The sequence below is a fragment of the Paenarthrobacter sp. PAE-2 genome (assembly GCF_026013155.1).
Taxonomy (GTDB): domain Bacteria; phylum Actinomycetota; class Actinomycetes; order Actinomycetales; family Micrococcaceae; genus Arthrobacter; species Arthrobacter ureafaciens.
On the sequence record NZ_JAPDNV010000001.1, the window covers coordinates 1 to 57671 of the forward strand.

The window sequence follows — 57671 nt, forward strand, 5'->3', positions numbered from 1 at the left end:
ACCCCAAATGAGATGATCAGAACCTTCCTGTTGCGATAACCGCTAGAAACCGCCCACGCTAAACGCGCTTAACTGCGACCCAGTTGGGTGCGCTACGCGGACTTCTGTGCCACCAGCTCGATCTCCACCAGCATCTGCGGATCAAGGAACGGCAGAACGTGCACCAGGGAAAGGGTGGGCCGGATTTCGCCGAAGACTTCACCGTGTGCGCGGCCGGCGTCTTCCCACTTGCTGATGTCCGTCAGGTAGAGCTTGGACTGGACAACGTCCGCGTAGGAGAAGCCGGCTTCTTCCAGGACGGCGCCGAGCTTCTCGAGGATGTATTTGGTCTGCGAGTAGAAGTCATCGCCCACAATCGCTTGTTTGCCATCAACGAGACCGCTGGCCGCCGTCGCGGAAATGTAAAGGGTGTTGTCCACCTGGACCGCGCGGGAGTACCCAAGGGTCTGTTCCCACACCGAGCCTGAACCGTATGTCTTGCGCATGCCGCGCCTTCCTGTTCATCTCCCGGCCTGTTGCCGGGATTTCCGAGGAAAACTCTAGGACTGGGAGAGCTCAAGCCTGTAAACGAACAGCTTTATGTCGGTGCCGGGGACGAACCAGTCCCGTTCGGGGACCCGGTCAAAACCGGTCCGGTTGTAGAGGGCATTGGCACTCTCCCACGTAGCGCCGGTGGTGAGGCACACGGCATTGATGCCGTCCCTCGCCTTGGCCTGCTCGACGACGGCACTCACCAAAGCAGTGCCCGCGCCGGAGCGCTGCACCGCCGGATCCACCACGAGGGTCCGCAGCTCCAGCTCGCCGTCCAAGCCAATGTCCGAGAAGCCGCCTCCGGCCGGAGCCGCGGTCACAGAGCCGATGATGGTTCCGTCGCGTTCGGCCACCAGCACGTCCGCATGCTGCGCCCTGCCGGCGACATTCTTAAGCTGCTGCAGGTACGGGTGATCCGCGCTGCCGTAGTACCCCGCGGTGACGTACGAATCCTGGGTTATGCGGGCAACGGCGTCGTAGTCTTCGGGAACGGCTGGACGGACATTAATCGGCGAAAGCACCTGTCAATGATAGTGGTAACCGGGCGTTGCACTCAGCGAAACAGCACTTTCCGTGACCGAACTATCACTCCTGTTTGTGTCACCCGGTATCGCGGGATTGAGTCGGATTGCGCGCCATGAAGCCCGGTTTCGCACCGTTGCGGCCTTGTTTCGGAAGGCTGGCGCCCTGAGCCGCGGCCATGTTGAAGTGGGCAAACCTAACCACGCCACCCCAAAACCAAAGGATTCGACCATGCCCACACCACCGCGTCAGCTGCACCTCAATGCGTTCCTCATGAGCACTGGCCACCACGAGGCCTCCTGGCGGCTCCCGGAAAGCGACCCCCTGGCCTCCACCAGGATCGGGCATTACCAAAACCTGGCCCGCACCGCCGAACGCGGCAAGCTGGACTCGATTTTCTTCGCCGACTCCCCCGTGCTCTTCGGCGAGGTGGGGCGCCGCCCTGCAGGCAAGCTGGAACCCACCGTCCTGCTCACCGCCATCGCAGGAGCCACGCAGAAGATCGGCCTGATCGCCACCGCCTCCACCACCTACAACGAGCCCTTCAACCTGGCACGCCGTTTCGCTTCGGTGGACTGGGTCAGCGGCGGGCGGACCGGGTGGAACGTCGTCACGACGGCGGGCCCGGACGCGGCGCGCAACTTCGGCGTGGACGACCAGCCGGCCCACGCTGTCCGCTATGAGCGCGCCGCAGAGTTCATCGACGTGGCCCAAAAACTCTGGGACAGCTGGGAAGACAACGCCGTGCTCGCGGACAAGGCCGCCGGCGTCTGGGGCGACTCCACCAGGATCCGGGCCATAGAACACGAGGGCAAGCACTTCCGGGTCCGCGGCCCGCTCAATGTCCCTCGTTCTCCGCAGGGCCACCCGCTGATCGTCCAGGCCGGCTCCTCCGAAAACGGCAAGAAGCTCGCAGCCCACTACGCCGAAGCCGTGTTCACCGCCCACCAAACACTGGCAGACGCGCAAGCCTTCTATGCAGACCTCAAGGCACGGACCGTGGCGGCGGGCCGTGATCGTGACAGCATCAAGATCCTTCCGGGCATCGTTCCCGTGATCGGGTCCACCGAGGCCGAGGCCCTTCGGTTCGAGCGCGAACTCGATGAACTGATCAAACCCGAATATGCCCGCGAACAGCTGGCCAAGACCCTCCGGCTCGCACCCGAAGACCTCCCGCTGGACCGTCGGCTCCCGGCCGATCTTCCATCGGAGGACGACATCGAGGGCGCCAAGAGCCGCTACACCCTGATCGTGGAATTGGCCCGGCGCGAGCAGCTCACCGTCCGGCAGCTCATCGGTCGTTTGGGCGGCGGTCGCGGGCACCGGACCTTCTCCGGCACCCCCGAACAAGTGGCCGACGCCATTCAGGACTGGTTCGACGCCGGAGCAGCGGACGGCTTCAACATCATGCCCCGGTGCTTCCATCAGGTTTGGATGTGTTCGTGGACCAGGTGGTGCCGATCCTTCAGCGGCGTGGTCTCTTCCGTACGGAATACACGGCATCCACCTTGCGGGGACACTATGGCCTGGAACGGCCGGTGAACCGCTTCGCAGGAACACCCGCACGGGAGTTGACCTCGATCGGATGCGGCTTCTAGCCGTAGTTGGCGATGGCCAGTGTGCGGATCATGGGAGCCCTACAGAGGGAACTTTCCGGAGAGCTCCAGCGTGGCCGCGCACGTCCAGGCCGCCAACCGGTCTTCGGTGCTTGGGCCGCCGTCGAGCGGGCTGGTTAGCTTTGGCCTGCGGACCCAGCAACCTGCTTCCTCGGCGATCAAGGCCCCGGCGGCGTAGTCGTGTTCGTTCAGGCCGCGCTCGCCAAATGCGTCCACGGTACCGTCGGCCACAAAGCACAGGTCCAGTGCTGCCGAACCCAACCGCCGCACATCGGCGAAGCCTTCCATGAGCTCCCCCAGTCCTTCCACCTGGTCAGCCCGAGTGGAGGGGTCATAGCTGAAGCCCGTTGCCAGAATGAGGCCTTTTCTCCCCTGGACCGGGCCCGTGAGCTGCGTTGATGTCCCGGCAACCTCAACCCATGCGCCATGCCCGCGGGCCGCCGAGTAGACGCGACCCAGCGCGGGTGCGTGGACAACGCCGGCAAGCCATGCGCCGTCGGCATCTGCCACGGCAACGGACGTGGCGTAGTAAACAATGTTGCGGATGAAGTTGGTGGTGCCGTCCAGCGGATCGATGGACCAGCGGTAACCGGACGCCTGCTCCGGCCGGGTGGTTCCTTGTTCCTCGCCCGTGATCGTGTCATGTGGCCGTGCTTGGGCGATGGCACGGCTGACGGCGTTCTCCGCCGCGAGATCGAACTCCGTTACCCAGTCCCCGGCCTCGCCCTTGTTACTTATTCCGAGGCCGTCACCACCGCTTCCGGTGACCGAACGTTGTGCAAGCACCGAGGCGCCTGCCGCGGCTGCCGCTTTGGCGACCTCCAGCAATTCCAAGACGTCGTCCCGTTCCCTGACGCTCATTCCGATTCCCCTTCCGGCCCGGCAACGTCTTCTGCGCCCACCTGGCCTTCGGACTCATGGCCTTCGGACGCGGCCGGTCCGTTGGCCAGCAGCTCACGGAAGCCATCCTCATCCAACACCGGAATCCCGAGCTGTTCCGCCTTGTCCAGCTTGGTTCCGGCGCTCTCCCCGGCTACCAGGTAGCTGGTGTTCTTTGATACCGAACCCGCAGCCTTGCCACCACGGATAATGATGGCTTCCTTCGCCTCATCCCGGCTGAAGTTGGGCAGCGTTCCCGTGACCACGACCGTCAGCCCTTCGAGCGTGCGCGGAGTGGCCGTATCCCGATCGTCCTCCATGCGGACGCCGGCGGCAGCCCACCTCTCCACGATCTCGTTGTGCCAGTCAACCGCGAACCATTCCTTAAGGGCAGCCGCGATGGTTGGCCCAACGCCGTCCACGTGGGCCAGTTGTTCCTCGCTGGCATTACGGATGGCTTCCATACTTCCGAAGTTGGTTGCCAGCGCCCGGGAGGCGGTGGGTCCGACGTGGCGGATGGACAACGCCACAAGTACCCGCCACAGTGGCTGCTTCTTGGCTTTTTCCAGCTCGGCGAAAAGCTTCTCGGTGGTGGCCGTGGGCTTGGACGGCGTCTTGGCCGTGGCCTTCGTATAGAAGTAGGGAACGAGTTCGTACTGGCCCGTGCCGACGCCCTTCGATTTCTTCTCGCGGCGGATCATCACGTTTGCCAGATCTTCGCGGGTCAAATCGAACAGCGCGGCCTCGCTGGTCAGAGGGGGGATCTCCGGCTCTGCGGGTTGGGTCAAGGCGATTGCCGCTTCCCAGCCCAGGGCCTCGATATCGAGGGCACCGCGGCTGGCCACGTGGAAGACCCGTTCACGCAGCTGGGAAGGGCAGGATTTTCCATTGGGGCAGCGGATGTCTACGTCGCCCTCCTTGGAAGGCGCAAGCGGAGTGCCGCAGGAAGGGCATTCCGTGGGCATGACGAATTCGCGGACGGGCGGATCCTGCTTGTCGCGAAGCGCCAGTACCGGACCGACAATTTCGGGGATGACGTCACCGGCTTTGCGAAGAATCACGATGTCGCCGATCATCACGCCTTTGGCCTTGACGACGTCCTGGTTGTGCAGCGTAGCCATGCCCACGGTGGAGCCGGACACCTTGACGGGTTCCATCAACCCGAACGGAGTGACACGTCCGGTCCGGCCTACGTTGACCATGATGTCCAGCAGTTTGGTGTGCACCTCTTCCGGCGGGTACTTGTACGCGGCGGCCCACCTCGGCACGCGGGAGGTGTAGCCGAGTGCGCGTTGGGTAGCGAAGTCATCGATCTTCACCACGATGCCGTCGATCTCGTGCAGGAGGCCGTGGCGGTGTTCGCCGTAATGGGCAATGAATTCCAGGACGCCGTCGTAAGAGTCAAGGACCTTCGAGTAGGGACTGACCGGGAGTCCCCATTCGCCCAGGAGCTTGTAGGTCTCCGACTGGCTGGCCGTTTCCAGCCCTTCACGCGCCCCGATGCCGTGGACGAACATGCTGAGGGGACGTTTGGCTGTCTCCGCCGGATCTTTTTGCCGGAGCGAACCCGCGGCGGCGTTGCGGGGGTTGGCCAGCGGCGCCTTGCCCGCTGCCACCAACGACTCGTTGAATTCCGCGAAAGCCTTGGACGGAATGAAGACCTCGCCTCGGATCTCAACTTCGGACGGATAGCCCGAGCCGCTGAGCTGCCGCGGGATTTCCTTGATGGTCAGGACGTTATGGGTGATGTCCTCACCAGTGGTGCCGTCGCCGCGGGTAGCAGCACGCACCAGCTTGCCGTCGCGGTACAGCAGGTTCACGGCCAGGCCATCGATCTTCAACTCGGTCAACCACGAGATCGACGGGACCCTGTCCCCCAGCTTGGCCACCGACGCCTCGACCTTCCGCACCCAGGCCTCCAGCTCGTCGAGCGAGAACACGTCATCGAGGCTGTACATCCGTTGGAGGTGCTCGACGGCGGCAAAAGCCGCGGAGACCTCACCGCCCACTTCCTGGGTGGGTGAATCATTCGCGACGAGCTCCGGATGGAGGGCTTCCAATTCCTCCAGGCGACGGTACAGGAGGTCATACTCAGCGTCGGAAACAGTCGGAGCGTCTTCCTGGTAGTACGCGTACCGGTACTTCCGGACCAGGTCAACCAGTTCCTGGTACTCTTCCCGGAGATTTTCCGACGGCGGCGCACCCTCCTCTACGGCGACGGCGGCTGCGGCCGTGGATGTGGTGCTGACCCGATCTGGATTCTCTGGTGTACTCACAGGTCTATCTTGCTATACACCCCGGACATTATGTGGCGGGCCGCTCAGTGCGACGACAGGCGGTTCTTGCTCCACAGCGCGAACGCAAGGCCGCCCAAACCAACAAGCAGTACCCCGCCCAGGATGCCGAAAAGCCCCAGCATGTTGGGCCCGGAGAAGTTGCCCGTGGCCAGGACTGCGGCCTGGGTTTCCTTGCCCTGATCGATCGGCGTGTCCCAATTGGAGGACTTCGAGGGACTCGGCGAGGCAGACGGCGTCGCACTCGCCGTGGCGGTGGCTGTAGCGGTGGGTGCCGCCGTCGGAGTTTCCGACGGCGTTTCGGCCACCTCAGGCTCTACCGTCGCCGGGGCTTGGACGACGGCGGGCTGCGGCGCTTGGACGGCCGGCGCGGGAGCTGCCGGAGCCGGAGCAGGCGCGGCCGGTTGCTTCCGGTCGTGGACGCGGGTTGGTTCAGGCGCGGGCTTCACGTCACGGTCCGGCGCCGGCTTGGTATTCGTTACTTCAGGTGCGAGGACCTGTTCGGTGGGAGTTGGATCTCCCGGGGCTTCCAAGGAGGGACAACTTCCCGCCGCCTCCGGGATGCAGGGCGCTGCGTGGGCAGCGCCCTGCGGTGCCAGCCATACGGCGGCGGCGAGCAGGACGCCCGCCACAACGGCAGGGACGCGGCGCCGGCTGGAGGCGGGCACAGCGGCAGGGGGAACGGTGGGTTGCATGGGGCATGACCTCGCTGGGGGCGTTGGGGCGCTTTGAGCGGTCCGGAAGTGCGGTACGTTTCCGGCATCCTCCTACACACACCAGCGAAGACGCAAATCCTAGCTCCGGTTTTCGGGCGGCATGGCAACCTGCAGTTTCCGTACTTTGCCGCGTCCCACGATGTACCCGCGGCCCGGGATGAAGTCCTTGCTGAGCCGTCCCAGTGACGTGTTGAGGAGGCTGTCCCCTTCCACGTCGCCGGGGTTGAGCAGCAGTCCCCTGCGCCCGGATTTGAAGGGCTGCGCCAAGGACCACGCCTGCGACCATGTGGAGGTTTCGGACTCGCCAACTACCCACTGGTCGGCCTTGATGGCGGCCGTCACCAGGCGCCCGACGCCGGACTCGGCGAGGGTGTCGGTGAACTCCGTGAGGCCCTCAATGAAGATCGCCATGGTGCCCGGGTTGTCGCTTGCCTTGTCCACCAGGTCATCCACGACGTCGGACACCTCGTCCGGACCCACCAGGGCATGGCTCCAGATGTTCAAGGAGGCAACCGTGGAACGGCGCGAGCCGATGTAGATAAGGTCGGTCCGTGGGTTGGACCGGCGCAGTGCGTAGGCCAACGTAACCAGTGCCACCGTTCGCCCGGAACCCGGAGGCCCTGCCAGCAGCAAGGGGCCTTTCGCGGCAATGGCGGCGGAACCGAGGGTCTCGTCGTCGACGCCGATGATGGGATTGTCCACGGCTCCCACGGGCAGGATGTCCAGGTCCACCAGTTCGGGGAGCCGTTGGATCTGTGGAGCCTGGCTGAGTCCCTGCCGGAGCATGGCTTGGCTGAGCTTGGACACTTCGCGCGCCTGCAGGGCCAGGTTGGAATTGCCGCCCAGCACCGCTAACTGCACTTCCAATCCGTCCAGGAGCCCGCGCCCAGGAGGTGACGCTGCGTTCAGCACGTCCTTGGGGACGTCCAACGTCATGTAGTCGTCTTCCGAGCTCAAGCGAAGCACCAGCCGCTTCTGTATGGAGGCCAGGAGCGACGCCGGTACGGAGTTGGGACGGTCGCCGCTCACCACGAGGTGGATACCGAGGGGACGGCCGTCCGTGGCGAGCTGCAGGAAGATATCCCACAGCGAAGAAAGGTTGCTGTATTCGTAGGATTCGCGGAAGGAGGACATGCCGTCCACCATGATGAAAATGCGCTTCTCATCCGGCCGATCAGCCAATTGGCGGTATTCGACGATGGTGGAAGCCCGGACTTCGGCAAACCTCGTGGCCCTCTCATCCGCGATGTCCTTGAGCCAGCGCAGCAGGCGGCCGACGCGTTCGACGTCGTCGCCGTTGATGATTTCTCCCACGTGCGGAAGGCCCTCAAGCATCTTCAGGCCCGAAGATCCGCAGTCGATGCCGTAGACGTGCACGGGACCGCCGCGGGGCGTCACGGCAGCGGCGATGGCGATGCCGCGCAGTGCCGCCGACTTACCTGAACCACCCGTGCCGTAGACGGCCATGTTGCCGTCCTTGTCCGGCTCGTAGAACACCGTGGGCTGGTCCTGGTGGGCGGGATCGTCCGCAACGCCAAGAAGGAGGCGTTCATCGGTACGGGGGTTGGGCAGCTTGGAGAAGTCGTACGTGGTGGCCAGCTCGTTAAGCCAGGGCTTGCGCGGCGGCTCGATTGCCAGGACGTCAGCCGCCCTGATGATGTTGGCCGTCATCCGCGCGATGTCGTTCGGTCCGGCCGGTTCCTCGGTGATATCCGTCGCGGGCGGCGGCTCCCAGGAAGGTCCGGAGCCGAAGGCCATCTCCACGATGTCGATGCGGGGCCGTTGCGGCTTCTCCGTGGTCCACCCGCCGGCATAACCGGTCTGGAAACCCTGGATCCTCCCGGGCCCGGTCTTCGCCGCACCGCGGCCCGGGATGGAGGGATCGAAGTAGGCGGCTGTCGGAACACCAAGAATGTCCACGGCATCCACTTCATCGGCCATGCGCAGGGCGACCCGGAGGTTGGTGTTGGCGCGCAGGTTGTCCTTGATGACGCCGGCCGGCCGCTGCGTGGCAAGGATCAGGTGCAGGCCAAGGGAACGGCCACGCGCGGCCACGTCAACAACGCCGTCCACGAATTCGGGGACCTCGGTGGCCAGCGCGGCGAATTCGTCCACGATAATGATGAGGTAGGGCGGAGCCTCGGGGTCCGCTTCGCGCTGCAGGGCGAGCAGGTCCTTGGCCTTCTTCCGGTTCAGGAGCCGTTCGCGGTAGTGCAGCTCGGCACGGAGCGAGGTCAGGGCGCGCCGGACAAGGTGCGGCGAGAGGTCGGTGACCAGGCCAACGGTGTGCGGCAGGTGCAGGCAGTCCGCGAACGCGGCTCCACCTTTGTAATCGACAAAGAGGAAGCTCACGCGGTCCGGGCTGTACGCAGCAGCCATGCCCATGACCCAGGACTGGAGGAACTCCGACTTGCCTGCACCGGTGGTTCCACCCACCAAGGCGTGGGGGCCTTCGTTCTTCAGGTCCAGGTAGAACGGCTCAACACCCTTGGAACCAACCAAGGCCCGGAGGCTGCCGTTATCCTTGCGGTTGGGCACGGCGGTGGCATGGACAGAGTTGTTTTCCTGCCAGCGCTCGGCCACGGCCTGGGGGTTGTCCATCAGTTCCTTGCCGATCAACGTGGCGTAGGAAACGGCGCGCGGCAGGTCCGAGTCGTCCTCGAGCGGGTTGCCGACGTCCACCAACGGAGACATCATGCGGGCCAGTTGCGTGGCCAGCTCAACGTCGAGGCTTTCGCAGCTCACCGGATAGGTGTGCCGGCCCAGCCGGACCTGGCCCGTAGTGGTGCCGTGATCGCCGTCGACCGAGAGGAAGTCCCGGCACGCGGCAGGCAACGACTGCACGTTGGCGGCCACCCACATGACGTGGACGCCAAAATCGGGACCGCGTTCCACCAAACGGGTAAGGCGTCCACGGTCCACGGGTGCATCGTCTTCCACCACCACCAGCACCGTGGGCACAACAGGTCCGGGGGTCTCTTCGTGCTCATTCTTCAGCCCGGGCCGGGGCTGTTGGCCCGGTTCCTTGGCCTGGGCTTCACGCTGCTCAACCAGGTCTTCCAGCCGGGACAACAGCGCGGAGCCTGCACCCGGGCCGGCGGCAAGATGGTCGCCCGTGAGGGGGCTGTGGCCTGAGCCGACGTGGGGCAGCCATTGCAGCCAGTCCCAGCGTTCGCGGGACCGCGGGGACGTCAGTGCCGTGAGGACGAGTTCCGCGGGCGAGTGGAGGCCCACCAACTGAAGAACCATGCCGCGCGCGACGTCGTCCACCACGCTGCGGTCCCCGGCCACGCCGAAGGAGCCGGACGCGCGCAGCTGCGACACGATGGGCACCCCTTCGATCACCCGTACCTGCTGCAGGCATTCCTGGATTTCCCGCATGTACTTCGGCTCGGTTTCGTTGGCCCCCGGCTCGTCGAACTGGATGCGGGACGGCGCGGAGCCCAGGCCGAAGCGGACGCTCAGGAAGTGCTGGTGCTCGGGCCTGTTGGTCCACAGCAACGGACCCAGCTTGTAGATGGCGTCCACCGTGTCGCTGACCGATGGCGCCTCTTGCAGGCGGACCGCTCGTTCGATGTTCTGCTGCCGGTCGATGTCTTCCCTGAACGCCAGCATGGCTGCGTTGAACTGCTTGTGCCCTTCCTTGGCCTGGCGCTTGCCCTGCATTTTGTGGTCCACGTAGTGCCCCACGATGAACAGCGGCATCATGGCCATGAAGATGACGGAGAGGATGTTTTGCGTCAGGGCGAAAAGAACGCCGCCCATCAGCAGCGGCGTGACCAACATGATGTACGGGAACGGCTGGTGTTCAGGGCGTTTGGGGCCCGCCGGCGGCACGCGCTTGGGCGATTCGAACCGGGGAACCACCCGCGGGGACCTGTTGAAGTCGACCAACGGCGAGGTGGGTCCTCCGGAGTGGTTGCGCGAGAGCGAAACGACGCCCACGGTGGTGTCGCCCAATGTCACGGTGTCCGAGGATTCCAGCGTGGCCCGCGTGACGGGCAGCCCATCCATGAGGAGGCCGTTGGCGGAGTTCGTGTCGACGATTTCCACCGTCTCCCCCACCGTGATGCGGGCATGCCGCTTGGACGTCAGGGGGTCGGACAGCCTGACGTCGGCGTCCCGGTCCCGGCCGATGTAGCTGGTACCGAACGGCAGCGAAAACTCGCGGCCGGCGTCGGGCCCTGCCATGACGCGCAGGGTAGCTGCCGCCGGTCCGCGGTTGGTTCCGGGCGCGTTCGAGGCGAATTGTTCGCTCACCTGGGTCAGGGACACCTTCGAACCGGGCCGCAGCCCGGATTCCAGCAGGTTGTCGGTCGGGCGCAGGACCTGCCCGGACAGCCCGCCGCCAACAAATGCTTCATCCACGCTGATGGAGAGGTTCGACGGCGGTTCGGTCCCCTTCCGTGCGGGGTCCGCGGCCCACAGTTCCGTGGCGATGTCGGCCACTGTGGCACGGCCATCCACTGTTACGGCCAGGTCCTTGGCTTCCGCGGGATCCCGGCGCAGGGTCAGGCGAAACTTCATCCTTCGTCGACTCCACTCTCAGTCTCAAGCAAGTACAGGTCGGCCGGGGTGACCAGGTGTGAGGTCACGGCGTGCTCCACAAGCCGGGCACGCCGGTTGGTGGCGAGCTTCCCGGCGCCGCCGCGGAGCCCCACGACACCCACGCGGTCGAGTTTGTCGCACACGTTGTCCAGCTTCCGGTTGAACCGGGTCAGCGCCCATCCCAAGCGTTTGGCGGCCTCCGCGGACGACGGAATGGCACTGAATCCCGTGCCATCGCGACGCAGCATGGGCTCGGCCAGGGCCACGATGAGCGCCTTTTGCGAATCGGTGAAAACAACGGGCCCGATGGTGGTATCCCCCGCTTGGTCCTCGTCCCGGGCTTCATGCCGGAAGGACGGCGTCTTCAGGTGGACGGCGAATTCGTAGGTGGTAGGGCCTGCCGTGAAAATGACGTTGGTGTGGCTGAAGACCAGCGGGATCCGCGCGCCCGGAGCAAGCCAGGCCTGCATGCCGCCCGAGCCGTCGGCGATGGTTGCCGACAACATGCTCCCCACGTTGCTCAGCCACCAAATTCCGTCGTAGCGGGCAATTTGCAGGAAGCGGCGGTGCAGGTAGGGATTGTCATCTACTTCCAGGTCGCCTTCGCGGCCGATGTCGAATACATCCTCATCTGACGGTTCGTACCATTCGCCACAGAAATCTATTGCTAGATCCCCCATGATCTGTGCCTCCTTGCAGGACTGTTTGTTACTTTCGGGAACGGGCTACTTTTCAAGGCAGCCGACGGATTCAGGACCTCCCGGCGACGCCGAGCCATCGGCCCGCACAACGATCACCTGGATGCACACCGGCAACTGCGTGGTACCGGGGAGTACAACGTTGGAGGCCAACGTCGATTCGTACGGTCCGTCCGCCTTGGCCGACTTGGTCCGCCACTTGTAGGTGTCTCCGGAATTGAGCGCGACCGGATCCCACCTGAAGACCACCAGCCCGGGGCCGCCGCCCTGCTGGACCTCGGCGCGGATGCCCGTCACGTCGGGCACATTGCCGTCGCTGATGGCGTCTGCGGGCGGTTTGCTCGCAGTCTCGCTGGGAGCCACTTTGGGCTGCGCGGAACCGCCCAGCACCACACCGACGACGACGGCGACAGCCAACACAGCTGCACCGCTCACGCCGAGCCACAGGTTGCGTTTGCTGTGGTCGGCTTCCGGGGCCCCGGCTTCTTCGGCTGCGGGACTGGAACGGTTGACCGTGGCGGCGAGTTCATCGTGCGCGGGCGGCTGCCAGCCGCGCAAGACCGTCGACTCGGCCGTTTCCGGTTCCGGGGCGGCGTTGGGCGCGTGGACACCCGGTGATTGGAACTGCGGAAGATTGGTTTGCGGTGCCGGGAACTGCTGCTTTGGCCGCGTAGGGCTGGTGGACGTGCCGGCACTGGTGGACGTACCCGGCATGGTGGACGTACCCGGCATGGTGGACGGGAACGTCCGCGCAGGAAACGTGGGGGCCGAACCGGTGGTTGCGGTTCCGGACGCATCGGGATCGATCGAAGCGATGCTCCGGACGCGGGTCTCTTCCACGTTGTCGTCCGGGTGCTGTTCATCCCCGTGCCCCGGGTCCGCCAGGACTTCGAACGGTGTCACCGACAGGTTCAGTTCCGCCTGGATGCGCTGCAATGCCAAGGCGAAGGCATGCGCCGACGAATACCGCGACTCGGGGGACTTGGCCATGGCAGTGGCAAGGACCAGCTCGAGCGATTCGGGAACATCCGCGCGGCCCAGGCGGGGCAACGGGGAGTTGGTGATGCGGGAAATCAGTTCCCGCTGCGAGTTGTCCTGCCCGGGCAACACGAACGGGGAACGTCCGGCCAGCAGCGTGTACAGGGTTGCGCCCAAGGCCCAGATGTCCACCGGCACGCCGTCCACGGACCCGCCGCGGAACTGCTCGGGGGGTGACCAGGGGATGGACATTCCGGCGTCGTCGTCGTTGTCCCCGCCGATGGTCCCGGAGATGCCGAAGTCAGTCAGGGCAGGCCGGTTGTAGTCGGTGACCAGGATGTTTGCCGGCTTGATGTCCCGGTGGACAATGCCGGCGCGGTGCGCGGTCTCGACGGCGGAAGCCACCTGGATCCCGACGGCAAGGACTTCGTCAACGCTGAACCGCTGGCGCCGGTACCGCACATCGAGGCTGGGCCGTGAGCAGTATTCCATCGCCAGGTAGGAGTGGCCGTCTTCTGTGGTCTCCGCTTCGAAGATGGTCACGATGTACGGGTGGGAGGAAAGCTGCGCCATCAGGTTTGCTTCGGACTCGAAGCGGCGGCGCGCACCCTCGGTCTTCAGGTCGGACAACAGCACCTTGACCGCTACCTTGCGGCGCGGCCTGTCCTGCTCGTAAAGGAAGACGTCAGAGAAGCCGCCCGATCCCAACAGGCTGACGTACTTGAAACCCGGGATGTGGGGAGGCGGTGCAGGGGGCCTCTTGGAACTCAAAGAATCTCCTCGAAACGCAATGAAATGTCGTCACCCAACTCGGCAATATCGCCGTCGAGCAGGATGGCCATCTCGTTTTGGGCGAGCCGGCGCGGTGCCTGGCCCTCCCGGATAAGAACGGTGCCGTTGGTCGCCTTCAAGTCGCACAGCATGACGTGCCATCCTTCCAGGCGGACCTCGACGTGCGATCGGGAGATGTCTCCCCCGGGGCTTTCCACCTGGACAAGGCGCGGCATGGTGCCGCCCTGGACCCTGGAGACCGACGGCTGCCTGCCGATGATCAACGACTTATCAAGGTCGATCAACTCGCCCGTGGAGATACGCATCCGGCCAAGCCTGGGGCGTGGCACCTGGACCGCGTCTCCGGACAGCGCGAGGCCACAGGAAGCGCACTGCGGATAGGTGGGCGGGTTTGCATGTCCCTGCCCGCACACACGTGCTAAAACGCTGGGTCCCGTGGCGTGGTTGCCCGCGCCGTCCTGGCCGGTTGCGGTGCCGGTTGAGGAGCCGCCTGCGGCCGTACCCTCAGGAACGTCCGCTGCAACACTGCTCTTCATGATGGTCTGGCCATCATGGTCCGGATCATTTCCCTCGGGAGCCGGCGCCGCGGGTGGACTGGAAGTGAACTGGCGGGCGGGCGCCGCCGGTTCAGGAGCCTCGGAGGAGGCACTGCTGCGGAGCCACGGCACGGAATCAATCAGTGCCGGTACACCAAGAGGGGCCTGGCCTGCGGACCCGTCACCGGTACCCGGTACGGCTCCGGCCGGACCAGGTACGACGCCGGTCCCTCCTTCGGCGGCTCCGTCGCTTTCCGCGTCGGCCCGTTTCGGCGCCGGCAACGGCACTCCTTCCGGGATCGGCGGCGAGGGCACCTGGGCTGCAGGAACGTCGTGGCCGTCCTCGTCTCCCACGATCCTGACCGCTGCGTCCTCGATGTTCCGCATCACGGTCTTATCCCACAGATGGTCATAGTTGGTGGTGGTTTCCAGCGTGGGAACCATGGGATCCGTGGTGCTGGTGTGGACCGGAACGCCACCGGAGTCCTCGGAAGCTTCGGCTGCCGCAGGAGGATCCACGGACTCATCCCGCTGGAATTCGTCTGAAGGGTCCTCCCCTGGAACGACGTCTTCCGCGGGCCTGTCTTCGCCGAGCCCGTCCTCGCCGGACCTGTCCTCGCCGGACCTCTCTTCGTTGGACCCGTCATCGGTGGATTCGGGTCCAGGAGCGGCTCCCGCGGCGTCCGTACCGGATGCGGTTTCCGGCGCAGACGCGGCGGTAGCCTCCGGACCGGTAACAACAGGCAGACCGTCCGTGTGCGGAGCGATCGTCAAGCCAAGGTCCACGTCGGTGTAGCCAAGCACAGTCTCATCCGAGACCCGTCCGCTGCCCGGTGCCACCACGGGCCCAGCGTCGGCTGCGGGTGTTTCAGTTCCGTGGGCCGGGGCACCCGCCGTAACGCCGGCCAGGACTACCTCCAGCGCGGCAAGACGCACTACTCCCTCAACCACCGGCAGGCCCAGCGGGCCGGTACCAGCCGCCGTCGTGGTTCCGCCGGTAGGTCCTGCAGCGCCGTTGGAGGCTGCCGCACTACCGCTGGAACCGATCCGCAGGCTGAAGGAGTCCGGCGACTGCAGCCGCCGCTCCGTCCAGGTGGACACGTCCCTGCCGGACAACTGCTCGCCGCCGGAGACTGAGTGGACTTCAAGGTCGAGGTCGCCGCGAAGGAAGACCCTGAGCTGGTCTTTGGAATCGATGATGCCGAAGGGCGGAATCCTGGTCAGGGATACGCCGAACGCCTCCGTGACCTCATGGAGTACCTCATGGGCCTCGGGCGCGGAGGCCAGGAGCTCCCACACGGACTCCACCAGCGATTCCGGAGTTTCCGGACCGAGGAGGACGACAGTTCCCCGGCGCAGCACTCCAAACCAGTCGCCGTGACGGTAGCGGGCGACGGCAGGCACGCCATTACTTGCCATCAGCACCGTCCTCCGTATCCGCGCCGTTGACCCAAGCCCGTGGCAGCGTGTCCTCTTCGACGTCGTTGCCCACTTCCGGGCGCGGCGCAGTGGTGGCAATGCCGGCGTCGTTCAGGACGTTTTTGGCGTCCACCACAATGACGCTCACGTTGTCCCGCCCGCCGCTGCGGAGGGCCGCCTGGATCAGGGCGTCCACCGCGTCCTGCGGGTGGGCAACGGTGCTGAGGATGCGGAACAGGTGGTCGTCCCCGAGTTCCCCGTTAAGTCCATCGGAGCAGACCATGATGCGGTCGCCCTCCTGGATGGGGAGGAGCCAGAAGTCGGCCTCGGTCTCATCGCCGGTGCCCAGGGCCCGGGTGACCACGTGGCGGCGCGGATGGATGGCGGCCTGTTCGGCCGTGATGTCCCCCGAATCCACCAGTTCCTGCACTTCCGAATGGTCCACGCTGACCTGCGAGAACTGGCCCTGGCTCAGCAGGTACGTCCGGGAATCGCCGATGTTCATGACCAGCCAGTACGGCACGCCCATCTGCTCGACCACCACGACGCCGGACAACGTGGTCCCTGCGCGTCCACCGGTGGCATTGCGGATGGCCGCGTCCGCCTTCAACAGGCAGCCCTGCAGCTCACCGGCCGACGCCGTCCGTGTGCCCGTTGCCAGTTCCGGGGCGCTGCCCAGGGTGCGAACGCACATGCCGCTGGCTATCTCTCCCGCCTCGTGGCCCCCCATGCCGTCGGCCACGGCAAAGACAGGATCCGAGGCAATGAACGAATCCTCATTCAACTCGCGGCGCAAACCGCGGTCCGTACCGTAGCCGTAGCTCAATTGGAAGCTGGAAGCGGCTGCGTTGGCGTCGGCATCGGGGGTTGCCGGCTGTGAATTCATGCTTGTCCTAGGTGGAAGGAACGGTCACCGAAGTGGACGGTGGAACCGGGGCGGACGAAAACTGCAACACCTGGCTGCAAACGGGTCTGGAGGCCGTCGGGGGTGGTGACCGCGCTGCCGTTGGTGGAGTTGCGGTCGGTGACCCAGACGCCGTCACCATCCACCCGCAGGTGCAGGTGCGTCTTGGAGATGGAGCGCCCCGGGTCGGATACCGGCAACAGCTGCTGGGTAGCTTCGCCGGGCTGTGGTGCGGGATTGCGGCCAAGGAGAACCGTGCCGCCGAGCTGGACATCCTGGCCGTCGTCAATGCGGATCCGCAGGACTGCCTCGGCCCGTGCCGCACCCGGCCGCATCCGGGTGCGGTCGAGGTCGTCATCGGGATGGGCAACGGCGGGCACGGATGCCTGCGGGACCGGACGCGGTGCAGTGGGCGGACGCCACTGGTTGGGATCGTGCGATGGCAACGTGCCCTGTGCGGGCACAGCAGGCGAGGAGCCCGACGCCGGTATTGTCGCCGCCGGTGCGGGGACGGGAGCCGGTGCCGAAGCAGGCGATGGGCTGGACGGTGCCGGCGCTGACATGGGGCTGACCGGCGACGGGCTCGGAACCGGCGAGATAACGGGCTGCACCGGAGGCAAGTCCACCGGCGCGAAGCTGTACGGTCCTTGGATGCCACCGGTGGCTACGGGGTTGCGACCCGCATGGACATCGAAGACCAGGGTCTTGGCTGCCTTGTCCTGCCATCCCTTCAGCTTGCCGTTCTTGTCCAAGGCGCTGGAGACCACCACGAGGATGGCCCAGATAGCGCCCAGCCCCATCAGCGGGAGCGCGATGAAAAGAACCAGGCCAAGCTGCCCGATGGCGAGGAGCACAGCACCGACGATTGCCCCCAGCAACAGGCCGCCGCCGGTGACGATGCCCCGGACGAAGACGGCTCCAGCGCCAGGAGCGTAACCGTCGGCGTCAGAGCTCCGGATGCCCATGAGCTGGTTGCCGATGGTGTTGCCGGACTTGGCCTCGATGCCGAGCAACACGAACATGTAGGCCACGGTGACGGCCAGTCCGATGCTGCCGAGCAGCACGAGCAGGCCGGTGTCATACACAATGAAACCGTTTCGGCGGGTTTGCGTGATCCCGGCAATGCCGATGGCAAAGGTAGTGACCAGGACGGCAAGGGGAAGAAGCCAGTCGAGCACGGCGGCGCCCAAGCGCTTGCCCGCTGAAGCCGGCACAAGTTCAAGCTTCGTCGACACCGTGGTCCCTCCCCCTGGATTCACCCCTGTGCCTGCCATGGTTGCAGGCATCGCCGCGGCTGTCCGCCCCGCAGCTTCCTGAGCGGACACTACCGAGATACTACCGGGACCGGGCCCGCCTTGATGGTTCGCCTGGTCCTGGGCAGCCAGGTGCGCATGGTTCACGTTGCGTTCCCGACGTGCTCCCCGGTTGCTCAACGGAGAACCGCAGAAGGTGCAGAAAGCAGCGCCGGGCCGCACTCCATGGCGGCAGGCCGGGCACAGTTCAACATCACTGTTCACCCGAGCCGCCCTTCCTGAAGAGGGATTTCAGCTTGGCAAGTACGCTCACGCTTGTCCGCGGCCCGCTGCCGGGAACGGTCTCCCGCTGTTCCCGTCGCCTCAGGGCGGCGCGTCCATCCGCCAGCAGGGACCGCGGCGAGAACCGGGCCTGCTGCCGTTTCCAGAAGCCAACGCTTCCCGTGATGTCCTCCAGCGACGAGTCCACGATCTTCCAATACTCCTTGACTTCATCCTCGCTCGGCTGACCGGCTCCGAAGACGGCAGCGTCGGCGCGGTGGGCCAGCACGGTGGTGGTGCTGCCAGCCACGGGGAAGGCATCCGCAATCACCGAGGCCGATTCGCGCCGCGTCGACTTGTTGTCGATTGACGCACCCATGTCAGTGGCGAGGCTCAGCACCTCGTTCCATCCTCCGCCGACCCGTTGGGCGGGGTGGCCGTCACGGAAACGGGCCTTCCGGCGTCGTGCCTTCAACAGAAGGATCAGCAACAGCGGAATGGCCATTATCCCCAGCGGAATCAGGGCAACACCGATGGCGGCCAGCAGCGGACCCCAGAAGAGCCAGGGGTTGTTCTTCTTTTCGTCGGCATCCAGGGCGTCCGGGGTGGAGTCCGGCGGCAGGTCCGCGGGCTCCTGCGGCGGGGGCGGCGGCTGCAGGACCTGCGGCTTGGGCTTGGATTTGCTCTCCGGGTCCGGCGGGATGGGCACGTTGTCCTTGGGCGGCGTGGGATCGAACGCCACCCAACCCACCCGGTCAAAGGCAACCTCCACCCAGGCGTGCACATCCTTGCCCGTGATTTTGATGTCGCCGGCACCGTTTTCCGGGCTCTTGGGATCCGGGTAGAACCCCATGACCACGCGGGAGGGGATGCCCAGGTGGCGCAGCATGAGGGACATGGCAACCGAATATTGCTCGTCGTCGCCCAGCATTTGCTTGGCGGAGAGCAGGTTGCGGACACGTGCGGCACTGTGGCCGGGCAGGCTGGGCAGCTGGCCCTCGGCTACCAGGCCGTTACTGAACGCACCACTCTTCTGGAAGTGCGCCTCGATCTGGCGGACCCGGTCGATCGCCGTGGGAGCATCAGCCGACAGTTCGTTCGCTTGCGAAGCCACGATCGGCGGAACTTCCTGGGCGTCCGGCAAGGTGATCTTGGCGAAGTCGTACTGGGTGAGCTGACCGTGCTCCAGTTTCCCGGGGTCCGAGACCTGCACCGTATACGAGTCACCCTTGCCCAAGCCCTGCGTGGTCACCGCGGTGTCCGTCCCGGCATTGAAGTACAGGCCCGATGCCGCGCCCGCAGCCTCCGCGAAGCTCAGGCCGGTGGTGTGGCGCCCGCCGGGAACGAAGTACCCCTGGTAGTCCTCAATAGTGATGTCCAGCGAGTAATTGGTGCTGGCGACGGGGCTGCCCGTATCTGCCAGCGTGTTCAAGGACCGGGCGTCCCCTACCTTGCTGAAGTTGCCGGAGCTGTTCGGATCCATGGTGTAGTTCAGCCCGTTGAACGAATCCAGGGCCGCCAACCTGACCCTGCCGTCCTTGGGCAGGCCCTTCACCGAGAAGAGCGTGCTGTCCTTCTGGTCCTTCACGAAGTTCCGGAAACTGGCCAGCGGCGTGACGTAGTCGCGTGGATCGAACGGCGGCACGATCGTGTTGCGCAGCACCTTCCGGTCATCGCTGGCGGTCACCAGCGGCGATGCGACGGCGGTAATGGCGACGGCGGCGGCAATGACCGCTGCCCCGGTCCCCAGGCGGCGGAGCTTGCCGCGGCGGGCCGCACCGGCGTCGTGGTCCGTCCGGTTGGCCGACACTGTCTTGGTGCTGGACTGGCGCAGGGCGTCGCGCCGGAAGGTTGCCCACACAATCGCGATGATGGTGAGGGAAACGCCGCGTTCGACGTTGAGGAAACCGGCGCTGGTGCTGAAGGCAATGCCCGTCACAAAGAGCGCCAGGACCGGCAAGAGCGGCCAGTACGGGCTCTTGAGGCGCCAAGCCAACAGGCCTGCGGCCAGCGCGGTGATCAACGAACTGAGGAACGGCACAATCAGCATGCCGTTCGCGGTACCCACCGGGACACCGACGGTGAGCATGTCCTTCCAGGCGAAGACAATTCCCAGAAGCAGGGTCCTGAGTGAATCGAGGCTTGGCAGGAACCCCAGCACTGCGGTGTCAGGGACCGCCAGGGCCGATCCAAAAAGCATGTAGGCGCCGAACGCCAGCGCCGTGGTAATCAGCAGCCCCAGGCGAAGGTGCGCATTCAGCACGGCGATGCCCAGGCCCAGCAGGATGCCGCCCAGCCCGGCAATGAGGTAGCGCGGGTCTCCCCCGAAGCTCAAGCTGAAACCAAGGACGCCCAGGAACAACAGGACAACCAAAGCGCCGCAGTCGATGGCGAAATGCCATGCCGGCCGGCCGTCGGCGAAGAAGGACGGTACAGTTTTGGCGCTCCGGCTGCGGTCGCGGGTGCGAAGATTCTGCGCGGTGCTCATGCTGCCGCCTTTCGAAGGACAATCGCAAGGTCATCCAGGTCACCGACGGTCAGGACCGTGAGGTCCGCGATGTTCGCCCTCGACGGCGCCGCGCCCGGCTGGACGCGCACGGCAAGGCTCCGGACACCCGGCATGATGGAGGCTGCAGCGGAACGCAGCTCCGTCGCGGTCACTTGGCTGCCCACGACGAAGAACACCACGGAGGCGTTCGGGACGGTGTCCGACAACGTACGGGCAAGGTCGACGGCGGTTTTCCGCATGGGTGCCCCGACGATCCTCGTCATGTCATCGAGCAGGTTGCGGCCGGTCTCGCATCGAAGCGGCCCCTTCTGCGTCAGAACGTCCAGTTCGCGCTGCTCGCGGATGGCCTGGCGGCCAATGGACCCAGCCACGGAGATGGCCATCTCGAACTCATGCTCGGAATCGTATTCGTCGGTGTTGATGGACAGTGAGATGGCGAGGTGGGCGCGTCGGGTTTCCTCGAACTGGCGGACCATGAGCTTGTTGGTGCGTGCCGTGGTCTTCCAGTGGATGTGCCTGCGGTCATCGCCCGGCACGTAATCCCGGAGGGCGTGGAAGGAGACGTCCGCGCTGGAAAGTTCGGTGGTGGGCATACCTTCGAGGTCACGGATGAAACCTGCGGCAGAGCCACCCAACGGCACCGTCCGGGGATGGACGTACAGGTCCACAGGTTCAGTCCACAGCACCCTTCGGCGCAGGAGGTGGAGGGGGTCGGCGCGCACGGAGCGCACGGGACCCACCACGATCACGGCACGCCGGGCAGTGGGGATGGTGAAGAGATCCTCGTGGACCTGCGCGGGCTTCATCCGGGGAAGGTGGAAGACGGCGGTGTTCGCTCCCACCGGAAGCTCCAGTGATGCCGGGAGCAAAGGCCGTGCGGAGACGTTGGAGACAGCAATGCTGCCCACTGCGTCATCGCCCACTGCAACACGGGTACGGGCCAGGTCCAGCACCACACCGTAGGCCGAGCGGCCCACGATGAAAGCGATGGCGAACACGAACAGCAGGAAGGCCACCATCGCGGCGGACTTCGCTTCCTGCCAGCCCCAGGACTGCCCCGCAATCCACAAAGCAACGGCCGCTGCCAGCACGACCCAGCCCAGGACGCTCACCACGGAAAGAACCGGCCAGGCAAAACGCAACCAGTAGGCCCGGACCTTGGACCACACCGGGGCAAGCAACTCCCCTGCTGTCCCCGCGGCTTCAGCCCACACGGCCGCCGGGTGGAGCTTGCTCTGCTTGCCCCTGCCGTTTCCCGGGCGAGGCCGGTTACCGGATTGGCCACCGGGCTGGCCGCCCGGGTGCTTGCCGGAACCGCCGACTGAGCGGATCTTGCTGCCAAGCGCCGATGTTGCACGCTTGAGCGAATCAGCAGCCCTTTTCAGGGGTGTGCTGGAGGACATGTGGAGACCTTTGTTCGTGCCGGGGATGCGGGTGTGAAGCTGCAGGAACTATGCGCTGGCGCGTTGCTGCGGCGCGGCTACGTCAGCCAGGACACGCGTCAGGACTACCTCGGGCGTGGCGCCGGAGAACTCAGCCTCCGGGTCCATGACCAGGCGGTGCGTCCACACGACGGGCGCCAGTTCCTTGACGTCATCCGGCAGGACGAAGTTGCGTCCCTGGCTTGCTGCCCACACCTTGGCGGCGCGAACCATCGCCAAGGCACCACGGACGGAGACGCCAAGGCGCGTCTCCGAAGCGTTGCGGGTCTCCTCACAAAGGCGCGAGATGTACTCAAGCACTGCAGTGTCCACGTGGGTGGTAGCGGCGAGGTCGGCCATGTCGGCCACAGCCTGTGTGGTGATGATCGCCGAGAGATCCTTGGAGCGGTCCTTCAGGTTGCTCCCGCCCAACAAGCGCACGGTGGAGGCGTGGTCCGGGTAGCCGATGGAGGTCTTGATGAGGAAGCGGTCCAGCTGCGCTTCCGGCAAACGGTAGGTGCCCGCCTGCTCGATCGGGTTCTGGGTCGCCAGGACCATGAACGGCCGGCCGGCGTCGTACGTGGTGCCATCCACGGTCACCCGGGACTCCTCCATGACTTCCAACAGGGCGGACTGGGTCTTCGGCGACGCACGGTTGATTTCGTCGGCCAGCACGATGTTGCTGAACACCGGCCCCTTGTGGAACTCGAACTTCTGCGTCTTCTGGTCGTAGATCGTCACACCCGTGACGTCCGAGGGCAGGAGGTCAGGGGTGAACTGGATGCGGTTGTGGGAACCTTGCACCGTCGCCGCCAAGGCACGTGCCAGCGAGGTCTTACCGGTACCCGGCGCGTCCTCGAACAGCACGTGCCCCTCGGCCAGCATTGCGGTGAACGTCAACCGGATGACGTGTTCCTTGCCCAGGACTGCCTGGCCCACGTTGGCAACGAGCTTCTCGAACGTTTCTGCAAACCACGCGGCCTGCTCGTTTGTCATGGTCATTGCTTGGGAGTCCTTTTCTTCAGTCCGAAGTGTTCTTGTGGAGTTGAGTGCGGTGGTGCCACGCGGGTCATCAGCAACCCCCCGGCCGGGGTCCGTAGAGGTCCACGGTGGTGGACTTCACGTACCAGCCATCCTTGGGACTGCCCTTGAGGCGGTACCAGGCAGTACTGCCGCCATAGATGTTCTTGGTGCAGTCGATGGTGATCTTGCCCCACGAGCGCTCTACCCAACCGACACCGCATTTGGCCGGGCTACCGGGAGTGTAGGAGTCGGGCAGGCCCGGTTTACCCGGGCAGGTCCGGACGCTGGCTGCTTCCACCTGGATCTCCGACGGCGTCGGCGGTGGTGGCGGTGGTGTGGGGTCTGCTCCGCTGGTGGCGGTCACGTTCCCGCTGGGCGGTCCTGCCACGACCGTGACGGCACGGACGTTCAGCCTGCGGGTCTTCTCCCAACCTCCGGCGGAGACGTCGTAGCGGTTTGCCTTGCCGACGCTGGTCCAGCCGCCGCCGTCGAGCGAGACTTCGAAGTGATCCAACGGGCGACCGTTGGTGGCCGGGTTGTTCCACGTCCAGTGCACCTGGCCGTCGCCCTTGGCCGATTTGCCACCGCTGACGTTGGGCGCGTTCGGCGGACCGTAGGGGTTGCCGGTTCCAACTGCTTTGGCGTCGCCGGCCATGTTGTTCTTCACGGAGGTGGCAATGATATTGACCACCACGTTGGTACCGTTCGGCTGTCCACCGATCACACCGCCACCGCGCGCGATGGGCCCGGAACCGGACGCCGTCTGCCAGCGGTAGGTGATCTCGTTGTCCTGGGAACCATTGCGTTCGGCCGCGGTCAGCGGAGTGAAGGTCACCTGCAGCTGGCCGCTGGTACCCGTTTCCTTGACCGACCCGCTGCCAACTGTTCCTGGCTTGCCGGCTGCACGGATCGCCGCCGATTGCTGGCTGACACCGCTGACGCCGGCCTTGTTGGTGGCGGAGACCGTGAACGTGTAGTCGGCCTCGGAGTTGGCGACGGTCACGTTCTGTGAGGTGGCCGCAACAGTCTGCGTCGTCACGACGGCGCCACCGCGGTAGGTGGTCAGTTTGTAGGCAGACACTGGGTCACCGTTGTTGTTCGGAGCCGCCCAACTGACCTTCAGCTGGCTCTGGTTGCCCACGGATCCGGCGCCGGACACCGACGGTGCCGACGGCGTCGCCGGAACACCGGCAGGCGTCTCCGCCGCCGAATAGGGGCTCCACTCGGATGGTTCCTTGGCATCGTTCCTGGCAAGCACGCGCACCTTGTAGGCCACGCCGTTCGTCAGGCCCTTCCATACGTAGCTGGCCCCGGTCAGATTCTGGATCTGCGGGTTCTGCCCTGCAGGTGCAGGCGAGATCTCCAGATCGTAGGACTTCACCGGAGAGCCCTTGCTGGCCGGCGGAACCCACGCGACAGACAACTGCTTGTCGCCGAACTTCAGGGTCGGAGCCAAGGGGGTGTCAGGCTTGACGTCGGGCCGGACCTCCGCGGACACCGGTGAACGCTCGGATTCATTGATGGCGTTCGTGGCCGTCACGGCAAAGTGGTACTTCACGTTGTTGGTCAGGCCCGTCAAGGTACACGTGTTGGCCGGGCAGTCCTGCTTGAATCCGCCCTCGCCGTACACGGTGTACTTGGTGATGGGTGAGCCCCGGTCCGCCGGCGCGGTCCACGTCAGCAATGCCGTTTGATCGCCCACGCTCTGCGCCAACGGCGTGGTGGGGGCAGCCGGCTTGTCCTTCACCGTCAGGCGGATGCGGGCCGTCGAGTAGCGGGACAGCTCCCCGGTCTTATCAGAAACGGTGTAGGCAACCACCATGGTGCCCGTAAAGCCGCCGCCAGGGGTGACCGTCACACTGTCGCCGCCGGGTTCAGCCGCGCCCTCACCGGTTTCCACCACGGCAGAGATGATCTTCAAGGCCGTATCGGGGAACGGGTTGGAGTCATTGGCAAGGACATTGACGGTGACAGGCTTGCCGGCCTGTGCATCCGGCTCAACGTCGTCGTTTGCCACCGGCTTGGGGCGGTTGGACGCCGTCAACGTGAGCTTGTAGCTCGCCAGGGCTTCGAGCCCGCGAGGGTCCTTGGCCTTGACCTGCACCGTGCCGCCCTGGCCGATCTGGACTGAATCGTTGGCTGATGCCTTCAGCGTCTTGCCGTCCAGCTGTACCCGGAAGCCGCCGGGCGCGGAACCCACCAGCTCATACTTCATGTTCCGGACATCGTCCGCGTCCGGGTCCGACGTCAGCTTTTCCAGGTCCAGGCTCGCGGAGTCACCCTTGGGCACTTCGAGGTCGCTGCCCAGCAACTCCGGCGGGTTGTTCTTGTTCGGGTCCGGCAGCACCTTGGTCCGGATGCTGAGCGTGGACTTCAAGCCATTGGGATCATCCGGGCCTGAACCGTCGGTGACCTCGAAGCTGATGGAACCCGGGCCAACATACTCCGCACCGGCGGTGTACTTGATGGCGGTTCCATTGCCGGCGATCGGATCGCTGCCGTCGGAACCGATGAGCTTGATGCGGTCGGTCTGGGTAAGCCGCGGTGACTTGCCCTCACGGACCTTAACCCACTCGGAGAGGTTGACAGTGACGGACTGGCCGGAGACCAGCTCCACGACCTCGTCCTTGGCGAGTGTGGGCACCTGCTGGCCGACGCCTGGGACCCAGATGATGGCCGTGGACTTCTGTCCGTCTACGTCCTCCACGGTGTAGGGCACCAGCTGCGGCTGCTCGGTGAGTTCCACAAAGACGTTCCCCTCGGCACCTGGCCGGGCGGTAGGCGAGTCGGTGGCGATCTTGAGGTTCTCGCCCACTCCGTCCGGGTCCTCGTCATTCTTGAGCACCGGAACATCCACGGCGGTCTTGCCGAGGGTCTGGGCGGATGTGACGCGGTCATCGCGGGCGATCGGCGCCTGCAGCGGGACGTCGTTCTTGACCACCACGCGAATGGTGGCCTGTCCTACGGCATCGCGATCGTCAGCCACTGCGTAGCGGACGTTGACGGTGCCTTCGGCCGCCGGAGCGGTCAGGAGGATGCGGCCGCTGGTCTTGCTCACGTGGGCGTCCAGGGCGGCGTCGGCCTCAATGCTGTCGGTCAGGATGCGGATCTGGTCGCCATCAGGGTCGGTGTCGTTGGCCGTCGCGTCGACGGCGATCTGGCGGCCCGGGCGGACCTGGACCTCGTCATCCACCGGGGTGGGCTTCTGGTTGTTTTCGCCCCGGGGTGCGACGCCGACCGTTACGGTTCCGGTGTTGACGGCACCCTGCCGGTCGATCACCTTGTAACGGAAGGTGTCCGTCCCTGCGCCGTCACCTGCGGCGACGAAATCGATGAAGTTGCTTCCCGCCGTCGCGGTTCCCATGGTTGGCGTGCTGTCGATGCCGGTGAGCTGGACCGAGTCGCCGTCGGGATCGATGCCGTCCAGCGGGACGGGAATCCGGACGGTTCCACCGGCAACCACGCGGGCCGTCAGGTTCTGCGGCTGCGGCCGGGAGTTTTGCGCGCCTTCGAGCGGAAGGATGTGGATAGTCACCGCTGCGGCGCTCTTCTGGCCCTGGGGATCGACGGCGTTATAAATGGCGCGCACGGTCTTGGGATTGGGGCCCGCGATGAAGCGGAGCGTGTTCTCGGAGATGAAAGCCTTGCCGTCTTCCTCGGCAACGGTCTGGGCCAGCACCGGATCAACGGTCAGCTCCTGGCCTTGGGGGTGCGTGTCGTTGTCCAGGACCGGAACGGTCACGACGTCGTTCACGCGTACGTTGACCTCGTCCGGCTTGGGCTGGGGAGCCTCCACGACGGCGGGTGCAGGCACCGGGACGACGCCCACCGTGCCGGTGGCCGAGGCCCGGCCGTTGGACATCGTGTAACTGAAGACGAACGGTTCCTTGGCGCCGAGGACGTCGGTGATGCGCAGGACGCTGTGGTCGATCACGCTCACCGAAGCTGATGAGCCCTCCGGAACGGTGACCGACTGCAAAACGAGCACTCCCCCGGACGGGTCGGAGTCGTTGGCCAAGGGATCCACCAAGACACTTCCGCCCACAGGCAGCAATGCCACGTCGTGAACGGCGACGGGTGCGCCAGTGTCCTTGCCGGATTCAACGTCCACCCGGATCAGCCCCTGGCTGCTCTGGGGTCCGTTGCTGGCGATATACGTCAGGTACACCGGTCCGGGGGTGTTGCTGCGGAAGGTGAACGTCCCGCCGTCGGTGATGGGACCCAACTCCGCTTGGCCGGCCGCTTCCACGTGGGCAACACGCAAAGCGCCGCCGTTGGGATCGACGTCGTTCTTCAGCGGAGAGATCACCAGGTCCTGGCCCACAACAGCCGTGACGTGGTCGGCGTTTACCACCGGCGCCAAAGCTCCCGGCGGCTGGACGTTGACCACCACGCGGCCCGTCGTCGTGTCCCGTCCATCCCAGACGGTGATGGTGACGTTCTTCTTGCCCGGGGCAGCGCCGGAATCCTGGTAAGTCAGCAGGCCGTCCCGCCGGACCTTCACCTGGTCCTGTTCGTTGTCGGCTTTGGCGTCGAGCAGAACGAGGTCGTCGCCGTCGGGATCCATCCAGTCCGTGAGGATGTTCTGGCTGACGGACTTGCCCTGTTCCACCAGCATGGTGGTGGGCTCAGCGCGCTTGAAGAACGGCGGTTTGTTCTCTTCCGGGCCGACGACCCGCAGCGTGACCCTGCCGGCAGCGGAGAGTCCACGCCCGTCGGAGGCGTTGTAGTCGAAGGTCTCCGTTCCGGGCTTCGCTTCGGCCGGGACCTTGATCTGGAACGCCGAACCTCCATAAATGTTCTCCAGCGCACCTGCCTTGGGTGCATTGGCGCCCACTGCGGCTGTGAGAACGTCTCCGTCGGGGTCCGAGTCGTTGTCAAGGACACTCAGGATGGTGGTGCGTCCGGGCCGCACTCCGAACTCGTCGGGCTTGGTCTCGGGTGCCCGGTTGGGTTTGGTCCGGTCCGGAAGGACGTTGATGGTGTTGTTGTCCGCGGACTCCTGGTCCTGGTCGTCGGACTGGTTCTTGGGCGGGACAACGTCGTCCCAGTTGTTGACCAATTGCATGTTCTGGTTGACCAGCCACACGCTGCCCGAATTGATATCGTTCAGGACCACCAGGTCCCTGTTGACGCGGAACACGTAGTTGGGCGAAGCGCTTGCCTTGGGGACATCGTTCTTCTTGTCGTCTGCGTCATTCTCGCAGTCACGCACGTATTTGTTGGCTCCGGCCCACGCGGCGTGGACGCACTTGCCCACCTGAACGGGCGCGGCGGGAACACCTTCGCCGTCGGCGCTGACCGTATCGGCAGAGGAGCCGTCCAGCGGCTGCTTCAGCAGGTTCTTGCGGGTGGAGATGGCCACGAAGCCGCTTTCCGCGCTGGTCTGCTGGAGCTTGGCCTCGCGGGCATCGGCCAGTTGCAGCTTGCGCCCGCCCGGCAGGAACAGGTTGCCGGACGCGGCATCCAGCGCCACCGGCTTGTCTCCTACGACAGCCAGTTGCAAGTCCCCGGCGCCCTTGAGCTCATCGACTTTGGTGACTTCCGAGGCGGTCCGTTCCCCGTTGACGTCCACGGTGGTGACGGTGATCTCGCCCTTGCCCGGATCCGCGGTGTAAATACGGTTGTCATTGCCAACCGCGGACACGAGGCCTTGGGAACCGGTCAGGACGGGTTCGGTCCCTTCTTCATCGAACCCGTTGACGGTGGAGGGAGAAAGCGCCCAGACCTTGCCCTTGGCAGGATCAGTGACAGAGAGCACCGTGGAGCCGTAGCTGACCTGCGCCGACGACGGAAGCTGCTTATCGCCGCCAAGTTTCAGGTTCGCGGCGGAGACCTGGTTGATGGTGGAGCCGGATTCGTCGTCGACAAACACGTTGCTGTCGTGCTGAAGCACATCGAAGGTGGTGCTGGCCGGAGTGACCGCCCCGTCCAGTACCCGTGAAGGGTAATTGAGCCGGCCCACGGCGTTCTTGGTCTTGCTCACTACCCAAACGCCGCCGTCGTTCAAGTCCACCTCGGTGGTCTTGAATCCCGGGTACAGCACAGCTGCCGCCACCAGCACGGCACCTGCTGCCGTTGCCGCGGTTGCGGACACCAATTTTCTGTTTCGACGCTTTTTCAGCCCCAGCTTGCCGAAGAAAGAAGTCACGACCCCAAAATTCCCTTTTTATAGCAGCCGCCCCGAGCAGCTTCCGAGCCCACCGGCAATCGCCGGCAGCCGTTCATTCCGCAGTACCCCCATACGGCGGCGGAATTTTCAGTCCCTAAGACTATCCCACTCACCACACGGCCCATCATGGAAAGCCGATACCGGACTCTCCAATGGCTTTGACAGCATACTGTCTTAGTCCCGGTCGCGGCGATGGGGACCTCTCCCCTGTTGCCGGCCTTGCGACGGGTCAGCATCGGGGCGCTCCGATGCCTGCTGGATCACCCAGATAGGTGTGACCTGCAATGATGTACCGGCCTACGTTCCGGTAGGAGCCTGATTCAATGCGCCACCAACGCTGCATGCCCACCCAGCCATCCGACTGGTCGATGTAGCAACGGACAACAATCTTCCCTTGATCCGAGGTGTACATCCATGGCGGCTGGTTGCCGCCCTTGCCGTCACACGTGAACCTGTTTGGATCGTAATTGGCTCCACCAAGGGTGTAACTGCAGGATCGTTCCACGGCACCGGGGTTCATGGTGGTGGTCCATTCCCCCTTCTTGCCGGATGTGGCGCTGGCGCTGGCTACCGGCCCACCGGTACCCAGGGAGTTGAAGGTCTGCACGTCAATGGTCCGTGTTTGTTCGTAGCCGCCGGTATTGATAGTCCGGCTGCCGGATGCCGCAACCGTCTCCCACGCGCCGCCGTTGATCCTGATCTTGGTGGTCTTGACGTCATTGGTGGATGTTGAGGGCGAGGACCAATTGAGGGTGACCGAGGGATCATTCATCGCCCCGTTCGTTCCCGATGCCGACGGCGTTCCGGGCGAACCATACGGCGTGGCCGTGGCGGGAGCACTCGCATCCGAGCTCGGCGCAACGGAAGATTGGGCCGTCACCGTGATGCTGCTGGCCTGGCCATTGGCGAAACCTCCAACGGTCTGCCCCGGTTGGATGGGGCCGGACTGGCCGGTGCTGGCGCGGTAGGTGTAACTGACTTCATTGGCGCTTGAACCGTTACGTTGGGCTTGGTTCAACACTGTGAAGTTGATGGTGAGCTGGCCGCCTGCTCCCCCAGTGTTGGCCGGTGTGGCACTGACGTTGCCCACGGTTCCCAGCTTGCCGGTTGCACGCCGTGGAGCAGAGGCCGCACTGACCGCACCCTTGCCGGCCTTGTTCTCGGCCTGAACAGTGAACGTGTAGCCGGATTCCGAGTTATTCGCCGTGAAGGTAGCTGTACGGGTATTGCCCGGAACGGTCTGCGTCTGCGTAGCGCCACTGCCGCCGCTCATGGTGACGTAGTAGTTCTTGATGGGATCGCCGTTGATGTCCGGCTCTGTCCAGTCAGCCCGGAGCTGGTTCTGCGAACCAACGGAAGACACGACGGCGGTGGTGGGCGCCGCCGGGGCGCCGGGCAGACCGGCCGGGTGGTCTTCGGCGGAGTACAGGCTCCAGTCGGAAGGTCCGAGCTCGTTGACCGCCTGGGCCCGCACCTTGTAGTTGACCCCGTTGGTGAGTCCGGTCCAGGTGTAGGAGAGCCCGGTGACCTCGTTCTTGACCGCCACTCCGTTGCCTGGGGGCGGGGAAATCTCCAGGTTGTAGTGCTTGACGGGTGAGCCCTCGGTCTTCGCGGGGGTCCACGTGATGGCCAGGTCCTTGTCCCCGGCTTTCACGGCGGGAGCGTCCGGCGGTGACGGCTTTTCGTCAGGCTTGATCTCGTTGGAAGCCGGCGACGCACCGGACTCCCCTACCTCGTTGGTGGCCGTCACGGTGAATACGTAGCTCACGTTGTTGGTCAGCCCCGTCAGGGTGCAGGTGGTGGTGGGGCATTCCTGTTGGAACCCCGCAGCCTTCACGGTGTATTTGGTGATGGCTGCGCCGTTGTCCGACGGCGGCACCCATTTGAGCACGGCGGTGCGGCTCCTGACATCGGTAGCCGAGGGCGCGGAAGGAGCATCCGGCTTATCCCGGACGGTGATGCGGACGCGGCCCACTGCCTGGCGGCTCGGATCGTCGGTCTTGTCCTTGATGGTGTAGCGGACTACCAGCACGCCCTTTGAGCCCGCGGACGGCGTCACCGTGATGGAGTCGCCCGAGATTTCGGGCTGCCCGGCTGAACCCGTCTCCACGACCGCGGACACGATTCCCAACGGCTCGCTGAACGGATTGAAGTCGTTGCCGAGCACATTGACGGTTTGCGGCTTGCCGGCATCGGCTTTCTCCACGGCGTCGTCGTTGGCCACCGGTTTGGGCCGGTTGGAGGAAACCACCGTGACGGTCACGGCCGCACGGACCGGATCGGACCGGCCGTCGGTGACCTTCAGCGGCACTACGCCGCGTGCACCCGGGTTGAGGGATCCGCCGGGTGTGATCTTCAGGACCGTGCCGTCGATGCGGGCCTCGAACCCGCCGGGCTGCTGGCCGTCGAATTCGAACTTCAGTTTGCCCTGGTCCTGCTCATCCACGTCGCCGGCGAGGTTCGACAGGTCCAGTTCGGTGACGTCACCCTGGGGAGCGTCGATGACGGCACCGCTGAAGGTCGGCGGATGGTTGGCATTGGGATCCGGCAGGACCTTGGTCATGATGGTGAGCGTGGACTTCAGCCCCTCGGGATCGTCTGGACCGGAACCGTCCGTGACCTCGAACGTCACAGAGCCGGGGCCCACGTAGTCCGCCTGCGCAGCGTAGCGGAGGGCACCGCCGTCGCCGGCAATGACATTCAGCGGGTCACCGCCCTGGACCTTGATCTTGTCCGCCACCGTGATCCGCGGGCTGCGGCCGTCACGGACCTTGACCCACTCCTTCAGTGACAGCGTCACTTCCTTGCCCGCGGTGACTTCCACGACGTCGGTCTTGGAAAGGGTCGGGTATTGGAGGCCCTGTCCGGGAATCCACATGACAGCCGTGGCCGTTTGGCCGTCAATGTCCGTCACCGTGTACGGAATGAGCTGGTCCTGGGGCGCCAGCGTGACCACCACGTTTCCCGAGGTGCCCACCCGGGCGTTGGGGTTGCCGTCAGGCAAGGAGATCTTGAGGTCTTCGGCTACTCCGTCAGGATCGGAATCATTCTTCAGGACGGGCACGTCCACCGCCGTCTTGCCCAACGTCTCCGCGAGGGTCACATGGTCATCAACGGCGATCGGTGCATGCAGCGGGGCCGACGGACTGGTCTGGACGCGGATCACGGCACTTGCTTCGGCCTTCTTGTCATCCTGGATCCGGTAGCTGATACTCTCCACGCCGGCGGTACCCGGGGCGGTCAACACCGCTTTACCGGCAACGGCTTCGACCTCCAGCCCGGGTTTGGCATCGAACGTCGGCACCAAGCCGATGGGGTCGCCGTCGGGGTCGGAATCGTTCTTGAGGACATCGACGGCGACGCGCCGCCCTGGACGCACATCGATGGCGTCATCCACGGCTATTGGCTTTTGGTTGTCTGCTTCCGCCGGCGCGATACCGACAATGACGTTGCCGGTATTTTCCGCGCCGATGCGGTCCTTCACGCGGTAGCTGAAGGTGTCGGTTCCCGCCGACTTACCGCCGGCCGTGTACTCCAGGTAGCCGTCGCGGAGTACGGCGGTCCCCAGGGACGGGGCTTTGTCGATGCCGATCACCTGGACCGAGTCGCCGTCGGCGTCGATGCCATCCAGCGGAACAGGGATCTTGACTGTCATTCCCGCCACCGCACGGGCCGTCAGGTTCTTCGGCTCCGGCCGGGTGTTGGTGGCGTCGTCCCGGGCCCTGATCCGGATGGTGACCTGTTGGGAATCCGATTGGCCGGAAGCGTTGGTGACCTTGTAGATCGCGTAGACGGTCTTGGCCTCTTCTCCGGCAATGAAGCGGAGGGTCTTGCCGGCCACGAACATCCGGCCGTCCGCCTCGTCCGGCTGCTGCGCGAGCACCGGGTCCAGGCTGAGTTCGCCCCCGTTGGGATCCGCATCATTGTCCAGCACCGGGATGGTCACCACGTCGCCTGCCCGGACCGTGACGTCGTCGGGCTTTGCCTGCGGCGCCTGAAGCTTGGTGGGCGCCGGCACCACCTGGACCGAGATGTCACCGGTTGCCGATGCCTTGCCGTTGGAGATGGTGTATTTCAAGGACAACTGGCCTTCGGCGCGGATGTCAGTGATCTTCACGACCGAGTGGTCCAGCACCGCCACGCTGACGGGCAGGCCGTCCACTGCCGTCACCGACTGCACCACCAGAACGCCTCCGGCGGGGTCCGAGTCGTTGCCGAGGACGTCAACCACGGTGCTGCCTCCGCTGGGCAGCAGGGCAATATCCCGCACGGCAACCGGTGCGTCGTCGCTGTTTCCGGAGACGACGTCCACCCGGACCAACTGCTGGGCACTCGCCGGCCCGTTCGTCACCATGTAGGTCACGTAGTGGGCGCCTACGGCACCGGAGTTGAACATGAACGTCTGCTGGTCAGGCCCGATGACCGCCGTGGACTGTCCATCGGGTTGGGCCTGCGCCAGGCGGAGCGTTCCGCCCTGGGGGTCGGTGTCGTTCTTGAGCGGCGCAATCACGGTGTCCTGGCCTGCCACCGCCACGACGTGGTCAGCGTTGGCGATGGGCGGCAGGGCTCCGGGGGCGCGGACGTCCACGGCGATCTGCCCGTCGGTACTGTCGGTGCCGTCCGACACCGTCACCGTGATGGTCTTGCGGCCGGGACCGGCTCCCGAATCCTGGAACGTCAGCAGGCCGTCGGGCCTGATCCGGACCTGGTCGGCAGGATCGCTGCTCGAGGCCGCCACGGCAAAGATGTCATCGCCGTCGGGATCGATCCAATCCGTCAGGATGTACTGGTTGGCTATCTTGCCGGCCTGCACCACCAGCGTGTTGTTGCGGTTTGGCTTGGGCTGCGGGGCGTTGTTTTCCTCCGGCGGCACCACCCGCAGGTCCACCTCGGTGGCAGCGGTTCCTCCGCGGCCGTCGTCCACGGAGTATTTGAAGGTTTCGGTGCCTGTGGTGCCGGCCGGCACCGCAATCTGGAAGCCCGTCCCGCCGTAAACCTGGGACAACGCTCCCGATTTCAGTGGCTCGGCGGCACTGACGGTCAGGACGTCGCCGTCGGAATCGGCGTCATTGTCCAGTACCGGCAGGATGGTGGTCTTCCCGGCACGCACGCCGAAAGAATCGGGTTTGGCCACCGGCGGGGTGTTCGGCTTGCTGCGATCCGGAAGGACTGTTTGCTGGACTTCGTCGGCGGAGTCCTTGTCTGCATCGTCCGAGGTCTGCTGCGGCGGAATGACGTCATCCCAGTTGTTCACCAGCTGCATGTTCTGGTTGACCATCCAGACGTTGCCTGAGTTGACGTCGTTGAGGACCACGAGGTCCCGGTTGACCCTGAAAACGTACGACGGCGACGCACTCGCCTGGGGCACGTCGGCGCGGCGGTTGTCGGCCTCACTGCTGCACTCCCGGACATACTTGTTGGCCCCGGACCACGCCCCGTAAGTGCACGTACCCACGTGGACAGGCGCCGCCGGGGTCCCTTGCCCGTCGGCACGAACGGTTGTGGCCGTGCCGCCGTCCAAGGGCTGCAGCAACAGGGCATCCTTCGTGGCGATGGCCACGGTGCCGGCCTCCGGACCGGCCTGCTGCAGCTTGGCGTCCCTGGCATCGGCGAGATGGACCACTGAACCGCCCGGCAGGATGATGTTGCCGTTGGCCTGGTTCAGCACAACCGCCTTGCCGCCAACGGCCGTCAGCTGCACGTCGCCGTCGGCTTTGAGGGAATCGTCGGAGCGGACCTGCGAGTCCACAACGTTGCCGTCCGCATCCACCGTGGTGGCGGTAAGCTTCCCTGCTTTGGGGTCCAGGGTATGGATGGTGTCGTCCGTCCCCACAACGGACGTGATGCCTTGGGACTGTTCGAACAATGGCGTGGATTCTTCACTGAAACCGCCCAGCGAGGTGGGCGAAACGGCCCACACTTTGCCCTTGGCTGGATCAGTGACGGCCAGGACCTTGCTGCCGAAGCTGACGCGGGCCGCACCCGGAAGCTGCTGGTCCCCGCCCAGGCGCATGTTGGCGGCGCTGACCGGGTTGATCGTCGCCCCGCCGGCATCGTCAATGAAGATGTCGCTTGCCTGTTGGAGGATGTCGAAGTCGTCGCTGGCCGGAGTGACGGCACCGTCGAGGGATTTTGAAGGGTAATTCAGCCGGCCGGCGGCGTTCTTCGATTTGCTGACAACCCAGACGCCGCCGTCGTTGAGGTCCACCTCCGTGGTTTTGAAACCCGGGTAGAGGATGGCTCCGGTAACAAGCACCGCCGCAGCTGCCGTGAAGGCTGTAACCCCCAGGATCCTGGCGCGCCGCTTCCGTGATGGTTGCCGTTTGGGCGCTCGTTGGGCGGGCCTCCTGCTCGGAGCCATGGACTTCCCCCGGTTAAATAGGCAGCCGTCACCCTCCGCGCGGCTGGCTTGACGCGAACAGTCCCCAAGCCTACCGGGTTAATCCATCGATTTGCGAAGATGTGACCTGGACTACTGCCGCCCCTCTACTCAGTCCAGAACGAGCCCTTTGCCCCGGCCGCGGGCCAGCATGACGGGGTGGATCTCCCCGAAGCCGCGGACGTTTTCCGAGGCCTGCGGGATCAATACAAAGCGTTCATCCTGGCCAAGGGCGGCCGCGGTCATGGCATCAACCAGCACAGTGCCTGGCTGGGCGAGGCTGGTGAGCCGCGCTGCAAGGTTGACCGTTGGCCCGTAGATGTCGCCAAGGCGGGAAAGGATGCGTCCCCAGACCATGGAAACCCTCGCCTGCGGGAGGATCTCATCCTCGGTAAAGGCCTGGGCCAGGGCGAGGGAGATCTCCGCGCCGGCAGCCGGCGTCTCGGCAATGTAGAGGACTTCGTCACCGACTGTCTTGACCAGCCGGCCGCCGCCAATGGAAATGATCTCGGCACACTTGTTCTCGAAACGCTGCACCATCTGGGCCAGCGTCTTCTCGTTCATCCGCCTGGACAGGCTGGTGTAGGAGACCAGGTCCGCAAAACCGACAGCACGGGCCAACGGCAACGGCGAATCGTCCTCATCGCCTTCGCGGCCTTCTTCGCTGGCCTGCAGCCCGGCTTCCGCCCTGACAGCCAGCCGCTGCACACCGGCATTGAGCTGGCGGCGGTAGGAGTAGACGAGGATCTCCTCCAGCGAATCCACCAGGGCAGGCAGCTGGCCCACCAGCTGCTTGCGCGCCACGGCATCGCTGATCCCTTGTTCCTGGACCATGTCCTCCACCAGGGCCTCGATCTGCCAGACCACCATGCGGTCCGTCATCTGGCCAATGGAACGGGTGATGGAGATCGCGGCTTCTTCCGTCAGGAGGCCGGCACGGACGAGGTCAAGGATGGTTGTCAGGGCAGCCTGGTCGCGCTCAGTGAAGGCAACGTCGTCGTCACCGAAGTTTGGAAATCCGAGAGCGCGCCACAGTTTTCGGGCAGAAAGCACCGACACGCCGGCACCGGCAGCAATCTCACGACGGCGGAGCTTGCGTTCACCGCCCAGCAGCCTGGCTTCCAGCGCTTTGATCGCGAGCCGCTCTGCGGACATGACACCGGTAGGGGGCCCGGTGGGTATGGCTTTGGCCGGGTCCGGTACCGCGTCTTCATCCCCTGAAGGTTCGGGTACGGCGTCGAACTCCTGGTCCAGGTCCTCGTCGGACTGATCCTCAACGCTCATCTCTTCCACCTTCTCTCACTTCCCACGGCAAACCACTAACGTCGATATCCGGCACCACTTCACCCTCAAGAACCTCGCCCCGGGGCAATTGGTCCATGGCGTCAAGGATGAAGCCCCGGAATTTCCCGACTTCCGGGACATCCTTCAACAGGTAAATCCCCGAGTGCCCGGTATCCAAGGATATATTCCCCGAACGCAAGGACCGCTGGATCATGCCCTGTTCGATTCCCACATTCCGGACAGCCATCAAGGACACCTGCCACTCACCGCGGCGGAACATCCCGGACTTGGCCAGGACCCTGCGGCTGGTCAGGATGTAGCGAACGGAATGCCAGCGCAGCACCCGCTTGAGGCAGTAGGCCAGCAGAACCCATGCCGCCAGGCCAAGGCAGGCTCCTACGAGCCAAGGAGTCCAGGCCGCCGTGATGAACGGGGCCAGGCGCTGCGGGTTCCCCTTGATAATCCAAGCAGATGCGAAACCTGCCAGTGCCGGAACCAGGACGAAGACCAGCGCCGGAAAAACGAGTGAACGGGCCTGCTGGCGCGTGATGGTCAGGACCTGCTCCCCCGGAAGCAGTTCTTTACGCATAACCGCTTTCTGTGGCACGCAGGTGCACCACATCCCCCGCAGTCACCACGTGCTCCCGCCCGCCGTGGTCCACCACCAGCAACGATCCGTGGTCATCCAGGCGCGAGGCGTGTCCAACCAGCTCATGGTCGCCCGGCAGGTGGGCCCGCACTTCGCGGCCCAGGGTGATCATGGCCGTTTCCACCCTCTTATGCAGCGACGGACCACCTGCGAGCCCGGCGTGCGGATCGCCCTCGGCATTGCAGAAGCTGCGGTACAGCCTGGTGAAGTGCGTTAGGTAACCCTTCAGCAGCGCCGTTCGATCCGTCGTCGTGCTTCCTTCGAGGGCAAGCGACGTGGCCGTCGGGACGGGCAGTTGGTCCTCAGTCAGGGTGACATTCAGGCCGACACCCAGGATGACGGCGGGTACGGAGCCGTCGCCAAGCGCCGTCAGTTGCGCCAGGATGCCGGCAATCTTGCGCCCGTTGACAAGGACGTCGTTGGGCCACTTGATCTGCGCCTTCACGCCGGCCGTCTCCTGCAGCGCTTCCCGCAACGCGACGGCAGCCAGGAGCGACAACCATGAATAGCTTTGGGTGGGGACCGGCATGCCGTCCGCCGTAACGGGCCGCAGCACCATGGAAACAGAGACTGCGGAGCGTTCCGGGGATTCCCAGTGCCGGTCCAACCGGCCTCGCGCAGCGGTCTGGTGCTCAGCGGTTAGGACGGCCAGGTCTGCCCATTTTTTGGGTTCCATGGTCACGGCGCGCACCAGGTCGGTATTAGTGGACCCGGTGGACTCCACGACGTCGAGTCGGGAGATGCCGGTGGCGGACAGGAAATCAGGCGCCAACAGCGACCGCTGATCCAGTGCGGGGTTTTCCCCGGAACCGGGGCTTTCACGTGGGGCGGGCTGTTGGGCATCCATAGCTGAATCCTATCCAGTCAAGGAGCTCCAGGCTCTCCCCCGAGGGTATGAATCCGGTCAGAGGAAGATGTCCGGGACCAGGCGGTCCTCCGGCGCACCGAGGCTGTAGGGGGCAAAGTCGGACACCCCCGCCGCGCGCAGGACCTCTTCATCGGTGTAGAAGTTGCCGCTCTTGGAACCACCCGCCGCAAGGTTGGCACCCGTCAGGATCGCATGGGCTGCATCGGCCATGATCTCCGGACCACGCGCAGCCTTGACCATCTGCCGGCCGCCGGGCATGTTCCGGATGGCCGCAGTGTCAATCAGCGTGCAGGGCCACAACGAATTGACGGAGACGCCGTCATCCTTGAGTTCCTCGGCCAGGCCCAGCGTGGTCAGGCTCATGCCGTACTTCGCCATGGTGTACGCCAAGTGCATCCCGGCCCACTTGGGATCCAGGTTGAGCGGCGGGGATAGCGTCAGGATATGGGCGTGTTCCGACTCGCGCAGTGCCGGCAGCGCCAGCTTGGACAGCAGGAAAGTGCCCCGGACGTTGATGTCCTGCATCAGGTCGTAGCGCTTCATGTCGATCGCATCCGTGCGGGACAGGTCGATGGCCGAGGCATTGTTGACCACGATGTCCAAGCCCCCGAAACGCTCGACGGCGGCACTCACGGCAGAAGCGACGTCGTCATCATTCCGGACGTCCCCGACGATCGGCAGGGCCTGTCCGCCGGCGGCGACCAGCTGCTCCGCGGCCGTAAAAACCGTGCCCTCGAGCTTCGGGTGCGGTTCACCCGTCTTGGCCATGAGCACGATGTTGCCGCCGTCGCGGGCGGCCCGGGTGGCAATGGCAAGACCGATCCCCCGGCTCCCGCCGGACATGATGATGGTGCGGCCTTTGAGCGAGCCGGTGGCAACGTAAGCGGCATTGCTTTGAGTCATGCAGCCACTCTAACCCAAAGATGTTACTGACGGGTAACATCACTCGTGCCCCGGCAAGCATCGCAGGCAGGGCTTCGGGCTTGGGCGCAGAAAATTGTAGGGTTTCTACAGCGGTTCGCGGCTATTGCGTCACTAGACTGGCCATCAGGGCCTGTTCTTTGTACGGAAGCTACTTAATCAGCTGTTTGCCGAACCAGAACCGCGCCAGCGAATATCAGCTACAGAGCCGGAGACACTTGATGAGCCACGATCTGACAACGACAGCGGGAAAGATTGCCGACTTCCGCGACCGCCAGGCCCGTGCCGAGCAGCCTTCCGGCCCGGAAGCGATAGAGAAGCAGCATGCGCGCGGCAAGAACACTGCCCGCGAGCGCATCGAGCTGCTGGTTGATCCCGGATCGTTCGTCGAGTTCGACGCCCTGGCTGTCCACCGTTCCACCGCCTTCGGAATGGAAAAGAAGAAGCCGCTTGGCGACGGCGTCGTTTCCGGTTACGGCACCGTTGATGGCCGCCTGATCGCTATCTACAGCCAGGACTTCAGCGTCTACGGCGGCTCCCTGAGCCAGGTCAACGGCGAGAAGATCGTCAAGGTCCAGGAATTCGCCCTCCGCAACGGTTGCCCGGTGGTTGGCATCAACGACGGCGGCGGCGCACGAATCCAGGAGGGCGTCGCGTCCCTGGCAATGTTCGCGGACATCTTCCGCAACAACGTGCACGCATCCGGCGTGGTCCCCCAGATCTCCCTCATCATGGGTCCGTGCGCCGGCGGCGCCGCTTACTCCCCGGCGCTCACCGACTACGTGGTGATGGTGGACAAGACTTCGCACATGTTCATCACCGGTCCCGACGTCATCAAGACCGTCACGGGCGAGGACGTGGACATGGAGACCTTGGGCGGCGCCCGCCAGCACAACGCCACCACCGGTACCTCCACCTACCTCGCCTCCGATGAAGCCGACGCGATCGAGTTCGTCCGTGAACTGCTTGACTTCCTGCCGTCCAACAACCTCTCCGAAGCCCCCGTGGTGGAGCACGACCAGGAACTGGAACTGGACGAGGACGACCTCGCCCTGGACGGGCTCATCCCTGATTCCGCCAACCAGCCCTATGACATGCGCAAAGTGATCGAGCAGATCGTCGACGACGCGCACTTCCTGGAGATGCAGTCGCTCTACGCCCCGAACGTCATCATCGGTTACGGCCGGGTGGAGGGGCACACCGTGGGCATCGTGGCAAACCAGCCCATGCAGTTCGCCGGAACCCTGGACATTTCCGCATCGGAGAAGGCTGCCCGCTTTGTCCGCCACTGCGACGCCTTCAACATCCCCATCATCACGCTGGTGGACGTCCCCGGCTTCCTCCCGGGCAAGGACCAGGAATTCCAGGGCATCATCCGCCGTGGCGCCAAGCTCCTGTACGCCTACGCCGAGGCAACTGTCCCGAAGCTCACTGTCATTACCCGCAAGGCGTACGGTGGGGCCTACATCGTGATGGGTTCCAAGAAGCTTGGAGCCGACCTGAACCTTGCCTGGCCCACCGCACAGATCGGCGTCATGGGAGCGCAGGGTGCGGTGAACATCCTCTACCGCCGCGACCTTGCCGCCGTTGCCGAGGCAGGGGGCGACGTTGAGGCCCGCCGTGCCGAGATCATCCAGGGCTACGAGGAAGAACTCCTCAACCCGTACCAGGCTGCTGAGCTTGGATACGTGGACGCCGTCATCGCGCCGTCGGACACGCGCCTGCAGATCATCCGGGGCCTCCGTGCACTGCGGGACAAGCGGGCCAGCCTGCCCACCAAGAAGCACGGGAACATTCCCCTGTGAGCGCGGCAAAGAGCCCCCTGCCGGCCGAGGAGCCGGCACTGCCCATGTTTTCCGTGGTCAAAGGCGATCCCACGCCGGAAGAACTCGCGGCACTTGCCGCCGTCGTCGCCTCTGTGGGAGTACCCCCGACGCCGGAGGCAGCCAAGCCGAACGTGCGCCACTGGGTGCGCCGCCAGCAATTGCGGCTGGACCCGACCCCGGGTCCGGGCGCATGGCGCCGCAGCCGCGGCTAAAGCCTTCAACAACCCTTTCACGTGACGGAGGTGGCGGCTAGGCTCTGGGGGTGACTACTGCAAACACCCCCGTACGCGCCAAGACCGCCATCGACGCCGTAGCTGATGCGTACACAGAAAAGCTGATCGAACTCAACCCCAGCTTCGCCACCACCTTGGGGTTGCCGGGACACGAAACCGAGTACCAGGACTTCTCCCCGGCCGGGGCCGAAGCCCACGCCGAGGCCACCCGGGACGCCTTGGAAGCGCTGGCGGCCCTGGAGCCGCGCGACGATACCGACGCGGTAACCTTGGACGCCATGCGCGAGCGCCTGGTCCTTGAGCTGGAGATCCACGCGTCCGGTTGGGACGCCGCGGACCTGAACAACATCGCTTCCCCGGCGCAGGACATCCGGGCCATCTTCGACCTCATGCCCACGGACACCGTGGAGCAATGGGAGCACGTTGCCGGCCGTGCGGCCAACGTTCCGGAGGCCATTGCCGGTTACATCTCGTCCTTGCGCGCCGGCGCAGCCGCGGGAAAGGTTTCCGCAGCACGCCAGGTCCGGATCGTCATCGACCAGACCAGCCGCTACGCCGCCGCGGACGGTTTCTTCGCAAAACTCGCCTCCGATGCCCTCGCCGGCGGGGCGCCGTTGCCGGCGGACGTCCAGGCAAGGCTCGACGCCGGAGCCTCCGCGGCCCGCGAAGCGTACAGTGCGCTGGGTGATTTCCTGCGGGACGAACTGCTCCCCCAGGCCCCCGACAAGGACGCAGTCGGGAGGGAACGGTACGCCTTGGCGTCGCGGTCCTTCCTCGGTGCCGCCGTCGATCTCGAGGAGACCTACGCCTGGGGCGTGCAGGAGCTGGAACGGCTCATCTCCGAACAGGAGAAAGTGGCAGGGCAGATCAAGCCCGGGGCAAGCATCGAAGAAGCCAAGGAAATCCTCAACAACGATCCCTCGCGGCAGATCAAAGGCACCGATGCCCTCAAGGCCTGGATGCAGGAGCTGTCGGACCGGGCAGTCGCAGAGCTGGGCGACGTGCACTTCGACATCCCGGATGTCATGAAGACCCTGGAGTGCATGATCGCCCCCACCGACGAGGGCGGCATTTACTACACCGGCCCCTCCGACGATTTCTCCCGCCCAGGCCGCATGTGGTGGTCCGTCCCTGCCGGCGAAGACACGTTCACCACGTGGAGCGAAACCACCACTGTGTTCCACGAAGGCGTGCCCGTCCACCACCTGCAAGTAGCTACGGCCACCTACCGCCGCGAACTCCTCAACAATTGGCGCCGCAACGTCTGCTGGGTCTCCGGACACGGCGAGGGCTGGGCACTCTACGCCGAGCAGCTCATGTTGGAACTGGGGTACCTCAAGGATCCCGGCGACCACATGGGCATGCTGGACGGCCAGCGCATGCGTGCCGCGCGTGTGGTCTTCGATATCGGCGTGCACTTGGAGCTGCCCGTTCCCGAACGCTGGGGCACCGGAACATGGACCCCGGAGAAGGGCTTCGATTTCCTCAAAGCCAACCTCGACATCAGCGAAGGCCAACTCCAGTTCGAATTCGCCCGCTACCTGGGCTGGCCGGGGCAGGCTCCGTCATACAAGGTAGGCCAGCGCTTGTGGGAACAAATCCGCGCCGAACTTGAGTCCCGCGAGGGCTTCGACCTCAAGTCCTTCCACAGCAAAGCCCTGAACATAGGCTCGGTCGGCCTGGATGTGCTGCGAAGGGCCCTGCTGGGCTGAGTTCGGCCCACTAGAGAGCAACGTCACAAACGCACAGGGAATAACTTTTTCGCACGTAACATTTCTAAACGTCCGTTCGCTATGTTATTTGCGAAGCACCTACCGTGTTCCGGTGAGCACCTCAAACACCATCACTCCTGCATCCGGCAAGGCCGGTCCGCGGCTCCCCAAGTGGGCGAGCTCCTTCGGCGTCCAAATTATCGCCGCCCTCATCGTCGGCCTGGTCCTCGGCCTCATCGCCAAGTACACGGGCAGCACCAAGGCTGCTCCCAACGGCCTGGGCGCCACGCTCCAGACGATCGGTTCCAGCTACGTATCACTGCTGCAAACCGCCGTCGTTCCGTTGATCTTCACCGCCGTCGTGAGTTCCATCGCGAACCTGCGCCAAGTGTCGAACGCCGCGCGCCTGGCCTGGAACACGCTGCTCTGGTTCGCCATCACGTCGTTCGTCTCGGTGCTCATCGGCATCGGCCTGGGCGTGCTGCTGCAGCCCGGCGCCGCCACGGGTATCACGCAGAAGGCCGAGTACGTCGGCAAGACCGGTGACTGGTGGGCCTTCCTCACCGGACTCTTCCCCAAGAACTTCCTTGGCCTGGGCGCAAGCTCCACCGTCACCGAAAGCGCCAACGCTGCCACGACTGTCAGCACGTCCGTTTCCTTCAACGTCCTGCAGATCCTGGTTGTGGCCATCGCCGTCGGTATCGCAGCGCTAAAGGTGGGCAAGCAGGCTGAAGCCTTCCTCACCTTCAACGCCTCCGCCCTCGCAGTCATCCAGAAGGTCCTGTGGTGGATCATCCGCGTTGCTCCGATCGGTACCGTGGGCCTGATCGGCAACGCTGTAGCCATCTACGGCTGGGACACCATCGGTTCCCTCGGAAAGTTCACCGCGGCCATTTACATCGGCCTGGCCCTGGTGCTGTTCGTCCTTTACCCGGTGCTGGTCCGTGTCCACGGCCTGTCCATCAAGCAGTACTTCTCCGGTGTATGGCCGGCTGTGCAGCTCGCCTTCGTTTCGCGCTCTTCCATCGGAACGCTCCCGCTCACGCAGCGTGTCACCGAGCGCAACCTCGGCGTTCCTTCCGGCTACGCGTCGTTCGCCGTGCCACTGGGTGCCACCACCAAGATGGACGGCTGCGCCGCGATCTACCCGGCCATCTCCGCCATTTTCGTGGCCCAGTTCTTCGGTATCAACCTGGACTTCAGCCAGTACCTGCTGATCGTCCTGGTCTCGGTCCTCGGTTCCGCGGCAACGGCAGGCACCACGGGCGCCGTCGTCATGCTGACGCTGACGCTCTCCACGCTGGGACTGCCGCTGGCCGGCGTCGGGCTCCTGTTGGCGATCGACCCCATCCTGGACATGGGCCGCACCGCCGTCAACGTCGCAGGCCAGGCCCTGGTGCCGACCCTCGTGGCCAAGCGCCAAGGCATCCTGGACCAGTCCTTGTACAACGCTCCCCGCAACGGTGCCGCGTTCAATGACGAGTTCGCTGCCGACAAGGCTGCAGCCGTTGCTGAAGAGCGCGAACTGGCTGACGCCAAGCGTTAAGGGCTTCCGCAATCCCCTCCGCAATCCCCCGGTGAGAAACCCCGGGGGATTGCGTCGTTTAAGGTCGGATCCTGAGTAGGCTCGGGGCATGCTGATTGTCACTTCCAATGAAATTCCGGGCCACCGCATCGACGCCGTCTTCGGCGAAGTGATGGGCCTGACCGTGCGTTCGCGGGACATCGGGTCCCAGATGCTGGCTGGCTTCCGCTCGTTGGGCGGCGGTGAACTCCCCGAGATGACGCGGGCCCTGTACGAGAGCCGGCAGGAAGTCATGGCCCGCATGGTCAGCGAGGCCCAGCAGCGCGGAGCCAACGCCATCGTGGCCATGCGGTTCGATACCTCGGAGATGGGCACTAACTGGACCGAAGTGTGCGCCTACGGCACTGCCGTCTACGTGCTTCCCTTGGGCGAAGGGGAACCGGGCGCCACGGGGCAGTCGATCTACCTGACCAAGCAACCCCAGCAGGGAGCGGGCCAGCCTGCACCCCCGCAGCCGGCTCCCCCGGTCCAGCCGCAAACGGGCGCGCAGCAGCCGGGCCAGTCACAGCCTTTCCCGGGCCAGTCACAGTACTAAACCCTCCGGGGCATCGTCCAAGCTAAACCAAGGCAGGACCATGCCCCGGCAACGGTACCGCTCCCGGCAACGGTGGTGCTTTGGACCGGTACGTGTGGCCCGTGGGCGTGGTTAGTTCCAAGGTGTGGACATCGGAGGCGTCTGCCAGTGGTTTCGCGGCCCACCCGGGGTTTTCCTTGGTGTGATTGCACTGTTCACACAGCCCTGCGCCGTTGCCGAGGCTGGTGGGTCCACGGCTTTGCCACGGAACGATGTGGTCGATGTGCCGGATGGGCGCATCGCAGTAGGGTGTTCGGCATGAAGCATCGCGGGCCTCGATGAATCGCCGCATGCCGGGTGGGAAGACCTGGCTTTGGAATCCATGCCCACGAGTTCTCCGGTGTTCGGGGCCGAGTAAAGCCTTCGAAGCCAGACCGCGAAGCCCGCATCCGGCGGCGTCGCCTTGATGTGCCCGGAGGGATTTCCAGCCCCGGCCAGCCCCACAAGCTCCCTGGCCCAACCACCCGGCACTATGCCGTAGCCCTCAAGCCTTGCGGGTTCGCTGTCGCCCTGGAACAGAGTGCGATCCGTCAGGACCAGCTGCACTTCCACCTTGGAAATACCGCCCGGCGTACCCGTGAGTCTCTCCACTAGCGTGTCCGCCATGACTTGGCCGCGGGAGCGTTCGTCACCGGAGCATCGGGCTGAGTCAGCAGCTTCTTTGAGAGCCTTATAGGCTGCGACGCCTTGGGCAACGGGCAGCAAGGCAGTTAGGTATGTCATGGTATCCGGCGCGGGCCGGATGCTGACGTGCCTCTCCTTGGCAGCATGTGCGGCCCGCCGGGTAACCGATCGCGGGTCACGTCGGTACGCAGCGGCTTTGGCAGCGGCGATGATCGCCCGATCCCCCATGCCGTCCAAAGTCCCGGTGTCCGGAGCCAACTCTTCATCCACGGCGCAGCGGTCCTCGGCGGACAGGCACGCCGTTTCCTTCACCACAAGGGTGGCGCGCCACTCGTTGAGCAAACCGGAGTCGAGGGCGGCGAGGGTCCGTGGCATCTCCTTGACCAGTGCCTTGGCGAGCCCTAGGAGCCTCGATCCGCGATGGGGCGACTCGCGCCGGGCCAGGGCGATCTGCGCCGCAGCTCCCCCGCCCTGCTTCGGGGCGGGCACGCCTGCCGCCGCATCTGCCTGGCGTTGGGCGAGCTCGAAGGAGGCTGCGATCTTTGCCTGCAGCCCGGAGATGGCGGACTTCATATCTTCCAACACTCGAAGCTGTTCGATGAGTGCGCGGGCGGCCTCGGCGGGCTCCCGTGAAGCGTCCGCCACCACGGGCGCGGCGTTGGGGACAGGCAGCATCGCAGCCCCGGGCGCTGATGCCCTGGCTTCCATGCGAAGCCTCTGCCTGTCCTCCATGAATCCAGTCTGCCAAGGGGGGCAGACATTATTAGGCCCCCAGTATCACGGACTGGGTCGTTCTGCCCTCATGAGGAGACCCACGCCTCCGGCGAAGGTGGTCGTGTGAAACTGTGGGTTGCGCCCTACTTCGATGAAGTGCCACCTCTTGTGCAGCTCAATGGACGCAGTGTTGCCGGCATTGACGACGTACCAGGCCTGTGGCACCCGGGACCAGATCCATTGCAACCGCGCCTCGGTGAGGGCACCCGCTACTCCGCGTCGGCGTTCGGAGGGCAGAACCGAGACACCACCGAGGTAATAACCCGCGGGCGCGTTTCCGTCTGAATAATCCCAGAAGTGCGTTTTTCCCCATCCGATCAGATTGGACCCACGGCAGGCCACGACAACGTGTCGGTTTTCGTCATTCACGGCCGCCGACAACGCATGAGGATCGGTTTGAGCCCAGCCGGTTTTGGCGCAACAAGGAGACGATCGACGCTACGTCGCGAAGCAGGGCGGGACGTACTTTCAATTCAGCAGTACTGGTTTTAGTCACGCCCACCTGCTGCCACGCCGTCCAGTCACTCCCGTGCCTACTCAAAGATACCTTCCTGCGCGTGCCACCGATCAGCAAATTGCGCAGAGTGCAAGTTTGCACTTAGTGTAATTATGTGACCCAAACAAGCAGCCAGGAGGACACCTCCACGCAGCCTGCGACCGAGTCGAGCGCCCCTTCCCGGCGGGAGCTCAACAAGGCCGCCACCCGTAGTTCCATAGCCGCAGCCGCCCTTGAATTACTCCGGGCCAAGGGCTCGGGAAACTTCACGGTGGAGGACATTGCCGCCAGCGCAGGTGTCTCCCGCCGCACCTTCTTCAACTACTTCCCCAGCCTCGAAGCGGCCCTCGCCTCGGTGGCTGACGGGTTCATGGACCGCGCCCTCGAGCAATTCCAACTGCGTCCGGCCGACGAGACCATCCTCGAGTCGGCCCAGGCCGCGCTCATGGCCCTGGCAGACCCCATGTCGGTCGCTCCGATGGCCGAGTTGTTCAGCCTGACCCAGGACAACCGCTCACTGGCCCGGTCCGAACTCGAGGCCTGGGACCACTGCACCGAACAAATTATCGCCGCCGCACGGACAAGGCTCGGGCCGGACGTCAGTGAGCTCTACCTGCACGCCCTGGCAGGCTCGGTCATTTCCTGCGGCAAGGCTGCCATGAACGTCTGGTTCGCCGAATGCGGACCGGACCTCTCCCCCGAATCCCTGGCGGTGCTCCGCCAGCACCTCATCGACGCGATGGGGCTCCTCGGAGCCGGCTTCGCGCCGTCGTCGTCCCCGTCTTCGCGCACCGAAGGCACTTCCTCCGTTCCACCCACCACAGATCGGTTCTGACATGGCATCGTTCCTCTACCGACTCGGCCGGTTTTCCTACCGCCGCCGTTGGCTGGTCATCTCACTATGGCTGGCCGTTTTGGTCGCTGTGGGCGGCTCTGCCGCCGCGTTCCACGGCACCATGTCCAACAACTTCACCATCCCGGGCACCGAAACCCAGCAGATGGCTGACAAGCTGAAGGAAGCACTCCCTGACGCGTCGGGCGGGTCCGCAAGCGTGGCGTTCGAGGCAGGCGCTTCAGGTTTCGACCAAGCGGGCAAGGACGCTGTGGCCGACGCCCTGGCCCAACTCGAAAAACTCCCCGACGTCCAGTCCGTGGTCAACCCCTTCACCACGCAGGAACAGTTGGACCAGGCAGCCGCCAAGATCTCCGAGGGCGAAGCCCAGGCTGCAGCAGGCAAGGCCCAACTGGACGCTTCCCGCGCACAGATTGCGGCAGGCGAAGAGCAGCTGGCCGCGGCCGAACAGCAGCTTGCGGCGGCCGGATTGCCGCCGGCGCAGATCGAGGCACAGCTGGCTCCCCGGCGTGCCGAGCTCGCGGCAGGCAAGGAGAAGCTCGACGCCGGAGCCAAGGAAGCTGCCGACGGCGCCGCCGCGCTGGCCCTCGGCAAGCGGGAGGCGCAAGCCTCTGAAGGATTGCGCTTTGTTTCCAGCGACAACAAGGCAGCAATCGCGCAGATCCAGTTCAAGACGTCCATCAACGCCGTCCCGCCCGCCGTCCGGCAGGAAGTACAGGACATCGTCCACGGGGTCTCCTCAGCAGGCGTGACTGCCTATGCCAGCAAGGACATCACCGAAGACGTTTCGCAGATCTTCGGCGTGGCGGAAATCGTTGGTGTCGCGGTTGCCGCACTGGTCCTGATCCTGATGCTCGGCACGCTCATCGCTGCGGGCCTGCCCCTGATCATGGCGTTGATCGGCGTGGCCGTGGGCGTCGGTGGCACGTTCGCGCTGACCGGCGTGATCGACATGAGCTCCATCTCCCCCATGCTCGCGCTCATGCTGGGCCTGGCCGTGGGCATCGACTACTCGCTGTTCATTGTCAACCGGCACCGCAACCAGCTGCTGGCCGGCATGGATGGCGAGGAATCCGTCGCTTTGGCCACGGGCACCTCGGGCAACGCCGTCATGTTTGCGGGCCTGACAGTCATCATCGCCCTCGCCGCCCTGGTCATTCCCGGGCTGCCGTTCCTGGCAATCCTCGGTGTGGCAGCAGCAGCGACTGTAGCCGTCGCCGTCGTCGTTGCCCTGACCCTGACACCCGCCGTCCTGAGCCTGATCGGCCGCCGGCTTATCTCCAAGCGGGCTTGGGCAAAGGCCGCCCGGCACAACGCCGAACCGGGCCATGAAGCTGCCGACCGCGACCTGGACGAGAAGCGCAGCACGAGCGGTTGGGGTGGCTTGGTCACCCGCTATCCGTGGGTCGCGCTGATTCTCAGCGTGGTACTGCTCGGGGCAGTTGCACTGCCCGCTTCGCAGCTGCGGCTGGCACTGCCCGACGGCGGGTCCGAACCTGTGGACTCCCAGGCCTACAAGGCGTACGACCTGACGCGCGATAGTTTCGGCGAAGGCGTGACCGGCCCGATCATCGTGGTTGGCGAACTGCCCGCCGGGCTCAGCGAAAACGATGCGAAAAACAAGCAGTTCGATGTCGCGGAGCAGTTGCGCAGCGTCGAGAACGTGGTTGCTGCCGTGCCGTTTGCCCTGAGTGAGGACCGCAGCACCGCGGTCTACCAGGTCATTCCCAAGGAAGGCCCGGCAAGCGCCAGCACCGTGAAAGTGGTCTCGGACCTCCGTGAAAAGGGCGCCCAGATCCGCGAGGACACCGGGGTTTCCATCGGTTTGACCGGCCAGACCGCGGGCAACGTGGACGTCTCCGAGAAACTCGGTGCCGCCCTGCCGCCGTACCTGGCGATCGTCGTCGGGCTGTCCCTGATCCTCCTGCTGCTGGTCTTCCGCTCAATCGTGGTGCCGCTGCTGGCCACGGGCGGCTTCCTGTTGTCGCTGGCCGCAGCGTTTGGCGCCGTCGTGGCTGTTTACCAGTGGGGCTGGCTCGGCGGAATCTTCGACGTCGCCAATCCTGGTGCCGTGCTGAGCTTCCTGCCCATCATCCTGATCGGCGTGCTGTTCGGCCTGGCCATGGATTACCAGGTGTTCATCACCTCGGGCATGCGGGAATCCTACATGCACGGTGAAGACGCCCGGCACGCCGTACGGACCGGTTTCAGCCACGCAGCTGCCGTAGTGACGGCCGCCGCGATCATCATGGTGAGCGTGTTCTCGGGCTTCATCTTCAGCCACCTCACCATGGTCCGCCCGCTCGGTTTCGCCATGGCCTTCGGCGTGCTGATTGACGCGTTCGTTGTCCGCATGACGATCGTGCCCGCGATCATGTACCTGCTCGGCGAGAAGGCCTGGTGGCTGCCGAAGTGGCTGGACCGCCTGCTGCCGGACGTCGACGTAGAGGGCGCCAAGCTGAACCGCAGCGACCGTCCGAAAGCCGGCTCGGCGGAGCTCGTCCACTAACCCCCTATCACGTCACCACCCACACCCCCGGTTCCTCTATCACATAACCACCGGATATCCCCGATGCTCTATCGCTTGCCTGAAGGAAGTGATAGAGCATCGGGCGCTTGGGGGCGGGAAGTGATAGAGCAACCGGCGTTTAGGGGTGGGAAGTGATAGAGCATCGGGGGGCGGCGGGGGTATTAGGCTTGGTGGCGTGACCCGATTGATCCTTGCTTCCCAGTCCCCTGCCCGCACCAAGCTGCTTGCCGAAGCGGGCATCCAGCACGACATCCTGGTGTCGGACGTGGATGAGGACGCGGTGCAGGCCAGGTACGGCGTCACTGATCCCCACGACACCGCACTGCTGCTCGCCCGGGCCAAGGCAGAGGCCGTAGCGGCGCTCCCCGAGGCGGACGGCGCCCTGGTGATCGGCTGCGACTCGGTCTTCGAGTTCGACGGCGAATCGCACGGCAAGCCATACACCGCCGAGGTTGCCCGCGAACGAATGCTGCGCATGAGCGGCTCCAAAGGGGTCCTCCACACGGGGCACTGGCTGGTGGACTGCCGGGAGACTGCCGCCGACGTCGACGACGACGAGCCCGCCACCGGGACCGGCGCCACTTTGGGTGCCGTCTCCAGCGCGGAAGTACACTTCGCCGAGATGTCCTACCAAGACATCGACGCCTACATTGCCACCGGTGAACCGCTCCACTGCGCGGGCTCATTCACCATCGACGGCCTTGGCGGAGCCTTTATCCGCAAGGTCGACGGCGACCCGCACGCCGTCGTCGGGCTTTCCATCTCCACGCTCCGCGAGCTGCTCAGCCACGCGAATGTGGGAATCACCGAACTGTGGGCTGTACCCGGCTCGAACCCGGCTTTGTAGCAACCCTACAAAGGAACAGTGCTTCACACACGGAATCCGCCATCAATATGGGCGGAACCCTCACAATCGCGCTAGGCTCCCTGAAGGACAGAAGGAGTCAACAACTTGTCAGCTAACCCGGCGCAGCCCATTTCCAGCCCTCTTACCAAGGTCTTGATTGCCAACCGTGGCGAAATCGCGGTCCGCATCATCCGAGCCGCCCGGGACGAAGGCATTGCCTCCGTAGCCGTCTACGCAGACCCGGACCGCGATGCCCTGCACGTCCGCCTTGCCGACGAGGCGTATGCGCTGGGTGGCAACACGGCTGCCGAGTCGTACCTGGTGATGGACAAGATCATCGACGTCGCCAAGCAGGCTGGCGCCGACGGCATCCACCCCGGCTACGGCTTCCTGGCCGAGAACGCCGAATTCGCCGCCAAGGTGATCGAGGCCGGCATCACGTGGATCGGCCCCTCCCCCGAGGCCATCTCTGCCCTGGGTGACAAGGTCCAGGCACGCCACATCGCGGAGAAGGTCGGAGCCCCGCTGGTCCCCGGCACGGCAGACCCCGTCAAGGATGCCGATGAGATCCTCAAGTTCGCCGAGGAGTTCGGCCTGCCCGTAGCCATCAAGGCAGCGTTCGGTGGCGGTGGCCGCGGCATCAAGGTAGCCCGGACCATGGAAGAGATTCCGGAACTGTACGAGTCCGCCGTCCGTGAAGCCGTCGCAGCCTTCGGCCGCGGTGAGTGCTTCATCGAGCGGTTCCTGGACGCGCCCCGCCACGTCGAAACCCAGTGCCTGGCCGATGCCTACGGCAATGTTGTTGTGGTCTCCACCCGCGACTGCTCCCTGCAGCGCCGCAACCAGAAGCTCGTGGAAGAGGCCCCGGCTCCGTACCTCACCGAAGAGCAGAACAAGCGCCTTTACGAATCCTCCAAGGCCATCCTGAAGGAAGCCCATTACCTGGGCGCCGGCACCTGCGAGTTCCTGGTGGGCCAGGACGGCACCATCTCCTTCCTCGAGGTGAACACCCGCCTCCAGGTTGAGCACTGTGTCTCCGAGGAAGTCACGGGCATCGACCTGGTCCGTGAGCAGTTCCGCATCGCCCGCGGCGAAGCCCTCGGTTACGAGGACCCCGAAGTCCGCGGCCACTCCTTCGAGTTCCGCATCACCGGCGAGGACCCGGGCCGCAACTTCATGCCCGCGCCCGGCACCATCAGCACGTTGAAGAACCCCACCGGCCCCGGTATCCGCGTGGATTCGGGCGTGGAAGAGGGTGATGTCATCAGCGGCAACTTCGACTCGATGCTGTCCAAGCTCATCGTCACCGGTTCCAGCCGCGAACAGGCACTCCAGCGCTCCCGCCGCGCCCTCGAGGAGATGGTGGTGGACGGCATTCCCACCGTCATTCCTTTCGATCTCGCCGTTGTGACCGACCCCGACTTCGCCCCGGCAGAAGGACCCTTCAAGGTCCACACCCGCTGGATCGAGACCGAGTTCGTCAACAACATTCCGGCGTGGCAGCCGACCGGCACGGATGCGGAAACCTCCGACGCCGGTGATCGCCAGCGCGTCGTCGTCGAGGTAGGCGGCAAGCGCCTTGAAGTCGTCCTGCCTTCGGGCCTCGGCGCCGGAATGGCAGCTGCTTCCGGAGCCGGAACCAAGGCCAAGGCCGGCAAGTCGAAGAAGCGTTCACGCTCCGCCGGCGCTTCCGCCGCGGTGGCCGGCGGCACCGCGCTGACCTCCCCCATGCAGGGAACGATCGTCAAGATCGCCGCTGCCGAGGGCGACGTCGTGGCCGAGGGAGACCTGATCGTGGTCCTCGAAGCCATGAAGATGGAACAGCCCCTCACCGCCCACAAGGCCGGAACCGTCCGCGGCCTGACGGCTTCGGCGGGCGAGACCGTTTCAGCGGGTGCCGTCATCGCCACCATCGAGGACTAACGGCAAGTACCCCCATGACGACGCCGGCCCCGCACCAAACGGTGCGGGGCCGGCGTCGTCATTGGGCTGCTTAGGCGACGTTGTTTTCGTAGTCCGTGTCCCGCGTTTCCTTGGACAGGAAGAGCGCGATGAGCGTGAGGACGGACATGATGCTCAGGTAGACACCTACCCAGAACGTGCTGCCATCGCCGAGTTCCCAGAGCCACACGGCAATGAACGGGGCCACGGCCGCACCCAGGATGCTGGAGACGTTGTAGCTGACTGCCGAGCCCGTGTAACGGACGTTGGTGGGGAACAGTTCCGGCAGGAGCGCACCCATTGGTCCGAAGGTCAGGCCCATCAGGGTGAAGCCAATGATCAGCAGTCCCATGGTTCCCACGAACCCTCCGCTGAAGAGCGGAACGAAGAGCAGGCCGAAGAGGAGGATGCCGGCCGTCACGGCCATGAGCATCTTGCGGCGGCCGAACTTTTCGGCGAGCGGTCCTGCCACGAGGGTGAAGATGCCGAAGAACACGACGCCGGCAATCAGCATCCACAGGAAGTCGTTGCGGGTGTAGCCGAGGCCCGGGATGAATGCCGCGGCTGCGGCTTCGGTCATGGGCTTGCCGGCCTTCTCCGCAGCCGCTTGGGCGCCTTCGAGGGTGGGCTTGGTGCCATAGGTGAGCGTGAACGTGGTCATCAGGTAGAAGAGCACGTAGGTGGCCAACATGATGAACGTGCCAAGGATCAGTTCGCGCCAGCTGCTCTTGAAAACGCGGCCGATGGGCAGCTTGGCCACTTCGTTGGACTCCACCACTTTGGTGAAGGCGGGGGTTTCGATGAGCTTGAGCCGGACGTAGAGTCCGATGATCACCATGACGGCGCTGAGCAGGAACGGCACGCGCCAGCCCCATGCCGCAAAGGCCTCCGGGGACAGGGTGTAGCTGAACACCAGGAAGATGACGTTGGCCAGGATGAAGCCGATCGGGGCTCCCAGCTGGGGGAAGGTGCCGTAGATGGCGCGCTTGTTGGCGGGTGCGTTCTCGGTGGCCAGCAGGGCGGCACCGCTCCACTCTCCGCCCAGCGCAAGGCCTTGTGCGAAGCGCATGACCACCAGCAGCGCCGGAGCCAGGATGGTCCACCCGGGGACTTCGGCCGTGGGGAGGCAACCGATCAGGAACGTGGCGATGCCCATGGTGAGCAGGGACGCCACGAGTGTTCCCTTGCGGCCGAACTTGTCACCGAAGTGGCCGAACACGATGGAGCCGAGCGGACGCGCTACGAAGGCCACGCCGAAGACGGCAAAGGAGCTCAGGAGCTGAGTGGTGGCATTCAGGTTCGGGAAGAACAGGCTGGGGAAGACCAGCACTGCGGCTGTGGCGTAGACGTAGAAGTCGTAGAACTCGATGGTCGTGCCGATGAGGCTGGCAACGATCACCCGTCCCCGCGAGTTCACCGGTGCAGTGGACCCGCTTCCCTGGGATGTAGCGGTGGAAGACATGTAAATGCAGCTTTCGTTCACGCCGGCCACGCACCAGGCGGCTGCCGGCGAAGGCGTATTTGAGAGTTCAATAATAGTTCCCGCAGTCCATCGACTGGACAATCATGTCCGCGATTCGGACAGGCTGGAAAATCTCACCCTGTGGGCCGCGCCACAACCTCACCATCGTCTCACGCAGCCGTGATGCCGCAGATAGGGAAATGTCACAGCACGTTTACAAAGGGCGACGGTCCGCGAAATGCGCGAAACCTACCTTGGAAGCACAACGTCCCCCACCAAGGAGGCACTCCCGTGACTGTTGACCGCACCGCAGAACTGGCACCCCACCAGTCCACTGCGACCACCACCCCCGCCCTTGAACACCGCCCCGGCCGCTGGATCGCCAACTGGGATGCCGAGAACAAGGAGCAGTGGGAGGCCGAAGGCCGGTCCATCGCCAAGCGCAACCTGTACTGGTCCATCTTCGCCGAATTCCTCGGCTTTGTTGTCTGGCAGCTCTGGTCGATCGTGGTCGTCCAGCTTCCCGCCGCCGGCTTCGCTTTCGACACCAACCAAATCTTCTGGCTCATCTCCATCCCCAGCCTGGTAGGAGCCACCCTCCGCATCCCCTACACGTTCATGGTTCCCAAGTTCGGCGGACGGAACTGGACCATCGTTTCGGCCCTGCTCCTCCTCATCCCCGCCTCGGGCCTGGCCATGTGCGTCTCCAACCCGGAAACGCCGTTCGGGGTCATGCTCCTCGTGGCAGCCCTCGCAGGCTTCGGTGGCGGCAACTTCGCCAGCTCGATGGCGAACATCACCTTCTTCTACCCCGCCCGCGAGAAGGGCTGGGCGCTGGGCCTGAACGCCGCCGGCGGAAACCTGGGTGCCGCCGTCGCGCAGTTGGTTGTTCCCATCGCCGTCACGGTACTGGCCGCCGGAACCGTCAACCTCCCCATGGCCGGCCTTATCTGGATCCCCCTGATCCTCGTCGCGGCGTTCGGTGCCTGGAAGTACATGGACAACCTCACCAGCGCCAAGGGGGACATTGCCGGATCCGTTGCGGCGCTGAAGGAACCGCATCTGTGGATCATGGCGTTCCTCTACATTGGCACCTTCGGTTCGTTCATCGGTTTCGCAGGCGTCTTCCCCAAGCTCATCAAGGACTACTTCCCGGAGTTCTCCTCCATCCACGTCGGAGCGGTGGCGCTGTCCCTGGCGTTCCTCGGTCCGTTGGTCGGCTCCCTGGCCCGTCCCTACGGCGGCCGGATGGCCGACCGGATGGGTGGAGCCCGGATGAGCATCACGGCGTTCGCATCCATGGCCGTCATCACGCTCACCATGATCTGGACGCTGCCGCTGAAGAACTTCTGGCTCTTCCTGGGCCTGTTCCTCCTGCTCTTTGTCTCCAGCGGTTTCGGAAACGGCGCCACGTACCGGATGATCCCGGTCATCTTCGCGACCTCCAGCCGGGCCGCCCGTTCCGGCGCCGGCAGCGCTGAAACCGCCCGGCTCGCGGCCTCGTCCCTGGGCCTGATCTCCGCGATCGGCGCCTACGGCGGATTCGTGATCCCCCAGGTGCTCAATGCCTCCAATACCGCTTCCGGTTCCTACACCCCGGCTTTCTACGGATTCGTCGCAGCGTACGTCCTGATGCTCACCGTGTGCTGGGCCTGCTACATCCGTCCCGCCCGGAAGCGCAACATGATCGGACACATCTAGATGCCCAACGGCGCCGATACCCACTGCCCCTACTGCGCGCTCCAGTGCGCCATGACGCTGACCCCTGCCCCGGACCACGGGGCGGGGGCAGCGCCCGCACCCGCCGCAGCGCCTGCCAAGCCCACCGCGCCCCTTGACGTTTCCGGACGCGACTTTCCCACCAACCGTGGGGGGCTGTGCCGCAAAGGCTGGACATCGGCGTCGTTGTTGAACCACAACGGCAGGGTCACGGAACCGCTGCTGAAAGGGTCCGACGGCGTCCACCAGCCCATCTCCTGGGAGCAGGCCCTGGCGCTGATCGTGGCTGCCGTGAAGGATACGCAGCGGCAGTACGGGAACGACGCCGTAGGAGTCTTCGGCGGGGGCGGCCTCACCAACGAGAAGGCCTACATGCTGGGCAAGTTCGCCCGCCTGGCCCTCCGCACCTCACGGATCGATTACAACGGCCGGTTCTGCATGTCCTCCGCAGCGGCTGCCGGTAACCGCGCGTTCGGCGTAGACCGGGGGCTGCCGTTCCCGGTGGCCGACCTTGATTCCGCGTCCGTCATCCTGATGCTCGGCTCCAACGTCGCCGAAACCATGCCTCCGTTCGTCCAGCACCTCCAGGGCGCACGGGACGCGGGCGGCTTGATTGTGGTGGACCCCCGCCGCTCGGCGACTGCCGCGTTCACGTCCGACGGCGGCGGCCTCCATTTGCAGCCGACGCCCGGTACCGATTTGGCCCTCCTTTTGGGCATCAGCCACGTGGTGGTCCATGAAGGCCTCGTGGATTCGGCCTTCGTGGAGGAGAAGACCTCCGGCTACGCCTCCGTGGTGCGCAGCTTGAACGCTTTCTGGCCGGAGCGCGTCCAAACGATCACCGGAGTTCCGGCCAACCTTATACGCGAGACCGCCCGGCGGCTGGCACAGGGCGCACGTGCCGGAGGCAGCTACATCCTTAGCGGCCGGGGCGTGGAACAGCACGTCGATGGTACTGACACCGCCACGGCCGCCATCAACCTCAGCCTGCTGTTGGGCCTGCCCGGCTCGGCCCGCAGCGGCTACGGCACCCTCACCGGGCAGGGCAACGGCCAGGGCGGCCGGGAACACGGCCAGAAGGCAGACCAGCTTCCCGGCTACCGCAAAATCACCGACCCCGCCGCCCGTGCCCACGTCGCCCGGGTGTGGGGCATCGATGAGTCGCTGATCCCCGGACCCGGCCTGCCCGCCGTCGAACTTCTTAAATCGTTGGGAAAGCCCGACGGCGTCCGGTGCCTTTTTGTGCATGGCGCCAACGTGGTGGTTTCGGCGCCCGACACCAATGCCGTCACTGCCGGGCTGCGTGCCCTCGACTTCCTGGT

General features: G+C 65.1%; 33 protein-coding genes and 2 pseudogenes (1 of these 35 running past the window's edge). 12 read left to right on the plus strand and 23 right to left on the minus strand.

Going from position 1 to position 57671, the window contains the following annotated elements:
* Positions 1-92: 92 nt before the first annotated feature.
* The gene (locus tag OCL88_RS00005; protein ID WP_166187103.1) at positions 93-485 is read right to left on the minus strand and encodes a RidA family protein; all 393 of its coding nucleotides are present in this window, start codon (positions 483-485) and stop codon (positions 93-95) included.
* A 54-nt stretch (positions 486-539) separates the two neighbouring features.
* Entirely contained in the window at positions 540-1052 is a 513-nt protein-coding gene (locus OCL88_RS00010) for a GNAT family N-acetyltransferase (RefSeq protein ID WP_264961161.1), read from the minus strand.
* 232 nt (positions 1053-1284) lie between these two features.
* Between OCL88_RS00010 and OCL88_RS00015 the strand changes: the two are divergent.
* Positions 1285-2651, plus strand: a pseudogene (locus OCL88_RS00015) (LLM class flavin-dependent oxidoreductase).
* Positions 2652-2690: 39 nt separating this feature from the next.
* Here OCL88_RS00015 and OCL88_RS00020 read toward each other — a convergent pair.
* The 18 genes from OCL88_RS00020 to OCL88_RS00105 all read right to left on the minus strand — a co-directional run bounded on the left by OCL88_RS00020 (position 2691) and on the right by OCL88_RS00105 (position 39155).
* Positions 2691-3530: an inositol monophosphatase family protein gene (locus OCL88_RS00020; RefSeq protein ID WP_264961162.1), complete on the minus strand. Its 840-nt coding sequence runs from the start codon at positions 3528-3530 to the stop codon at positions 2691-2693.
* Positions 3527-5824, minus strand: a complete 2298-nt coding sequence (gene ligA, locus OCL88_RS00025; RefSeq protein ID WP_264961163.1) for an NAD-dependent DNA ligase LigA — start codon at positions 5822-5824, stop codon at positions 3527-3529. The genes OCL88_RS00020 and ligA overlap by 4 nt, the downstream gene beginning before the upstream one ends.
* A gap of 44 nt (positions 5825-5868) precedes the next feature.
* Positions 5869-6537: a hypothetical protein gene (locus OCL88_RS00030; RefSeq protein ID WP_193591694.1), complete on the minus strand. Its 669-nt coding sequence runs from the start codon at positions 6535-6537 to the stop codon at positions 5869-5871.
* A 99-nt stretch (positions 6538-6636) separates the two neighbouring features.
* Positions 6637-11085 (minus strand): FtsK/SpoIIIE domain-containing protein, encoded by a 4449-nt coding sequence (locus tag OCL88_RS00035; protein WP_264961164.1) that lies wholly within the window; start codon positions 11083-11085, stop codon positions 6637-6639.
* Positions 11082-11786, minus strand: coding sequence for a hypothetical protein (locus OCL88_RS00040; protein ID WP_021471386.1), 705 nt, complete (start codon positions 11784-11786; stop codon positions 11082-11084). The genes OCL88_RS00035 and OCL88_RS00040 overlap by 4 nt, the downstream gene beginning before the upstream one ends.
* A 45-nt stretch (positions 11787-11831) precedes the next feature.
* Complete coding sequence (locus tag OCL88_RS00045; protein ID WP_264961165.1) at positions 11832-13553, minus strand: serine/threonine-protein kinase; 1722 nt, start codon at positions 13551-13553, stop codon at positions 11832-11834.
* Positions 13550-15529, minus strand: coding sequence for a hypothetical protein (locus tag OCL88_RS00050; RefSeq protein ID WP_264961166.1), 1980 nt, complete (start codon positions 15527-15529; stop codon positions 13550-13552). Before OCL88_RS00050 ends, OCL88_RS00045 begins: the two co-directional genes overlap by 4 nt.
* Positions 15519-16415: a PP2C family protein-serine/threonine phosphatase gene (locus tag OCL88_RS00055; RefSeq protein ID WP_166187093.1), complete on the minus strand. Its 897-nt coding sequence runs from the start codon at positions 16413-16415 to the stop codon at positions 15519-15521. Before OCL88_RS00055 ends, OCL88_RS00050 begins: the two co-directional genes overlap by 11 nt.
* Positions 16412-17950, minus strand: a complete 1539-nt coding sequence (locus OCL88_RS00060) for an RDD family protein (RefSeq protein WP_264961167.1) — start codon at positions 17948-17950, stop codon at positions 16412-16414. The genes OCL88_RS00055 and OCL88_RS00060 overlap by 4 nt, the downstream gene beginning before the upstream one ends.
* Positions 17940-20435, minus strand: coding sequence for a transglutaminase domain-containing protein (locus OCL88_RS00065; RefSeq protein WP_264961168.1), 2496 nt, complete (start codon positions 20433-20435; stop codon positions 17940-17942). Before OCL88_RS00065 ends, OCL88_RS00060 begins: the two co-directional genes overlap by 11 nt.
* On the minus strand, positions 20432-21859 hold the full coding sequence (locus OCL88_RS00070) for a DUF58 domain-containing protein (RefSeq protein WP_264961169.1): 1428 nt from the start codon (positions 21857-21859) through the stop codon (positions 20432-20434). The genes OCL88_RS00065 and OCL88_RS00070 overlap by 4 nt, the downstream gene beginning before the upstream one ends.
* Positions 21860-21907: 48 nt before the next feature.
* Positions 21908-22879, minus strand: coding sequence for an AAA family ATPase (locus OCL88_RS00075; RefSeq protein ID WP_062095829.1), 972 nt, complete (start codon positions 22877-22879; stop codon positions 21908-21910).
* A 70-nt stretch (positions 22880-22949) separates the two neighbouring features.
* On the minus strand, positions 22950-29051 hold the full coding sequence (locus OCL88_RS00080) for an Ig-like domain-containing protein (RefSeq protein WP_264961170.1): 6102 nt from the start codon (positions 29049-29051) through the stop codon (positions 22950-22952).
* 250 nt (positions 29052-29301) lie between these two features.
* Positions 29302-35433, minus strand: coding sequence for an Ig-like domain-containing protein (locus tag OCL88_RS00085; RefSeq protein ID WP_264961171.1), 6132 nt, complete (start codon positions 35431-35433; stop codon positions 29302-29304).
* A gap of 129 nt (positions 35434-35562) precedes the next feature.
* Positions 35563-36735, minus strand: a complete 1173-nt coding sequence (locus tag OCL88_RS00090) for an adenylate/guanylate cyclase domain-containing protein (RefSeq protein WP_166187086.1) — start codon at positions 36733-36735, stop codon at positions 35563-35565.
* The gene (locus OCL88_RS00095) at positions 36725-37324 is read right to left on the minus strand and encodes a PH domain-containing protein (RefSeq protein WP_264961172.1); all 600 of its coding nucleotides are present in this window, start codon (positions 37322-37324) and stop codon (positions 36725-36727) included. Before OCL88_RS00095 ends, OCL88_RS00090 begins: the two co-directional genes overlap by 11 nt.
* On the minus strand, positions 37317-38231 hold the full coding sequence (locus tag OCL88_RS00100) for a biotin--[acetyl-CoA-carboxylase] ligase (RefSeq protein ID WP_217376751.1): 915 nt from the start codon (positions 38229-38231) through the stop codon (positions 37317-37319). Before OCL88_RS00100 ends, OCL88_RS00095 begins: the two co-directional genes overlap by 8 nt.
* 57 nt (positions 38232-38288) lie before the next feature.
* Positions 38289-39155, minus strand: coding sequence for an SDR family oxidoreductase (locus tag OCL88_RS00105; RefSeq protein ID WP_264961173.1), 867 nt, complete (start codon positions 39153-39155; stop codon positions 38289-38291).
* A gap of 239 nt (positions 39156-39394) precedes the next feature.
* Here OCL88_RS00105 and OCL88_RS00110 point away from each other — a divergent pair, with 239 nt between their 5' ends.
* The 5 genes from OCL88_RS00110 (at position 39395) to OCL88_RS00130 (ending at position 45064) form a co-directional block, all read left to right on the plus strand.
* Positions 39395-40978: an acyl-CoA carboxylase subunit beta gene (locus tag OCL88_RS00110; protein WP_021471400.1), complete on the plus strand. Its 1584-nt coding sequence runs from the start codon at positions 39395-39397 to the stop codon at positions 40976-40978.
* A gap of 44 nt (positions 40979-41022) precedes the next feature.
* The gene (locus OCL88_RS00115) at positions 41023-41211 is read left to right on the plus strand and encodes an acyl-CoA carboxylase epsilon subunit (protein WP_083261817.1); all 189 of its coding nucleotides are present in this window, start codon (positions 41023-41025) and stop codon (positions 41209-41211) included.
* A 50-nt stretch (positions 41212-41261) separates the two neighbouring features.
* Complete coding sequence (locus tag OCL88_RS00120) at positions 41262-42944, plus strand: DUF885 domain-containing protein (RefSeq protein WP_264961174.1); 1683 nt, start codon at positions 41262-41264, stop codon at positions 42942-42944.
* Positions 42945-43056: 112 nt separating this feature from the next.
* Positions 43057-44490 carry a dicarboxylate/amino acid:cation symporter gene (locus OCL88_RS00125; protein ID WP_264961175.1) on the plus strand — a complete coding sequence of 478 codons (1434 nt, stop codon included), beginning with the start codon at positions 43057-43059 and terminating at the stop codon, positions 44488-44490.
* An 88-nt stretch (positions 44491-44578) separates the two neighbouring features.
* Entirely contained in the window at positions 44579-45064 is a 486-nt protein-coding gene (locus OCL88_RS00130) for a YbjQ family protein (protein ID WP_264961176.1), read from the plus strand.
* A 22-nt stretch (positions 45065-45086) separates the two neighbouring features.
* Here OCL88_RS00130 and OCL88_RS00135 read toward each other — a convergent pair.
* A pseudogene (locus tag OCL88_RS00135) lies at positions 45087-46435 on the minus strand (HNH endonuclease).
* 69 nt (positions 46436-46504) lie between these two features.
* Positions 46505-46870, minus strand: a complete 366-nt coding sequence (locus tag OCL88_RS21220; protein WP_413775438.1) for an N-acetyltransferase family protein — start codon at positions 46868-46870, stop codon at positions 46505-46507.
* Between the two features lie 242 nt (positions 46871-47112).
* Between OCL88_RS21220 and OCL88_RS00140 the strand changes: the two genes are divergently transcribed.
* The 4 genes from OCL88_RS00140 to OCL88_RS00155 all read left to right on the plus strand — a co-directional run bounded on the left by OCL88_RS00140 (position 47113) and on the right by OCL88_RS00155 (position 53150).
* The gene (locus tag OCL88_RS00140; protein WP_264961177.1) at positions 47113-47832 is read left to right on the plus strand and encodes a TetR/AcrR family transcriptional regulator; all 720 of its coding nucleotides are present in this window, start codon (positions 47113-47115) and stop codon (positions 47830-47832) included.
* Between the two features lies 1 nt (position 47833).
* On the plus strand, positions 47834-50359 hold the full coding sequence (locus OCL88_RS00145) for an MMPL family transporter (protein WP_264961178.1): 2526 nt from the start codon (positions 47834-47836) through the stop codon (positions 50357-50359).
* A gap of 196 nt (positions 50360-50555) precedes the next feature.
* Complete coding sequence (locus OCL88_RS00150; RefSeq protein WP_264961179.1) at positions 50556-51227, plus strand: Maf family protein; 672 nt, start codon at positions 50556-50558, stop codon at positions 51225-51227.
* 105 nt (positions 51228-51332) lie between these two features.
* Positions 51333-53150, plus strand: a complete 1818-nt coding sequence (locus tag OCL88_RS00155) for an acetyl/propionyl/methylcrotonyl-CoA carboxylase subunit alpha (RefSeq protein ID WP_264961180.1) — start codon at positions 51333-51335, stop codon at positions 53148-53150.
* A 70-nt stretch (positions 53151-53220) separates the two neighbouring features.
* Here the strand turns inward: OCL88_RS00155 and OCL88_RS00160 are convergent, their stop codons facing one another.
* Positions 53221-54630, minus strand: coding sequence for an MFS transporter (locus OCL88_RS00160; protein ID WP_021471410.1), 1410 nt, complete (start codon positions 54628-54630; stop codon positions 53221-53223).
* Positions 54631-54921: 291 nt separating this feature from the next.
* Here OCL88_RS00160 and OCL88_RS00165 point away from each other — a divergent pair, with 291 nt between their 5' ends.
* Together OCL88_RS00165 and OCL88_RS00170 are read left to right on the plus strand one after the other, a co-directional pair.
* Positions 54922-56331, plus strand: coding sequence for an MFS transporter (locus OCL88_RS00165; RefSeq protein WP_264961181.1), 1410 nt, complete (start codon positions 54922-54924; stop codon positions 56329-56331).
* A protein-coding gene (locus OCL88_RS00170) for a molybdopterin oxidoreductase family protein (protein ID WP_264961182.1) crosses the window boundary here: on the plus strand, positions 56332-57671 show its 5' portion. 862 nt of this gene lie beyond the right edge of the window; only the first 1340 of its 2202 coding nucleotides appear in the window; the start codon lies at positions 56332-56334; its stop codon lies beyond the right edge, outside the window.

Coding starts and splice junctions, on each gene's coding strand:
- OCL88_RS00005 (WP_166187103.1), bottom strand. CDS start 485: ATGCGCAAGACATACGGTTCAGGCTCGGTGTGGGAACAGACCCTTGGG.
- OCL88_RS00020 (WP_264961162.1), bottom strand. CDS start 3,530: ATGAGCGTCAGGGAACGGGACGACGTCTTGGAATTGCTGGAGGTCGCC.
- OCL88_RS00030 (WP_193591694.1), bottom strand. CDS start 6,537: ATGCAACCCACCGTTCCCCCTGCCGCTGTGCCCGCCTCCAGCCGGCGC.
- OCL88_RS00035 (WP_264961164.1), bottom strand. CDS start 11,085: ATGAAGTTTCGCCTGACCCTGCGCCGGGATCCCGCGGAAGCCAAGGAC.
- OCL88_RS00040 (WP_021471386.1), bottom strand. CDS start 11,786: ATGGGGGATCTAGCAATAGATTTCTGTGGCGAATGGTACGAACCGTCA.
- OCL88_RS00050 (WP_264961166.1), bottom strand. CDS start 15,529: ATGGCAAGTAATGGCGTGCCTGCCGTCGCCCGCTACCGTCACGGCGAC.
- OCL88_RS00055 (WP_166187093.1), bottom strand. CDS start 16,415: ATGAATTCACAGCCGGCAACCCCCGATGCCGACGCCAACGCAGCCGCT.
- OCL88_RS00065 (WP_264961168.1), bottom strand. CDS start 20,435: ATGAGCACCGCGCAGAATCTTCGCACCCGCGACCGCAGCCGGAGCGCC.
- OCL88_RS00070 (WP_264961169.1), bottom strand. CDS start 21,859: ATGTCCTCCAGCACACCCCTGAAAAGGGCTGCTGATTCGCTCAAGCGT.
- OCL88_RS00075 (WP_062095829.1), bottom strand. CDS start 22,879: ATGACCATGACAAACGAGCAGGCCGCGTGGTTTGCAGAAACGTTCGAG.
- OCL88_RS00085 (WP_264961171.1), bottom strand. CDS start 35,433: ATGGCTCCGAGCAGGAGGCCCGCCCAACGAGCGCCCAAACGGCAACCA.
- OCL88_RS00090 (WP_166187086.1), bottom strand. CDS start 36,735: ATGAGCGTTGAGGATCAGTCCGACGAGGACCTGGACCAGGAGTTCGAC.
- OCL88_RS00095 (WP_264961172.1), bottom strand. CDS start 37,324: ATGCGTAAAGAACTGCTTCCGGGGGAGCAGGTCCTGACCATCACGCGC.
- OCL88_RS00100 (WP_217376751.1), bottom strand. CDS start 38,231: ATGGATGCCCAACAGCCCGCCCCACGTGAAAGCCCCGGTTCCGGGGAA.
- OCL88_RS00105 (WP_264961173.1), bottom strand. CDS start 39,155: ATGACTCAAAGCAATGCCGCTTACGTTGCCACCGGCTCGCTCAAAGGC.
- OCL88_RS00110 (WP_021471400.1), top strand. CDS start 39,395: ATGAGCCACGATCTGACAACGACAGCGGGAAAGATTGCCGACTTCCGC.
- OCL88_RS00115 (WP_083261817.1), top strand. CDS start 41,023: ATGTTTTCCGTGGTCAAAGGCGATCCCACGCCGGAAGAACTCGCGGCA.
- OCL88_RS00130 (WP_264961176.1), top strand. CDS start 44,579: ATGCTGATTGTCACTTCCAATGAAATTCCGGGCCACCGCATCGACGCC.
- OCL88_RS00145 (WP_264961178.1), top strand. CDS start 47,834: ATGGCATCGTTCCTCTACCGACTCGGCCGGTTTTCCTACCGCCGCCGT.
- OCL88_RS00160 (WP_021471410.1), bottom strand. CDS start 54,630: ATGTCTTCCACCGCTACATCCCAGGGAAGCGGGTCCACTGCACCGGTG.